At 70.9% G+C, this 57671-nt stretch carries 51 protein-coding genes and 2 pseudogenes (1 of these 53 running past the window's edge); 22 read left to right on the top strand and 31 right to left on the bottom strand.

Annotated features, from left to right (window positions below; all coding sequences use genetic code 11):
• Positions 1–136, bottom strand: partial view of an SDR family oxidoreductase gene (locus JGS22_RS01955; protein ID WP_211041649.1) — the 5' end (the start) only. The gene continues 752 nt to the left of window position 1, outside the view; the window shows 136 of its 888 coding nt (coding positions 1–136); it begins with the start codon at positions 134–136; the stop codon falls past the left edge of the window.
• 290 nt (positions 137–426) lie between these two features.
• Complete coding sequence (locus JGS22_RS26915) at positions 427–2115, bottom strand: SigB/SigF/SigG family RNA polymerase sigma factor (RefSeq protein WP_216814807.1); 1689 nt, start codon at positions 2113–2115, stop codon at positions 427–429.
• 404 nt (positions 2116–2519) lie between these two features.
• Between JGS22_RS26915 and JGS22_RS01945 the strand changes: the two genes are divergently transcribed.
• From JGS22_RS01945 to ligD, 4 genes are all read left to right on the top strand, one after another.
• Positions 2520–3872, top strand: coding sequence for an FUSC family protein (locus JGS22_RS01945; protein WP_211040166.1), 1353 nt, complete (start codon positions 2520–2522; stop codon positions 3870–3872).
• Between the two features lie 148 nt (positions 3873–4020).
• Positions 4021–5034: a non-homologous end joining protein Ku gene (gene ku / locus JGS22_RS01940; RefSeq protein ID WP_211040165.1), complete on the top strand. Its 1014-nt coding sequence runs from the start codon at positions 4021–4023 to the stop codon at positions 5032–5034.
• 85 nt (positions 5035–5119) lie between these two features.
• Positions 5120–5761 (top strand): DNA polymerase ligase N-terminal domain-containing protein, encoded by a 642-nt coding sequence (locus JGS22_RS01935; protein WP_211040164.1) that lies wholly within the window; start codon positions 5120–5122, stop codon positions 5759–5761.
• Positions 5754–6881, top strand: coding sequence for a non-homologous end-joining DNA ligase (gene ligD, locus JGS22_RS01930; RefSeq protein WP_216814806.1), 1128 nt, complete (start codon positions 5754–5756; stop codon positions 6879–6881). Before JGS22_RS01935 ends, ligD begins: the two co-directional genes overlap by 8 nt.
• Positions 6882–6981: 100 nt before the next feature.
• Here ligD and JGS22_RS01925 read toward each other — a convergent pair whose 3' ends face one another.
• Positions 6982–7668 (bottom strand): endonuclease, encoded by a 687-nt coding sequence (locus tag JGS22_RS01925; protein WP_211040163.1) that lies wholly within the window; start codon positions 7666–7668, stop codon positions 6982–6984.
• A 316-nt stretch (positions 7669–7984) separates the two neighbouring features.
• On the opposite strand from JGS22_RS01925, the gene JGS22_RS01920 reads away from it, so the two are divergent.
• The 4 genes from JGS22_RS01920 (at position 7985) to JGS22_RS01905 (ending at position 10381) form a co-directional block, all read left to right on the top strand.
• A complete protein-coding gene (locus JGS22_RS01920) occupies positions 7985–8332 on the top strand; it encodes a hypothetical protein (RefSeq protein ID WP_211040162.1) in 348 nt (115 codons plus the stop codon).
• Between the two features lie 152 nt (positions 8333–8484).
• Positions 8485–8811, top strand: a complete 327-nt coding sequence (locus tag JGS22_RS01915; protein ID WP_211040161.1) for a plasmid stabilization protein — start codon at positions 8485–8487, stop codon at positions 8809–8811.
• Between the two features lie 21 nt (positions 8812–8832).
• On the top strand, positions 8833–9063 hold the full coding sequence (locus JGS22_RS01910) for a DUF6480 family protein (protein ID WP_211040160.1): 231 nt from the start codon (positions 8833–8835) through the stop codon (positions 9061–9063).
• Between the two features lie 430 nt (positions 9064–9493).
• Entirely contained in the window at positions 9494–10381 is an 888-nt protein-coding gene (locus JGS22_RS01905) for a glutamate ABC transporter substrate-binding protein (protein ID WP_211040159.1), read from the top strand.
• Positions 10382–10581: 200 nt separating this feature from the next.
• Here the strand turns inward: JGS22_RS01905 and JGS22_RS01900 are convergent, their stop codons facing one another.
• The 5 genes from JGS22_RS01900 to JGS22_RS01880 form a co-directional block, all read right to left on the bottom strand.
• The gene (locus JGS22_RS01900; RefSeq protein WP_211040171.1) at positions 10582–11583 is read right to left on the bottom strand and encodes an ABC transporter permease; all 1002 of its coding nucleotides are present in this window, start codon (positions 11581–11583) and stop codon (positions 10582–10584) included.
• Positions 11584–11663: 80 nt separating this feature from the next.
• On the bottom strand, positions 11664–12626 hold the full coding sequence (locus JGS22_RS01895) for an ABC transporter permease (RefSeq protein ID WP_211040170.1): 963 nt from the start codon (positions 12624–12626) through the stop codon (positions 11664–11666).
• 32 nt (positions 12627–12658) lie between these two features.
• A complete protein-coding gene (locus tag JGS22_RS01890) occupies positions 12659–14329 on the bottom strand; it encodes a sugar ABC transporter ATP-binding protein (protein WP_211040158.1) in 1671 nt (556 codons plus the stop codon).
• 335 nt (positions 14330–14664) lie between these two features.
• The gene (locus tag JGS22_RS01885) at positions 14665–15816 is read right to left on the bottom strand and encodes an ABC transporter substrate-binding protein (protein ID WP_211040157.1); all 1152 of its coding nucleotides are present in this window, start codon (positions 15814–15816) and stop codon (positions 14665–14667) included.
• Positions 15817–16096: 280 nt separating this feature from the next.
• The gene (locus JGS22_RS01880) at positions 16097–17218 is read right to left on the bottom strand and encodes a LacI family DNA-binding transcriptional regulator (RefSeq protein ID WP_211040156.1); all 1122 of its coding nucleotides are present in this window, start codon (positions 17216–17218) and stop codon (positions 16097–16099) included.
• 174 nt (positions 17219–17392) lie between these two features.
• Here JGS22_RS01880 and JGS22_RS01875 point away from each other — a divergent pair, with 174 nt between their 5' ends.
• Positions 17393–20044 (top strand): PA14 domain-containing protein, encoded by a 2652-nt coding sequence (locus tag JGS22_RS01875; protein ID WP_211040155.1) that lies wholly within the window; start codon positions 17393–17395, stop codon positions 20042–20044.
• Between the two features lie 241 nt (positions 20045–20285).
• On the opposite strand, the gene ulaA is transcribed toward JGS22_RS01875, so the two are convergent.
• Together ulaA and JGS22_RS01865 are read right to left on the bottom strand one after the other, a co-directional pair.
• On the bottom strand, positions 20286–21899 hold the full coding sequence (ulaA, locus tag JGS22_RS01870) for a PTS ascorbate transporter subunit IIC (protein WP_211040154.1): 1614 nt from the start codon (positions 21897–21899) through the stop codon (positions 20286–20288).
• 289 nt (positions 21900–22188) lie between these two features.
• The gene (locus tag JGS22_RS01865) at positions 22189–23097 is read right to left on the bottom strand and encodes a PTS sugar transporter subunit IIAB (protein WP_211040153.1); all 909 of its coding nucleotides are present in this window, start codon (positions 23095–23097) and stop codon (positions 22189–22191) included.
• A 350-nt stretch (positions 23098–23447) separates the two neighbouring features.
• Between JGS22_RS01865 and JGS22_RS01860 the strand changes: the two genes are divergently transcribed.
• Both JGS22_RS01860 and JGS22_RS01855 read left to right on the top strand, forming a co-directional pair.
• A complete protein-coding gene (locus JGS22_RS01860) occupies positions 23448–24257 on the top strand; it encodes a S1 family peptidase (RefSeq protein WP_211040152.1) in 810 nt (269 codons plus the stop codon).
• Between the two features lie 358 nt (positions 24258–24615).
• Complete coding sequence (locus JGS22_RS01855) at positions 24616–25239, top strand: DUF4274 domain-containing protein (RefSeq protein ID WP_211040151.1); 624 nt, start codon at positions 24616–24618, stop codon at positions 25237–25239.
• An 84-nt stretch (positions 25240–25323) separates the two neighbouring features.
• On the opposite strand, the gene JGS22_RS01850 is transcribed toward JGS22_RS01855, so the two are convergent.
• The 8 genes from JGS22_RS01850 to JGS22_RS01815 form a co-directional block, all read right to left on the bottom strand.
• On the bottom strand, positions 25324–25710 hold the full coding sequence (locus JGS22_RS01850) for a hypothetical protein (RefSeq protein ID WP_211040150.1): 387 nt from the start codon (positions 25708–25710) through the stop codon (positions 25324–25326).
• Positions 25711–25759: 49 nt separating this feature from the next.
• Positions 25760–26188 carry a YfbO family protein gene (locus JGS22_RS01845; protein WP_211040149.1) on the bottom strand — a complete coding sequence of 143 codons (429 nt, stop codon included), beginning with the start codon at positions 26186–26188 and terminating at the stop codon, positions 25760–25762.
• A 139-nt stretch (positions 26189–26327) separates the two neighbouring features.
• Complete coding sequence (locus tag JGS22_RS01840; protein ID WP_211040148.1) at positions 26328–26771, bottom strand: hypothetical protein; 444 nt, start codon at positions 26769–26771, stop codon at positions 26328–26330.
• 11 nt (positions 26772–26782) lie between these two features.
• Positions 26783–27070, bottom strand: a complete 288-nt coding sequence (locus JGS22_RS01835) for a hypothetical protein (protein ID WP_211040147.1) — start codon at positions 27068–27070, stop codon at positions 26783–26785.
• A 4-nt stretch (positions 27071–27074) separates the two neighbouring features.
• The gene (locus tag JGS22_RS01830; RefSeq protein WP_308405468.1) at positions 27075–28727 is read right to left on the bottom strand and encodes a caspase, EACC1-associated type; all 1653 of its coding nucleotides are present in this window, start codon (positions 28725–28727) and stop codon (positions 27075–27077) included.
• Positions 28720–29097, bottom strand: a complete 378-nt coding sequence (locus tag JGS22_RS01825; protein ID WP_308405467.1) for an effector-associated constant component EACC1 — start codon at positions 29095–29097, stop codon at positions 28720–28722. The genes JGS22_RS01830 and JGS22_RS01825 overlap by 8 nt, the downstream gene beginning before the upstream one ends.
• 127 nt (positions 29098–29224) lie before the next feature.
• Positions 29225–29437, bottom strand: a complete 213-nt coding sequence (locus JGS22_RS01820) for a hypothetical protein (RefSeq protein WP_211040146.1) — start codon at positions 29435–29437, stop codon at positions 29225–29227.
• 484 nt (positions 29438–29921) lie between these two features.
• Entirely contained in the window at positions 29922–30908 is a 987-nt protein-coding gene (locus JGS22_RS01815; protein ID WP_211040145.1) for a D-alanyl-D-alanine carboxypeptidase family protein, read from the bottom strand.
• A 534-nt stretch (positions 30909–31442) separates the two neighbouring features.
• On the opposite strand from JGS22_RS01815, the gene JGS22_RS01810 reads away from it, so the two are divergent.
• Entirely contained in the window at positions 31443–31598 is a 156-nt protein-coding gene (locus JGS22_RS01810; RefSeq protein ID WP_236072989.1) for a hypothetical protein, read from the top strand.
• A gap of 53 nt (positions 31599–31651) precedes the next feature.
• On the opposite strand, the gene JGS22_RS27255 is transcribed toward JGS22_RS01810, so the two are convergent.
• A complete protein-coding gene (locus JGS22_RS27255) occupies positions 31652–32008 on the bottom strand; it encodes a hypothetical protein (RefSeq protein WP_372454176.1) in 357 nt (118 codons plus the stop codon).
• A complete protein-coding gene (locus JGS22_RS01800; protein WP_236072988.1) occupies positions 32005–32295 on the bottom strand; it encodes a hypothetical protein in 291 nt (96 codons plus the stop codon). Before JGS22_RS01800 ends, JGS22_RS27255 begins: the two co-directional genes overlap by 4 nt.
• 214 nt (positions 32296–32509) lie before the next feature.
• Between JGS22_RS01800 and JGS22_RS01795 the strand changes: the two genes are divergently transcribed.
• Together JGS22_RS01795 and JGS22_RS01790 are read left to right on the top strand one after the other, a co-directional pair.
• Positions 32510–33352: a helix-turn-helix domain-containing protein gene (locus tag JGS22_RS01795; protein ID WP_211039827.1), complete on the top strand. Its 843-nt coding sequence runs from the start codon at positions 32510–32512 to the stop codon at positions 33350–33352.
• Positions 33334–33531 carry a DUF397 domain-containing protein gene (locus JGS22_RS01790; RefSeq protein ID WP_211039828.1) on the top strand — a complete coding sequence of 66 codons (198 nt, stop codon included), beginning with the start codon at positions 33334–33336 and terminating at the stop codon, positions 33529–33531. Before JGS22_RS01795 ends, JGS22_RS01790 begins: the two co-directional genes overlap by 19 nt.
• 176 nt (positions 33532–33707) lie before the next feature.
• Here JGS22_RS01790 and JGS22_RS01785 read toward each other — a convergent pair whose 3' ends face one another.
• The 6 genes from JGS22_RS01785 to JGS22_RS01760 form a co-directional block, all read right to left on the bottom strand.
• The gene (locus JGS22_RS01785) at positions 33708–34448 is read right to left on the bottom strand and encodes an ATP-binding cassette domain-containing protein (RefSeq protein WP_211039829.1); all 741 of its coding nucleotides are present in this window, start codon (positions 34446–34448) and stop codon (positions 33708–33710) included.
• Positions 34445–35044 carry a hypothetical protein gene (locus tag JGS22_RS01780; protein ID WP_211039830.1) on the bottom strand — a complete coding sequence of 200 codons (600 nt, stop codon included), beginning with the start codon at positions 35042–35044 and terminating at the stop codon, positions 34445–34447. Before JGS22_RS01780 ends, JGS22_RS01785 begins: the two co-directional genes overlap by 4 nt.
• Positions 35044–35955 carry a DUF7224 domain-containing protein gene (locus JGS22_RS01775; protein WP_211039831.1) on the bottom strand — a complete coding sequence of 304 codons (912 nt, stop codon included), beginning with the start codon at positions 35953–35955 and terminating at the stop codon, positions 35044–35046. Before JGS22_RS01775 ends, JGS22_RS01780 begins: the two co-directional genes overlap by 1 nt.
• A 448-nt stretch (positions 35956–36403) precedes the next feature.
• Complete coding sequence (locus tag JGS22_RS01770; protein WP_211039832.1) at positions 36404–36874, bottom strand: hypothetical protein; 471 nt, start codon at positions 36872–36874, stop codon at positions 36404–36406.
• 422 nt (positions 36875–37296) lie between these two features.
• Positions 37297–37764 (bottom strand): hypothetical protein, encoded by a 468-nt coding sequence (locus JGS22_RS01765; RefSeq protein ID WP_211039833.1) that lies wholly within the window; start codon positions 37762–37764, stop codon positions 37297–37299.
• A gap of 402 nt (positions 37765–38166) precedes the next feature.
• Positions 38167–38556, bottom strand: a complete 390-nt coding sequence (locus JGS22_RS01760; RefSeq protein ID WP_211039834.1) for a hypothetical protein — start codon at positions 38554–38556, stop codon at positions 38167–38169.
• 187 nt (positions 38557–38743) lie between these two features.
• Here JGS22_RS01760 and JGS22_RS27250 point away from each other — a divergent pair.
• Positions 38744–38914: pseudogene (locus JGS22_RS27250) on the top strand (DUF397 domain-containing protein); the annotation flags it as partial.
• 109 nt (positions 38915–39023) lie between these two features.
• Here JGS22_RS27250 and JGS22_RS01750 read toward each other — a convergent pair.
• The 5 genes and pseudogenes from JGS22_RS01750 to JGS22_RS01735 all read right to left on the bottom strand — a co-directional run bounded on the left by JGS22_RS01750 (position 39024) and on the right by JGS22_RS01735 (position 48375).
• On the bottom strand, positions 39024–40046 hold the full coding sequence (locus JGS22_RS01750; protein WP_211039836.1) for a CBS domain-containing protein: 1023 nt from the start codon (positions 40044–40046) through the stop codon (positions 39024–39026).
• An 8-nt stretch (positions 40047–40054) separates the two neighbouring features.
• Complete coding sequence (locus JGS22_RS01745) at positions 40055–41863, bottom strand: DUF262 domain-containing protein (RefSeq protein WP_211039837.1); 1809 nt, start codon at positions 41861–41863, stop codon at positions 40055–40057.
• Positions 41864–42013: 150 nt separating this feature from the next.
• Positions 42014–42247: pseudogene (locus JGS22_RS25820) on the bottom strand (ABC transporter ATP-binding protein); the annotation flags it as partial.
• Between the two features lie 288 nt (positions 42248–42535).
• Positions 42536–46051, bottom strand: a complete 3516-nt coding sequence (locus tag JGS22_RS26910; RefSeq protein ID WP_211039838.1) for a DEAD/DEAH box helicase — start codon at positions 46049–46051, stop codon at positions 42536–42538.
• A 260-nt stretch (positions 46052–46311) separates the two neighbouring features.
• Positions 46312–48375: a neutral/alkaline ceramidase gene (locus JGS22_RS01735; protein WP_308405465.1), complete on the bottom strand. Its 2064-nt coding sequence runs from the start codon at positions 48373–48375 to the stop codon at positions 46312–46314.
• A gap of 308 nt (positions 48376–48683) precedes the next feature.
• On the opposite strand from JGS22_RS01735, the gene JGS22_RS01730 reads away from it, so the two are divergent.
• The 7 genes from JGS22_RS01730 (at position 48684) to thrC (ending at position 57294) form a co-directional block, all read left to right on the top strand.
• Positions 48684–49496 carry a M23 family metallopeptidase gene (locus JGS22_RS01730; protein ID WP_211039839.1) on the top strand — a complete coding sequence of 271 codons (813 nt, stop codon included), beginning with the start codon at positions 48684–48686 and terminating at the stop codon, positions 49494–49496.
• 744 nt (positions 49497–50240) lie between these two features.
• Positions 50241–51485, top strand: coding sequence for a cation:proton antiporter (locus tag JGS22_RS01725; RefSeq protein WP_211039840.1), 1245 nt, complete (start codon positions 50241–50243; stop codon positions 51483–51485).
• Positions 51486–51811: 326 nt separating this feature from the next.
• Positions 51812–52237 carry a response regulator gene (locus tag JGS22_RS01720; protein ID WP_211039841.1) on the top strand — a complete coding sequence of 142 codons (426 nt, stop codon included), beginning with the start codon at positions 51812–51814 and terminating at the stop codon, positions 52235–52237.
• Between the two features lie 49 nt (positions 52238–52286).
• Positions 52287–53285 (top strand): DALR anticodon-binding domain-containing protein, encoded by a 999-nt coding sequence (locus JGS22_RS01715; RefSeq protein ID WP_211039842.1) that lies wholly within the window; start codon positions 52287–52289, stop codon positions 53283–53285.
• 22 nt (positions 53286–53307) lie between these two features.
• Positions 53308–54699 carry a diaminopimelate decarboxylase gene (gene lysA, locus JGS22_RS01710; RefSeq protein WP_211039843.1) on the top strand — a complete coding sequence of 464 codons (1392 nt, stop codon included), beginning with the start codon at positions 53308–53310 and terminating at the stop codon, positions 54697–54699.
• 175 nt (positions 54700–54874) lie between these two features.
• A complete protein-coding gene (locus JGS22_RS01705) occupies positions 54875–56197 on the top strand; it encodes a homoserine dehydrogenase (RefSeq protein WP_211039911.1) in 1323 nt (440 codons plus the stop codon).
• A gap of 5 nt (positions 56198–56202) precedes the next feature.
• The gene (gene thrC / locus JGS22_RS01700; protein ID WP_372454173.1) at positions 56203–57294 is read left to right on the top strand and encodes a threonine synthase; all 1092 of its coding nucleotides are present in this window, start codon (positions 56203–56205) and stop codon (positions 57292–57294) included.
• The last annotated feature ends 377 nt before the right edge of the window (positions 57295–57671 follow it).

Below are 57671 nucleotides of genomic sequence, written 5' to 3'. Positions count from 1 at the left end.
CGCGGTAGCTGTGCTCGCCGTGGTCGGGGCGCGGCGAGAGGTTCCCGGTGTGCCCGGGGTACTGCTCGGACTGGTCCGGGAACGGCGGGCGGGGGTGCAGGGTGGTCGGGTCGTTCGGTGCGTTGTCGTCGGACATCGCTCTCCTCCCGTTGAACGGGCGTCGTGGTCGGGTGAATCGGCGGCGGTGCGGCCGGCGCGGCACGCGCTCCCGCGCAGGCAGCGCCGCGGGCTCTCCCCCCGGGGGCGTCCCGCCGCCGGTCCGTTCGGACGGCCGATGCGTCCACCTGCGTGCGGCCGTACTGCCACCGACCGGCCTTACCGGCCCGTCGAGCGCCCCTTGTCCGGCGCGTCTGTCGGCCGCCTGTCCGGGTCCGTCGGGGCGTACGTCTCCCGCCGGCGGGGCGGACGAGCGGACCGTACGCCGGGTCAGGGCGCCGCGGTGCGCCGCGGAACCGTACGGGTCTGCCGGACGCGTCGCGTCGCGCGCCGTCCCGGTGGCCGGGCCTCGGGCGGTCCGGCGCCGCGCGGCAGGCTGTCGGGCGTGGAAACGGGCGGCCGGGTGCGCCCGTGCGCACGGAGACACGCACCGATGCGTCGGCTGAGGACCAGCGCCGCGGCCTCGCGCACCGCGACCGGTCTGCTGTCGGCGCCGGGCCCGACGTTCGTACGGCGGCGGAGTCGGTACGGCTGGAGCGCGACCGGTGGCGGTCGCAACCGTTGCGCCGAGTCCGCTGGGAAGCCGCCGGGCTCCGGTCCTGTGGCAGCCGTGCCGCCTCCCGCTGGTCCGGGCGTTCGGCCTGCGCCGCCCTTCCCCGCTGTGCCGTGTCCGGTCGGGCGCGGTCCGCCGACCGCCTGCGCGGCCCGTGGCGCACGGCACCGGAACTCGTCGGCCGCGTAACCGGGTTGGCCACGTGGCCTCGGCTTCAGGCCTACGGGCGGCGGGAGTTGGCTGCCGCGCTGCGTACGGACTCCGGTTCGGGCGCCGGCCCCGGCGGTGCTTGCCTGAGGGAGTGGCGGGCAACGGGCGGGGAGTGAACTCGCCTTCCCCCGGGGCGAGTCGACGGCCCCGCGAGCGTCGGCGCTGCCCGCGTACGGGCGACGAGCGGGCTCCCGCCCGCCGACCCGCGCACCGGTCCGCCCGCCGACCCGCGCGCCGGTCCGTCGACCGCCACCGGCGGCAGTGGCGACCGACGCCGGACCCGCCGCGAGCGGCTCCGCCACCGCCCCGGCCGCCGCGGGCTGCGCCGCGCGCGGCACCGGGGTGGGCCGGGGTCGGGCAGTCGCGGGCGCGGTGACGGATTCGGGGGCCCGGCCGGGTTCGGGGAGTCCGGCGTCGCGGCGCACCCGGGTGCAGATGCTGCGCAGGATGCGGGAGATGTGCATCTGGGAGACGCCGAGTTCGCGCGCGATGTGGCTCTGTGCCATCTCGCGGTAGAAGCGCAGATAGAGGATGTGCCGCTCGCGCTCGGAGAGTCGGCGCAGCGCGGGGGTCACCGCCTCGCGTTCGACGACCAGTTCGTAGCCGGGCTCGGTGGTGCTGAGGGTGTCGGCGAGTGGACGGCGGTCGGTGTGTTCCGCATCGGAGCCGGCGTCCAGGGAGAGCGAGCGGAAGCTCTCCATCGCCTCCAGTCCGCGTTCCACCTCGGACTGCTCGATGCCGAGGTGGTGGGCGATCCGCTCGGGCGTCGGTGCGCCGGACTGCGGATCGGCCTCCAGCTGCCGGACGGCCGTGCGCACGGCGTTGCGCAACTCCTGGACGCGGCGCGGTACATGGAGATCCCAGGCGTGGTCGCGGAAGTGGCGTTTGATCTCGCCGGTGATGACGGGCACGGCGTAGCTCTCGAAGGCGTGGCCGAGGCCGGGGTCGAAGCGCTGGACGGCCTTGATGAGGCCGAGCGAGGCGACCTGTTCGAGGTCTTCGAGGTCCTCACCGCGTTCGCGGTAGCGGCGGGCGAGCCGTTTGGCCATCGGCAGCCATGCGCGGATGACGCGGTCCTCGGCGCGGGCGCGTTCCGCTCCCTGGGGGAGGACGGCCAGCAGGTCGAGGTCGGCCTCGGTGTCGGGCCGGTCGGGGTGTGGCCTGCGCGTGGTCTGCCGGGTGCGCTGTGCGTTCACAGTTGATCACTCACCAAGGGTGGCCGAGGTCGGTCGGGCGGCGCCGTGTCGGTTGTCCCGCGGAACGTGCGACTTCGCGGGCTGTGGCGACTGGCGCTCCTCTCGCTCGGGTGCTCCGAGGGTTGCGGTCCCGGTGCGGGCCGGTGGCCGCCCGGTTCGGGAAGGCCGGCCCACATGGTTCGCGTTGCCGGGTGCGCCCGGCGGGAACCCGCTGCGGGCCCCTGTCTCGGGCGCCCGTCCCCCGTGCCTACCGCTGCGTCGAACCGGAATCGGATACGTATCGCCTGCGGCGGGTTCCCGCACCGGGCACGGCCCGGAACCGGAATTCGTTCTCCGAACAGCGTCCCCGTTATCGTCGCGATCCGCGAGGCGTACGGGAAACCAGGCGGGAAACAGGAGGTCAGATGCCGTCGGTCGGCACTTCGGACGGCCCGGGCGACCACGAGCCGCGCCGGCACGAGCAAAGCAACGACGAGCCGCGCAACGACGAGCCGCGCAACGACAAGCCGCGCAAGGACAAGCAGCGCAAGGACAAGCCGCGCAACGACGAGCAGCACCACCCCGGTCCGCGCAGGCGTCAGGCGCGCGGTCACGAGCGCAGCGCATCCGCGCCCGGCGCGGTGCGCACGGCGTGGTACGCCGTGCGCCAGGACCTGGGCCTTGCCAGGGCCGCGGCGGTACGAGCGGTACGCCGGCCCGGCCGCGAACGCGATCTGGCGGCGCAGTCGCTCAAGAGCGCCTTGGCCGCACTGATCGCCTGGGTGCTCGCCGGGTGGCTGTTCACCGACAGTCTGAGCCTGATGGGCCCCTGGGTCGCCGTGGTCCTCGTTCAGTCGACCGTCTACCAGTCGCTGTCGCAGGGGTTGCGGCAGACGGTGGCGATCGTGATCGGTACGGTGCTGGCGACCGGCACCGCGCTCGTGTTGGGAAGTCAGGTCGCCGCGCTGCTGCTGGTGCTGCCGGCGGCGCTGCTGCTGGGGAATCTGCGGCAGTTCGGAGCGCAGGGCATCACCGTGGCGACGTCGACCCTTTTCGCGCTGGTCGGCAGCCCGGTCACGCTCCAGATCAGCGCCGAGCGGGTGGGTGCTGCCGTGATCGGTGCGCTGGTCGGCATCGCGGTCAACGCGCTGGTCCGGCCCCCGCGTTACCTGCGTGACGCGCGCGCCGCGGTCAGGGACGCCACCGACACCGTCGCCCGTACGCTCGACGAGCTGGCGGACGCGCTCGTCGAGGGGGTCGACGAGGAGCTGGCGCGTTCGCGCCGCAGAGAGGCCGACCAACTGCCCGCCCGGGTGGAGGCGGTCAGGGCCGCGCTGGCGTGGGACCGGGAGAGCCTGCGGCTCAACGTCCGCAGGCGCAGCACCTCCTCGCTGCTGCCGTCGGACTACACCACCCACGACGTCGTGCACACGGTGGACCAACTCGCCGACACCACACGCGGGTTGACGCGGATCGTGGAGGCGAGCGCCGAGCGCTCCGGCAGCGAACCCGCGATCCCCGACTGGCTGGCCCACGACTGCGCCCGCTGCCTGCGCGAGGCGGCCAGGGCCATCGAGGCGTACGGCCACTATGTGACCGGGGCCGAGAGCGAGGTGCAGCACGAGCTGTCGGACGGGGTGTACCGCGCGCGCACCGGGCTGGACCGGCTCGCCACCCGTGTCGACCTCACCGCGGTACCGGACGTCGGGGCGATGGAGATCCTCGGCCCGCTCCTCGCCGACACCCGCCGGCTGGTGCGCGCCCTGGACACCGAGTGAGCACACCTTCCGGGGCCGTCTCCCGAGGCGGCACCCGGAGGCAGCGGTCGCAGCGCTCCTCGCACGCGCGTACGGTTCCCGGAGAGGGGCGGTGTGCGTCCCCGTGCGACGCCGCCGCCCGCCACCCTTCCGAGGAACGGGGTGTGCCATGGCCCGCCCGATCTGGACGGGAGCGCTGTCCTTCGGCCTGGTCAGCCTCCCCGTCAAGCTCTACGCAGCGACCCGGAGCCACACGATCCGCTTCCACCAGCTGGAGCGCGGCACCGGCGACCGGGTCCGCAACCGCCGGGTGAACGAGCGCACCGGCGAGGACGTCCGGCCCGACGACATCGTCAAGGGGCTGGACGTCGGCGACGACCAGTACGTCGTCGTGGAACCCGAGGAGCTGGACGACATCGCCCCTGGCCGCTCCAAGGCGCTGGAGATCAGCGGTTTCGTGGACCTCGACGAGGTCGAGCCGATCTACTTCGACCGCACCTACTACCTCGGACCGCAGGGCGAGGAGCACCAGAAGGTGTACGCCCTGCTCCGCGACGCGCTCGCCGAGTCCCACCGGGCCGGTATCGCCACCTTCGTCATGCGCGGCAAGGAGTACCTCGTCGCGGTGAAGGCGGAGGAGGGCATCCTCGCCCTGCACACCCTCCACTGGGCCGACGAGGTCCGCGACCCCGGCCGCGAGGTGCCGGAGCTGCCCGGCCGCACCGAGCCCGGCAAGGGCGAACTGCGCACCGCGCTCCAGCTGGTGGAGACGCTCACCGTCGACTGGGACCCGGAGGAGTACGAGGACACGTTCCAGGAGTCCGTACAGCGGTTGGTCGACGCCAAGAAGCGCGGCGAGACGGTGGCGAAGGCCGAGAAGGCGCCGGAGTCGACCAATGTGGTCGACCTGATGGACGCGCTGCGGGCCAGCGTGGACGACGCCGAGGGGCGCGGTGGGAAGAAGGGCTCGCGTCGCGGACGACGTTCCGCGAAACGGTCGGGGTCCGCCGCGAAGCAGGAGCGCGGCGGCGGCACGGACGCCGCGCTCGAAGAACTCACCAAGGACCAGCTCTACGAACGTGCCACCGAAGCGGGCGTACGGGGCCGCTCGCGGATGACCCGTGACCAGCTGCTCGCCGCGCTCGCCGAGGACGACGGCCGCTCCCGGGCGAAAGCCTCCTGACCACCGGGCCCGGGCGCCCGGCCCCCGCTCGCCCGCGCCCCGCTCGTACCCCCGCACCTCCGGCCACGACAGAAAGGCGCCAGAGGTGGACGACGACCGGCTCTCGACCTACCGGGCCAAGCGCCGCTTCGGCCGCACCCGCGAACCGCGCGGCCGGGCGCCGGCCGGCGGCGACCGGCCCGTGTTCGTGGTGCAGATCCACGACGCCCGCCGGATGCACTTCGACTTCCGACTGGAGGTCGAGGGCGTGCTGCGGTCGTGGGCGGTGCCGCGGGGCCCGTCCGCCGACGTGCGGGAGAAGAGGCTGGCCATGCCGACCGAGGACCACCCCATGGAGTACCGCCACTTCGAGGGCGTGATCGCCGCGGGCGAGTACGGCGCCGGGCCCGTCATCGTCTGGGACGAGGGCACCTATGAACCGCTGCCGGGCAGCACCGACGACCGGGGCCGTACGTTCCCCGAGGCGCTCGACCACGGGCACGCCACCTTCGTCCTGCACGGAGCCAAGCTCCACGGCGCCTACGCGCTCACCCGCTTCCGCGGCGGCCACGACTCCGGTGAACGCGATGCGTGGCTGCTGGTCAAGAAGAAGGACGCCCGCGCCGACGGCGGCGACGCCCCTGACCCACAGCGCGCCCGCTCGGTACGCACCGGACGCACCCTGCGCCAAGTGACGCGGGACGGCGACGTGGCGCGGGACGGCGACGGGGAGCACGGCGATGGCTGAGACACCGTCCCCCCGCCGGGCCGTCGCGCGCCGTGCAGCCGGCGGTGGCGTCGCGGGCCGCCGAGCGGCCCAACTCCCGCCCTCCGTAAGGGAAAAGGCGCCTCGCGACAGTCTGCTGGCCACGCTCGGGCCCGAGGAGGCGGCGCTGCTCGCGCCCGCGTCCGGCCCGTCGGCCTCCGCCTCCCGGCCGATGCTCGCCACCCCCAGCGAGCGGCGTACCTTCGGTCCCGAGTGGCTCTTCGAACGAAAGCTGGACGGCGTACGCACCCTGGCCACCCGTGACGACGGCGAGGTGCGGCTGTTCTCCCGCACCGCCCGTCCGGTGGACCGGAGCTACCCGGAGGTCGCCGAGGCACTCGCCGGGCAGCACGCCGACGGGTTCACCCTGGACGGGGAGATCGTCGCCCACGACGACACCGGACGCACGGACTTCGCGCTGCTCCAGCGCCGGATGCAGCTCACCGACGCCCGAAGGGCCCGGGCCACCGGCGTGGAGATCACCTACCACGTCTTCGACCTGCTGCGCCTGGACGGCGTGGACCTCACCCGCCTCCCGCTGCGAACCCGCAAGTCCCTGCTGCGCCGGGCGCTCGACTTCGACGATCCGATTCGCTTCACCCCGCACCGCAACGAGGGCGGGCAGGAACTGCTCGACGAGGCGTGCGCCCGGGGCTGGGAGGGCCTGGTCGCCAAACGCGCCGACTCCCGCTACCAGCACCGCCGTTCACCGGCGTGGTTGAAGCTCAAGTGCGCGGTCGGCCAGGAGCTGGTGGTGGGCGGCTTCACCGAGCCCTCCGGCTCCCGCGCGGGCTTCGGCGCACTGCTGCTCGGCTACTACGAACAGGGCGAACTGCGTTACGCGGGCCGGGTCGGCACCGGCTTCGACCACACCACCCTGCGGCTGCTCCGCGACGGACTCGACCGCATCGCACGGCCCACCTCCCCGTTCGCGACACCGCTGCGCGAACGCGGCGCCCACTGGGTCGAGCCCGTGCTCGTCGCCGAGATCGGCTTCACCGAGTGGACGCGCGACGGCCTGCTCCGCCACCCCAGGTTCCTGGGCCTGCGGCAGGACAAGAAGGCGCGGGACGTCGTACGTGAGCGGCCCGGCCGGGCCTGACGCCGCCGTCGCCCGCGGGCCCGGCCCTGCCCGCCCGCGGCCGACCCCGGGGTCCGGCGCCTGCGGGCCCGCCGTGCGCCCGCAGGTTCGCGGCCCGTGCTCAGGAACCGCCGTGCCCGCTGCCGGAGGCGGTGCGGGCGTCCTCGACGGAGCCCGCCACGGACCTGTCCAGGGCGGCCCGTACCAACGCCGCGGCGAACCGCGCCAGCTCCTCGCCGCCGACCAGCTTCGCCAGCCGGGCGGGCTCGGTCGGCAGGCCCAGCCGTTCGGCGCCCTGCGTCGCCTTGGTGTCCAGATGCGGTCTGAACTCGGGCCAGACTCCCTGCACCTCGCGCAGGAAGATGTCGGCGCCGGTCGGTCCGAGACCGGGTGCCTCCCGGAGCAGGCGCCGCATTCGGCCGGGGTCGCCGTCGGCCTCCTCGCGCAGACGGCGCAGATCACCGCCGCAGCGTTCCCCGACGAACTCGGCGCCGTTGCCGAGGGTGGTGGCGGTGCTTTCGTCGTAGCGGCGGTAGTGGCCCCGGCCCAACGCGTCGACCCGCTGCTGCCAGGTCGCCTCCCGCATCCGGTGCGGTGTGCTCATACCGGCGTCGTACAGCGCGCGGGCCGCGTCGACCGCGACTCCGGCCCTGATCGGGGCGCTGAGCAGACACGTGAGGACGAGCAGCTGGTAGAGGGGTTTGGGGGTGTCGCGCAGCCGGATCCCGGCCTCGGCCGCGTACGTCTGCCCGTGGGTTCGCAACAGTGCGCGTGCGGTCTCCTCGCGGGTGGTGGTGGCGCTGCTCATCTCTCTCGCTCCTTCGCGGACGGTTTCCGGTTCCCGCGGGCGGGCCGACGGCCTCACGGGTGGTCCGCGGCGCCGTGGGGCCGCTCGCCCGAGCGGCACGGGCCCGGCCCCCGAGCGGCACGGGCCCGGTACGGGAGCGCGCGGGTACCCGGGAGCCCGGGCGCCGCACCGGCGGCGCGGACGGGAGCCCGGTTCCGTCGGTTGTCCACGGAGGCCCGCTGCCGAGCGCAGACTCCTCCACCTCCTCCGTTAGACCTCACCGGACCGGGGCACTCGGCTTCCCTCGGGCCCAAACCGGACCAAACCGGAGAGGAAAGTGGCTTCGATGATGAATCTGCACACCGACCCGACAGTTCTCGCCGTCCTCGCGGACGACGACGGCGGCTGGTCGGCGGGGAACTGGGCATGGCTGATCGCCGGTCTGGTCGTGCTGGCACTCGTGATCGGCCTGCTGTCGTGGCTGATGCGCCGCGGCCGGCAGTCCCGTCACGACGACCACACGACGCGCCGTTCGGGAGCGACCCCGCAGACCGACGCCCGCCACACCCAGGACCCCCGCAGGGGCGACGACCTCGGTGGCGAGATCCGGGGCCAAGGCAAGGGCGGCGGAAAGCGAGGCATGGGCGGGCCCCGTCACGGCAGGGGACGCCCCCACACTCCGTGACACGGGGGACGTGACACGCGGAAGGCGGACGCACGACCGTGGCCCCCGGGGTTACGGTCGCCGCCCCGCGTACACGGGCCGCACCGCACCACCGCGGCCCGCCCGGCCGCACCGCACCACCGCCATGGAACGAGCCGCGACAGGAGGACACCATGCCCGCAGGCTCCAACAGGAAGCGTGAACGGCAGTACGAGCACATCAAGGAGGGCGCCGAGAAGCGCGGCACCTCCGAGGGGCGCGCCGAGGAGATCGCCGCTCGTACCGTCAACAAGCAGCGCGCCCGCTCCGGCGAGTCACGACGGGCCTCCCGCACTTCGACGCGGGACCCCAAGTCCGCCTACGAGCGCGGTGGCGAGCACTCGCACAGCGGCCCGCAGGGCCCGACCAAGGACCAGCTGTACGCGGACGCCCAACGGCAGAACGTCCAGGGCCGGTCCTCCATGAGCAAGGACGAGCTCCGCAAGGCGACGGGGCATTGAGCCCGGGAGCAGGTGGTGGGGATGCCGGCGCAGAACCCGGACCCGGACCCTCGTAGCTCGACGGGTCTGGAGCCCGGCGGCGGCGTACCGCCGGGTGAGACCCCGCCGGGGGAGGCCAGTACCTCCTCGGGGGCGGGCCCGTGGGAGCGGCGCCGGCGCGGCTGGACGAAGGGGCCGCTGTTCGCGATCGTACTGATCACGCTGATGTTCGCGGGTTTCTTCCTCGGCTACGCCTTCTTCCTCGCCCGCTGAACGGGCGGGTGCCGCCGAGCGCCCGGCAATCGTCCGCCGTCATCACCGTCACGCGGTGATGGCGGCGGACGCGTGTGCGCGCCGGCCCGCGCCCGACCCGCCTGTCCGACCCGCGCCGACCAGCGTTCCGTCGTGGTCCGCGTACGGATCCTCGCGATTCCCGCGGGGTGCGGCTGCGTTTCGCGCGCGTTCCGACCCCCGTGGGCGAGGCATGATCCAACTCCTGATGGGGGAGGGACCTGTGGGCAGATCCGGATGACTGGCCGGACACTCCTCGGGGACGGGGAGATCACGGCGCGCTCACGAATGAGTGCCGAGACGTGTGTACCGCACCACGAGGGGTGGACGAGCGGCGGAGGTATCCGGATAAAGTTCGGCGACCCGGGTGATGGCTGGGCCGCACCCCTGAGTGGATCACCTGGAGCTGGCAATGGCAGTGCGTACCCGGATAGCCGTGGTCGGGGCCCTTCTCGCCCTGCTGGCGGCGGGCTGCGGTGACGACTCGGATTCCAAGGACAAGTCGATCCAGGTCGACACCGACGCCAGCTTCCCGGCCGGTTCGACGATGGCCGAGCTGAAGGACAAGGGCACGGTCCGCATCGGGGTCAAGTACGACCAGCCGAACGTGGGCTTCCGCGAGTCCGAGGACAAGGCGCCCGAGGGGTTCGACGTGGAGATCGCCAAGATCCTCGCGGGCCGGCTGGGGATCGCGCCGAGCGAGATCACCTGGGTCGAGGCGCAGTCCAAGGACCGCGAGTCGATGTTGAGGGAGGGCCGGGTCGACCTGATCGTCGCCTCGTACTCGATCACCGAGGACCGGCTGAAGCAGGTCGGCATGGCGGGCCCCTACTACGCGACCGGGCAGCAGCTGCTGGTGCGCAAGGGCGAGGGCGACATCAACGGGCCCAAGGACATCGCCGACAAGAGCATCTGCGCCGCCAGCGGCAGCACCTCTCTCGCGGCGCTGGAGAAGAAGTACGGGGCGGAGTCGAGCCCGGCGAACACGTACGGGCAGTGTGTGAACCAGCTGCTGGAGAAGAAGGTCGACGCGGTCACCACCGACGGCGCGATCCTGCTCGGCTACGCCGCCGACCGGCCGGACGAGCTGGAGGTCGTGGGCGAGCCGTTCTCCGAGGAGAACTACGGCGTGGGCTATCGGCGCGGCGACTCCGCGATGTGCGAGTTCCTCACGCACGCCATCAAGCGCACGCACCGGGACGGCAGTTGGGCCCAGGCGCTCTCGCGGACCCTGTGGAAGTCCACCGGCGGCACCCCCGAGCCCGGGGTCGAGCCCTGCCCCGAGGCAGCCGCCCAGTAGCCTCCCCGGCCGCGTACGGGCGCCCGCCGCCCTCGGCGGTGGTACGGCACGGGACCGGCGGAGCGGGCCGCAACGTACGCCTCCCCGTGCCGCCCTCGCCCGCGCCGCCCCGGGTCGGACGGTCGTACGCCGGCGCCCCGGGCCGTCCGCCGCCCCGCGCCCGCCCCGCCCGCCCGGGTCCGGTTCCGGGGCGGGCGGGGCTACATGACGCGTCTGCGCCGGGCGAGCCAGGTCTGTACGACGACCACCACGATCAGGAAGACACCGCTGACGACCTGTTGGTAGGCGGCTTCCAGCGAACCGATCTGGTTGATGATGTTCTGGATGACCTTCAGCAGCAGCACGCCCACCAACGAGCCGCTGACGAAGCCGAGTCCGCCGGTCAGCAGGGTGCCCCCGATGACGACGGCGGAGATCGCCTCCAACTCCATGCCCTGGCCCAGGATGGTGATGCCGGAGGTCAGCCAGCCGGCGTTGAGTGCACCGGCCAGCCCGGCGAGGAGCCCGGAGAGCACATAGACGGTGATCTTGGTGCGGACGACGGGTGCGCCCATCAGGGACGCCGCGTCCTCGTTGCCGCCGACCGCGTAGACGTGCTGGCCGAAGCGGCTGCGGCGCAGCGCCAGTCCGCCGACGGCGAAGAGCCCGACGGTGATCCAGATCGGGAGCGCGATGCCCAGCAGCGAGCCGCGGCCCAGTTCGCCGATGAAGGAGCCCTCGGCGACGAGGTAGGTCTCGTTGCCCTCGTCGGTGATGTTCAGCATCAGCCCGCGGGCGCCGAGCATCGAGGCGAGGGTGACGATGAACGGCGCGAGCCTGGTGCGGGCGATCAGCAGCCCGTTGATCAGACCGAAGCCGCCGCACACCAGCAGCGGCAGCAACAGCGCGACGAGAAAGCCGTGTTGGGAGCCCCAGGCCGCGAGCACCCCGCCCAGTGCGAAGACCGAGCCGACCGACAGATCGATTCCGCCGCTGATGATCACGAACGTCATGCCCAGCGCCACGATCGCCAGGAAGGCCGAGGAGAGCGCCACGTTCTCCAGGTTGGCGCCGGTCGCGAAGGTCTCGAAGGTCAGCGAGGCGACCGCCACCGTCAGCACGAGCGCGACCAGCGCACCGTGCCGCTGGGCGAAGGCGCTCAGCTGCTCGTTGCGCCGCGCCTTCGGCCGGTCGACGCCCCGGGGCCGGTCGGGGCCCGGCAGCCCTTCTCCGCTCCGACCGGATGTCGGATCGGCCACCGTGGTGCCCGAACTTCCGCGCGAGAAGACCGAGTTGAGCGCGTTCACCGCTTTCCCCTCTCCCGCGCCGCGTAGACCGCGAGCACGATGACGGCGGCCTGAGCCATCTGCGTCCAGGACGGCGGCAGATCGTGTTTGATCAGCGTCGCGGTCAGCAGCTGGATCAGTACGGCGCCGGCGACCGTCCCGGCGATCCGCACCCGGCCACCGGCCAGCGACGTACCGCCGACGACCACGGCGGTGATGGCGGACAGCTCCATCAGGTTGCCGAGCGCGGTCGGATCGGACGCCCCCAGCCGCGCGGTGGCGAGAAAGCCGGCGGTGGCGGCCAGCACACCGGAGCAGACGTAGACGCAGATCAGCACCCGCCGTACCGGAAGTCCCGCCAGCTCGGCGGCCGGTCGGCTGTCGCCGATCGCCAGCAGCTGCCGCCCGAAGGTGGTGCGGCGCACCGTGAACCCGACCACCAGCACCAGGGCCAGCGCGATCAGCGCCGGATACGGGACGCCGAGCAGGTCGCCGGAGCCCAGCGAACGCATGCCCTCGTCCCGCACGTCCCGCAGCTGGGGAAGCAGTACGAGCGCGAGCCCCTTCGCGCCGACCATCAACGCCAGGGTGGCGACGATGGGTTGCACCCCGATGAAGGCCACCAGCGAACCGTTCAGTACGCCGACCGCGATACCGCCGACGATCGCCACCAGCAGCGCCAGCCACGGTCCGTAGCCGAGATAGAGCGCGATCAGCGAGGTGGAGAGCGCCATGACCGAGCCGACCGACAGGTCGATGCCCTCGGTGCCGATCGCCAGCGCCATGCCCAGCGCCACGATGAGGATGGGCGCGACCTGGACGGCCTGGGTGCGGAAGTTCTCCGCCGACAGGAAGTGGTCGGTGAAGGCGGTGTTGAAGATCAGCAGCACCGCGACGCCCGCGTAGACGCCGTACGTCTGGAGCCAGGCGGTGGCCGCTGCGCGCCGCGCGGCGCCGGGCGGGGGGCCGGCCGCCCCCAGCCCGGCGGTTGCCTGCTCTGCCGTTCTGGTCGTCAAGACCGACCACCCTCTCGTGACCTCTTCTCGTGCGCGGAGCCGGTCCGCGCCGGGCCCGTGTCCCGTTCCCCGGCGGGGGGCCGACCGGGCACACCGGATTCGGCGGGGACGGCCGTTCCGCCGCCGGGTTCGTCCGGCCCGGCCCGCGGCCCGGTGTGCGCCGCCTCCTCGGCGGCGGAGGCGATGGCGCGCATCAGCCGGTCCTCGGTGACGTCGTCGCCCGCCAACTCCTCCACCACCGCGCCGTCGCGCAGCACCACGACCCGGTCCGAGCCCTCGATCAGCTCCTCCAGATCGGAGGAGATCAGTACGACACCGAGGCCGCCCTCGGCGAGTTCGTCGATCAGCTTCTGCACCTCGGCCTTGGCGCCGACGTCGATTCCCCGAGTGGGCTCGTCGAGCAGCAGCACCTTCGGCTCGGCGGCGAGCCAGCGGGCGAGCAGCACCTTCTGCTGGTTGCCGCCGGAGAGTTCGCCGACCGGCTGGCGCGGCGAGGAAGCCTTGATGCGCAGCCGCCGGACGAAGGTGTCGACGATGGCGTCGATACGCGATTCGGAGACCAGGCCCGCGCGGGAGAGCCGGGGGAGGATCGCCAGCGCGATGTTCTCGCGCACCGACAGTCCGGGCCAGATCCCCTCGGACTTGCGGTCCTCGGGCAGCAGCGAGATGCCCGCTCCGATGGCCGCGGCGGTCGAACCGGTGCGCAGCGGCCTGCCGGCGACGGTGACGCGCCCGGCGGCGAGCGGCAGCGCGCCCGCGATGGCCTTGACCGTCTCGGTGCGGCCGGAGCCCAGCAGCCCCCCGAGTCCGACGACCTCGCCGGGCCGTACCGCGAGGGAGACCTCGTGCAGCTTGTGCGGGACGGTCAACCCCGCGGCGTCCAGCACCGGTTCGCGACCGGCGCTGTGGTCGGCCCCGAACCTGGTGGCGCCCTCGGCGCGCACCTCGCCGATATCGCGGCCGAGCATCAGCGAGACGAGTTCCAGGCGTTCCAGCTCGGCGATCGGCCCGGTGTGCACCCGGCGGCCGTCGCGCAACACCGTGACCCGGTCGCAGACGGCGTACAGCTCGTCCAGCCGGTGGCTCACGTACAGCACGGCGACGCCCGCGGCCCGCAGCCGGCGGATGACACCGAACAGCGTCTCCACCTCGCGCGGTTCCAGCGAGGAGGTCGGCTCGTCCATCACCACGACGCGGGCGTTGACCGAGACGGCCCGCGCCAGCGCCACCATCTGCTGGGCACCGACGCCCAGTTCGCGCAGCGGGCGCCGTACGTCGGTGTGGACGCCGTACTCGCGGAGGGTGTCGGCGGCCTCGCGGTGCATCCGTGCGAAGTCGATCAGCCGGAAGCGGTTGAGCGGTTCCCGGCCGAGGTGGAGGTTGCGGGCCACGCTCATCAGGGGGACGAGGTTGACCTCCTGGTAGATCGTGGAGATGCCCGCACCCTGCGCCGCCAGCGGGGTGGCGAAGGCGGCCGGCTCACCGTGGTGCAGCAACTCGCCCTCGTCGGGCCGGTACACACCGGTGAGCACCTTGATCAGGGTGGACTTGCCGGCGCCGTTCTCGCCGATGAGCGCGTGCACCTCGCCCGGCCGCAGGGTGAAGTCCACGTCGTCCAGGGCGAGTACGCCGGGGAAGCGTTTGGTGAGCCCGCGCACGGCGAGCACACCGGTGCCCGCCTCGGAGGGCTGCGGTCCCGGCTCTGGGGTTCGCGGACGTGTCCCGGGGGATTGCGGGCCCGGCCTCGGGGCCTCGGACGGCTGCGCGGACTTCCGCGGTTCTGCGTCGGGGGCGGGATCGGTCACGGCACGCCTTCCGTACGGTCTCGTCTGCGGCCGGTCGTGCTCAACCGGCTGTCTCCCACTGCGCCGCCTCCGGTTCCTGGGCGCACGCCGGTGCGGTGGCGCACGCCCGGGAAGTTCGCGGTGCACTGCCGGGCCGGCCGACTCCCCGGGTCCGGGGGAGGTCGCCGGGCCTGCGGCAGCGGCGGCGGAGGTGCGGGTCAGTACGCCCGGGACAGACCGTCCTCGGCGTTGTCCCGGGTGTAGATGGTGTCCTCGATGAGGATGCTCCGGCCGACCTCGTCGCCCTCGGTGAAGGTCTCCAGCGTCTGGAAGGCGAGCGGACCGAAGCGCGGATTGGACTCCACGACGCCGTAGATCCACTTGTCGACGATGCCCTGGACCGCGTTCTTGGTCCCGTCGACCGTGACGATCTTGACGTCGCCGGCCTTCTTGCCCGCGCCCTTGAGCGCGTTGACCGCGCCGAGCCCCATCTCGTCGTTCTCCGCGTAGACGCCGTCGACGCCCGGCCGGGACTGGATCAGCTGCTCGGTGACCTGCTGGCCCTTCTCTCGGGCGAACTCGCCGGTCTGCTCGAAGACCACCTTCAGCTCGGGCGCTTTCTCCTTGATCCGGTCCTTGAATCCCTTGGTGCGCTCGGTGGTGACGTTGTTTCCGGGGCTGCCGAGCAGGATCGCCACCTCGCCCTTGCCGCCGGTCGCCTTGATCATCTGGTCGGCGGCGTGGCCGCCCTGGGCGACGAAGTCGGAGCCGATGAAGGAGACGTAGTCCTTGCACGCCTCGGCGTTGATCTGGCGGTCCACGGTGACGATGGGGATCTTGCGCGCCGCCGCGGACTTGAGCACCGGGCCCCAGCCGTCGCTGTTGAGGGGGGCGATGACCAGCAGGTCCACGCCTTTGGCGATCAGATCCTGCACATCGCTGATCTGCTTGGAGAACTGCGACTGCGCGTTGGCGGTCAGCAGTTTGACGCCGCGCTTCTTCGCCTCGGCCTTGATCGAGGCGGTCTCGGCGATCCGGAAGGGGTTGGCCTCCTTCTCGGACTGGGAGAAGCCGACGGTGGCGTTCGCGAGGTCGATCTCCTCGCCGCCGTAGCTGTCGATGGTGCAGCCCTTGGCGCCGGGGGAGGGCTCCACCGCCACCTGGCCGCCCTGGTCCGCGGAGTCGGAGGCCGAGTCGGAACCCGAGCCGTCGCTTTCGGACTTGGCGCAGCCGGCCGCCAGCACCAGACTCGCGCTGAGGCCCAGCGCGAGAAGCACCCGGGAGCGCCGGGGCACGCCGGGGCGGCCCCCGGGCGCGGCGGAGGCGTCCGCTGCGGTGCGGACGGTGTGGCGACGAGCGTGCGGCTTCATGGCTACCCCACTGTGGAAGGTCTGCTGAGGACGACTTCTGAGAGGGTTTTTACATCGTTGGAAGACGCGTGTAAACACTTCGCGCACGATCTCCCGTACCCCGGGCGGGGGTTGGGCACACTGCCGCACGTCGCCCCGTACGCCCCGGTGGCCCCGATCGCCCCGCTGTGCCCGGGTCGCCGCCTTCGCCGGCGGCGCACGCACGGTGCGGCCAGGGCGCTCGGCCACCGGCGTTCCGCCCCCGGAACGCGGCCACCGGCCCCTGCGCCCGTCGACGGCGTCAGCCGGACGTGGCCGCCCGTACCCGGCCCAGCGTGCTCTCCCGCTCCACCAGCCGGAATCCGGGATCGATCTCCCGGCCGGCCCGGCCGTTGCCCACCCTGCCCGGGGCGCCCGCCCTGCCCGGCTGCCCGGTGGTTGCGTCCTGGGTCTCCGCCGTCCCGGAGGTCGCCGACTCCGCTTTCCCGTCGGCCAGTTGGTGCACCACCGACTCGACCGCGAGACGCGCGATGGCCTGTTTGTCGGGCGAGACCGTCGTCAGCGAGACCGTTCCGAAACGGCCCTCGCTGAGGTCGTCGAAGCCGACCACCGCGATGTCCTCCGGCACCCGCAGTCCGCGCTCGGCCATCACCCGCATCGCGCCTATCGCCACCAGGTCGTTGTACGCGAACACCGCGTCCGGGCGCTGCCCCGCGTCCAGCAGCGCCGCCATGGCCGCCGCCCCGTCCGCCCGGCTCCAGCCCTCGACCGAGCCGATCAGCGCCTGGTCGGCGGTCACCCCCGCCGCGGCCAACTCCGCCTGCCAGCCGAGAAGTCGCAGATGGGAGGGTTGGCTCGGCCGGTCGCCGCGCGAGCCGAGGAAGGCGATCCGCCGCCTGCCCAGGTCCAGCAGATGCCGTACGACGGCGCGGGCGGCGGAGATGTTGTCGATCGCGATGTGGTCGTAGGGCAGGTCGTAGCTGCGTTCGCCGATCAGTACCAGCGGGGTGTCGTCGGCGCGGGCGGCCAGATCCTCGGCCTCCAGCTCCAGCGGGTTGAGGATCAGCCCGTCGATCACCCGCGCGCGGAAGCCCTGGGTGACGAGGAGCTCCCGCTCCCTGCTGCCCTGGGTGTGGTCGAGCAGCACCGTGTAGTCGTGGCGGGCGGCGGCGTCGATCACCGCTCCGGCGAGCTCGGCGAAGTAGGGGTTCTCCAGCTCGGGAACAGCGAGCGCGATGATGCCGGTACGTCCTTTTCGCAGGTGGCGGGCGGTCAGGTTGGGCTGATAGCCGAGTTCGTCGATCGCCTGCTGAACCTTCTGGCGCGTCGCCGGGGTGACGTGCTTGAAGTTGTTCACCACGTTCGAGACGGTCTTGATCGAGACCTCGGCACGCACCGCTACGTCCTTGAGACTGACCCTCACCTGGACTCCTCCGTTGTGGCCCGCCGTCGTCCGGCTTGTGGCTGTCGTGCACCTGGACAGGGCGCAGGAGGCGTGCTGTCATGCCAACTGCCCTTGTTTCTAACGTTATACAAGAGGGATCGAAGCAAGGGCAGAGCTCGTCACCGCCTCTCCCACACTCCTCCCGGAGGTACCGTGAGACGTGCACGTACCTGGTTGACGGCCCTGACGGCCGTCCTCGCCCTCCTCGCTCTCGCCCTCGGCGCCGGCCCCAGCGCGACCGCCGCCGACGAGGACCAGAGCACCAAGAAGAACCAGCGCAAACCCGACCGGAGCTCCGTGACCAACGGGCTGAAGGGCGAGTACTGGACCCAGTCGGCCCCCGGCGCCTACGACTTCGACAAGCTCCAGGCCACCGCGTACGACCCGGCCCTGGCCTTCAACGACCTCGCGCCCCGCCTCCAGGAGCGCGCCACCCGCACCGACCACACCACCGCCCGCTGGACCGGCAGCCTCACCCCCGAGTCCGACGGTGAGCACGTCTTCCACCTGGTCGGTGACAACGGCTTCCGCCTCTGGCTCGACGACGAGCTCCTCATCGACCACTGGGTCGGCGACTGGGACAACGAACAGTCCTCCGAGCCCGTCGAGTTGACCGGCGGCGCCGCCCACGACCTCAAGGTCGAGTACTTCAACGAGACCGGCGGCTCCAGCCTCACCCTCTCCTGGTCGCCGCCCGGCGCGGAGAAGGCCAAGGTCCCGGCCTCCGCGCTCAGCCTGCCTGACGACTTCGAGTACGACGGCCCCACCACCGCCGACGTCGGGGCCACCGGCCGCACCCTGGAGCTGGACTTCGGCCGTCCGATGGCCGCCCCGCCCGCCGACCTGACCGAGCACCTGAACGCGGTCATCGGTGGCGCGAAGTGGCCGCTCGCGGGCGTGACGCAGGACCCGAAGGACTCCGGACGACTGCTGGTCGCCCTGGAGCAACCCGTCGTCGGCCAGGGCGGATTCGCCGATCTGCGCTACGACGGCAAGGGCGGCCTCGCCGACGCCGAGGGCGAGGAGATCGGCGACTTCTGGACGTCCGGCGAGAACAACTCCACGTACCAGCTGCGCACCGAATGGGCCGACGAGGTCGGTCCCGACAACGCGCTGCCCGAGTACCCCCGCCCGCAGCTCAAGCGCGAGCAGTGGCAGAACCTCAACGGCACCTGGCAGTTCTCCGGCGCCGAGGAGGGCGAGGCCCCGCCGATCGGCAAGAAGCGGAAGCTCGACGAGGAGATCCTGGTCCCGTACCCGGTCGAGTCCGAGCTGTCCGGCATCGAGCGGCACGAGGAGCGCATGTGGTACAAGCGCTCGTTCGAGGTGCCCGAGGGCTGGGAGGTCGGCTCCGGCAAGCGGCTGAAGCTGCACTTCGACGCCGTCGACTGGCAGACCACGGTGCATGTCAACGGCAAGGAGGTCGCCACCCACAAGGGCGGGTACGACCGCTTCAGCGTCGATGTCACCGACGCGCTCAAGGGTGACGGACCGCAGGAGCTGGTCGTGGGCGTCTACGACCCGACCGACTCCGCCGACGGTGAGAACCCGCCGGTCGGCAAGCAGCGCCTGAAGCCCGAGGGCATCTGGTACACCCCGTCCTCCGGCATCTGGGGAACGGTCTGGATGGAGCCGGTCGTCGAGAACCACACCACCCATGTGAAGACGACGCCCGACATCGACGCCGAGCGGGTCGCCGTACAGGCCAGGGGAGTTGCCGAGGGCACGACCGTGACCGCTGTCGCGCTCGACGGCGAGAAGGAGGTCGGCCGCGCCACCGGTACCGGCGACGGGTCCTTCGACGTGCCGGTGCCCGAGCCCCGGCTCTGGTCGCCGGACGACCCGCACCTCTACACCCTGAAGGTGACCGTCGGCGAGGGCGATTCGGCGGACACCGCGGAGAGCTACTTCGGGATGCGCAAGATCACCGTCGAGACGGTCGACGGCGAGAAGCGCACCGTGCTCAACGGCAAGCCCGTCTTCTCCATGGCCACCCTCGACCAGGGCTTCTGGCCCGAGGGCCTGCACACCCCGCCCACCGACGAGGCGCTCGCCTACGACCTGGAGGTGCACAAGCAGCTCGGCTTCAACTCGGTGCGCAAGCACATCAAGGTCGAGTCCGACCGCTGGTTCCACCACGCCGACCGGCTCGGCCTGCTCGTCTGGCAGGACATGCCGTCGATGCGTTCGGACCGGGAGCCCGACGAGGCCGCCCGCGCCCAGTACGAGACCGAGCTGAAGCGCATGATCCAGCAGCACGACAGCTCGCCGTCGGTGATCATGTGGGTCACCTTCAACGAGGGCTGGGGCCAGTACGACCAGGCCCGGATCGCCGACTACGCCAAGGAGTTGGACCCCAGTCGCCTCGTCAACAACATGAGCGGCCACAACTGCTGCGGCGCGGTCGACGGCGGCAACGGCGACATCTCGGACGCCCACGGCTACCCGAGCCCGCTCCTGCCGGACTCCGACGGCACCCGGGCGCTGGTCACCGGTGAGTACGGCGGTCTCGGTCTGGCCGTCCCCGGCCACGCCTGGCCGGTCCGCCACACCTACGTGGGTGTGGAGAAGGACATCTTCACCGAGGAGTACCTGACCAAGCTCGGCGAGGTGGAGCAACTGGCCGCCTGCCGGGCCAGCAGCGGCGCCGTCTACACCCAGATCTCCGATCTGGAGGGCGAGTTGAACGGGCTCCTGACCTACGACCGGAAGGTGCTGAAGGGCGACACGGAGAAGTTGAAGGCGGCGCACGAGGCCCTGATCAAGGGCGCATCCGAGGGCACCCTCGACTGCACCGACTCCTGACCGACTCCTGAGGAAACGCTCCGCGGCGCGGGGCCGGACCGAGTGTCCGGGCCCGCGCCCACCGGGGCTGACCGTTTGTCCGCGACGCGCCGAGCGGTCGACGCACAGGGACGGCTCGTACCCCGCCCGGGTACGAGCCGTCCGTCGTGCGCGGTGAGGTCGTGCGCGGTGAGTGGCGTCTCGAGAGGCGCCCCGCGGACGGGGCGTGTGGGGAGAGTGCGCCCCGTCCGGTGGCGCGCGGCTACTCCGCGGGCGGCGGGGGCGGGGCGGGAGCGCCGGCCGGCGGCGCGATCCGTACGGCCGTACCCGTCACGCCGCCCCGCCCGGCCGCCGACCCGTCGGCGCGGCCCCCGCCGTCGTACGCCCCGACGTCCCCGCCCGCGCCGGTGTTCGCGCTCCGCGCGGGGGCGAGCGCGTCGCGGTGCGCGCCGGGGTCCCAGCCGGTGTCGACCACCCTGCGCTGCATCCAGATCGCCGCGCCCAGGATCACCGCTCCCAGCAGCAGCATCAGCACGACGCCGCCGACGGTGCCGGCCTTGGCGGCGTACCCGGTGAGCGCGCCGAACCAGCCGAAGTCGGCGTCGCCGAAGGTGGTGTTCTCCTTGCCGAAGGCGCCCAGCACCTTCAGCAGCAGCGCGGGCAGCATGGTGATCAGCACACCGTTGAGGAAGGCGCCGAGCACCGCGCCCCGCCGGCCGCCGGTGGCGTTCCCGTAGACGCCGGCGGCGCCACCGGTGAAGAAGTGCGGCACGAGGCCCGGCAGCACCAGCGCCAGCCCGAACGCCGGCTCGAAAACCCAGGTCAGCAGTGCCAGTGTGAAGAGGCCGCCGGTGAAGCTGGAGAGGAAGCCGACCAGTACCGCGTTCTGTGCGTACGGGAAGACGATCGGCGCGTCCAGCGAGGGCACCGCGCCCGGCACCAGCTTGGCCGCGATGCCCTGGAAGGCGGGCACCAGCTCTCCCAGGATCGTCCGGACGCCGAAGAGGATCACCGCGACCGCGATGCCGAACTGGAGCCCCTGCATCACCGACATCATCAGGTAGTTGCCGATGTCGGTCGCCTGCGCGCCGCCCGCCTCGGCGAAGACCGCCAGCGCCTCGGACTCGCCGACCCTGACCAGGTAGACGATCGCCACGGTGAGATAGATGACCAGCATCGAGAGCGCCGTCGCCACCATGGAGTCGCGCAGGAAGCGCAGCCCCTCGGGGAGGTTCATCTCCTCGGTGCTGCGGCTGCGTCTGCCGACCAACTGCCCGGTGGCGCCCGCCAGCACGTACCCCGCCGTGCCGAAGTGGCCGATCGCCACGGTGTTGTTGCCGGTCACGCGCTTGGTCCACGGATGCGCGAAGGCCGGCATCGCGACCAGCATGATGCCCATCAGCACACCGCCGACCGCGACCACGATCCACGACTGGTGGCCGGCCGCGGCCAGCACCACCGTGAGCAGCGTCGCCATGAACAGCATGTGGTGCCCGGTCAGGAAGACGTACCGCAGCGGGGTGAAGCGGGCGAGCAGCAGACTGATGCCGAAGCCGAGAATCATCAGCCAGGCCACCCGGGCGCCGAACTCGGCCTGGGCGATGCCGACGATCGCCTCGTTGGTCGGGATCACGCCCTGGGCGCCGGTCGCGCCGAGGATCATCTCGCCGAGCGGGGCGAGCGCGTCCACCACGAGCGTGGCGCCCGCGCCGATCAGCAGGAAGCCGAGCGTCGCCTTGATCGCGCCGCCGAGCACCTGCCCGGTGGACTTGCGCAGCGCGATCAGACCGGCTGCGGTGATGAGGCCGATGAGGTAGGCGGGTTCGCTCAGTACCTCGTTGACGATGAATTGTGCGGGTGTGACCAGCCAGTTCAAGAGTGGGGTTCCGTTCTGCTCCGTGGTGTGTGCCCGCCCGTCGCGGGGCGTGGTGCCGACGGGCCGGGGAGAGGCGGTGCGGAGTGCTTCGTTCGCCCGGGAGCTTCCGGCTCTCCCGAGCAGCTGGTTGCCCCGCGCGGTGCGCCGTCGTGCGCACGAGACGCCGCAGGGCCGGGACTTGACGCCGGACGCCGGACGCCGGACGCCGGGCGCCGGGCGCCGGATGCCGAATGCCGGACGCCGGGGTCGGGACGTGGTGCGAGGCCGGGGGTGCTGCCGGGCCGCCGCGCTACACGTCGTAGGTGTCGCGGAGTACGGCGTCGACCTCGCGGGTGCTGGTGAAGTCCTCCACGACCTTCACCGGCACGCCGAGGTCACCGAGCGCGCGGGCGATCTCGCGCGAGGTGTAGAGGGCGACCGCCTCCGAGGCCTTGCCGCGCGCCGAAATGGTGTCCGTGGCCTCGACGTTGACGTACGGGCTCCAGCCCCAGCGGTCGAGCACCTGCTCCAGGGTGTTCTTGAGGAAGAGGCTGGTGCCGACGCCGTTTCCGCAGACGGTGAGGATCTTGTGCACCCCTGCGGGTGACTGTGCGGAGGGCCGTGGCCCGCTCCCTCCCGCCGGGCGGGCGTCGCTGTCCGCCGAGTCCCCGTGCGCGGCGGGGCTTTCGGCAGCCGGGCCGGTCCGCACCGCGCCGTGGTTCGCGCCGGACGCCGGCCGGCTCGCGTCCGCCCCCGGGCGGTCCGTGCCCTCCTGTCCGCTCAGCAGCGCGTGCAGTTCCCGCGGCGTACGGGCCGCGCGCAGCTGTGCGGCGCGTCCCTCGTCGGCGAGCAGACGGGCCAGACTGCCCATGGCGGCGGTGTGTTCGGACGCGTCCCGGGCCGCCAGCGCGACGACCAGTTCCACCGGATCATTCGATTCGTGGCCGAACTCCACCGGCTCGTCCAGCCGTACCCAGGACATCCCCGTACGGAGCACCGCGGGGGAGGGGCGGGCGTGTGCGAAGGCGAAGCCGGGAGCGATGACGATGTACGGGCCGTTCTCCTCGACGTTGCGGATCATCTCCGCGGTGTACTCGTCGGTGCTCGTACCCGTCAGCGTCAGCAGCTCGCCCGCCGACTGGACGGCATCGCGCCAGTCCCGGGACGAAACCCCGAGCCGTACGGCCTCGACCGGAAGGATCTCACTGAGTGTCACCATTCCCCGATGGTGGCACGCGCCTGTTGCCCGGGCCCAGAGGTGCCACCGGGCGGGACGGGACGCGGGGAACCTCTCCCGAGACGTTCCCGACCGCTAAGACGCGGCATCCTCGTGGTGGTGCCGCGGGCAGCCGAGCCCCGTCCACAACGGGCGACACAAGCGCCAACTCGGCCATTTCGCACCTGCGTTGAAACTCTGTCCTGCCCTTGTCAGCTGCTTGTCGCAGTCCACATAATCCAAGGGCGCGTCGGAAGTCCGCCCCATCGGGCTTCCGGTCACGACGTGTCCGTTTCTTTCCGGATTGGCATGAGCGTGACATTTGCGTGCAACCCCCCACGAGAGGAATGCAAGTGGCCAAGACCCGGAAGTACCTCAAGAGAACTGTCGCCGTCAGCGCTGCCGCCCTGGCGGCCTTCGCGCTTCAGCCCGCCTCCGCGGGTGCGGCCGAGGGCCCGGCAGGCAACGGCGGAGTCGACACCAAGATCGTCGGTGGCACCCCCGCCGAAGAGGGCGAATTCCCCTTCATGGTGCGCCTGTCCATGGGCTGCGGCGGCTCCATCTACGCCCCGGACCTCATCCTGACCGCCGCGCACTGCGTCGACGGCAGCGGCCCGGACGACTCCATCACCGTCACCGCCGGTGTGAACGACCTGGAGGACTCCAACGCCGTCACGGCGCAGTCGACCGAGGTCACCGTCGCCCCCGGCTACAACGGCCAGGGCAAGGACTGGGCCCTCATCAAGATCGACAAGGAGCTCGACCTTCCGGCGCTGAACATCGCGAAGGACGCCAGCTTCAACGAGGGTGACTTCGAGATCGCCGGTTGGGGCGCCGACAGTGAGGGCGGCAGCCAGCAGCAGAACCTGCTGAAGGCCACCGTTCCGTTCGTCGACGACGCCACCTGCGGCTCGGCCTACGGCAGCAGCTTCATCGCCGAGGAAGAGATCTGCGCCGGTCTCGTCGGCGAGGGCGGCGTGGACGCCTGCCAGGGCGACTCCGGTGGCCCGATGTTCCGCAAGGACGACAACGACGCCTGGGTCCAGGTCGGCATTGTCAGCTGGGGCCAGGGCTGCGCCCGCCCGGACTACCCCGGTGTCTACACCGAGGTGAGCACCTTCGCCGGTGACATCGAGGAAGCCGCCGCCGGTCTCGGCTCCTGAACCGTGGTGACCCGCTGACCCCGTCAGCACTGCACCGAGAGGGTCCCGTGTCCGCCTCGCGGCCGACACGGGACCCTTGCGCGTTCCCCACCGCCGAGAACCGCTTGCACGGACGGCCTGCGAGAACCGCTTGCGCGGACGGCCTGCGAGAACCGCTTGCGCGAACAGAGTGCGGGGCCGTCTCCGTGAGCCGTCTGCGCGAAGGGCCTGTGCGCACGGTCTCCGAGGACCGCTTCTGCGGACGGTCACGCCCGCAACCCCGCCCCGCCCGGTCGGCGTTCGGGCGCCGGACGGGCCGCGTTTGCCCGTGCACGGGTGGCCGGTAGCCTCGGCGGGATCACGACCCGAGGACGGGCACATGCATCCCGATGTCGAGCGCATCCTGCACCACGAGTGCGACACGCCGAACGAGACGCCGAACGAGGACGAACGTCGTCGCATCCACGCCGAACTCCCCGAACGCGTACGGTCGCTGGCCGACGAGACCCTGCTGTGGGAGCTGATGAGCGCCCACAACTGGGACGACGGTTTCGCCGTGCCGCTGGCCGTGGTGCGACACCCCCGCTGCGACCGGGCACTGGCGCTGCGGATGTTCTGGGAGCTGGACGACGCCGCCCGCATCCACCACGCTGACGAACAGCACGCCCTCCGTGAGCAGTACGCCACCGAAGTCACCCACCGGCCGGAGGAGTTCGAGCACCTCCTCGGCTACTGCACCACCCTGGTGGAGCGCCTGCGAGACGGCTCCTTCCCGCTCGGCGCCAACTCCTGTGACACCGGCTTCTTCGGCCTCGACGATCCGGCACTCGGCCCGCGCGCCGGCGAGAGCTCCGGTGCGAGCCCCGGACCCGACCTCGGTCTCGAACTCACCCCGGGCGCCCGCCGGTTGAGAGTCGCCCGCACCAGGGCCGCCCGCCGCGAGTACGAGAACGCGTTCCTCCTCCCGGTCGTCGGCACGACAGGCACTCCGGCGGCGGATTGAACCGGGCGAGTAGGCGCCGCAGGCGCGGGAGTTGACTCCCCGAGGACGTTCAGCCGCGCGACCCCCGCCGTGACGATGAGGCGTCTACGACGGGTCCGACTCGGTCCGCGGCGTGACGGGGCAGTCGGGCGGCACGTCCGCCGTGATGCTCGCCAGGGCGTTCCGCAGTACCTGCCCGTCGATCCGGTTGGCCGGTCCGGGTCTCTCGCCGGCCGCGCACTCGTGGACCGAGTGGTCCAGCCCCTCGACCAGGTCGAGCGTCGTCCGCAGGCTTTCGGCGACCGCGGCGCCGTCGTTGCCGAACAGCTCCAGCTCGACCAGCGGCTCCTCGGCACCGACGCGCTCGCGAACCTCCGCGATCCCCAGCCCGAGCAGCCGGTGCAGGGCGAACAGCCCTCGCAGGTCGGGTACTTGGCGCAGCACGATGCACGCCCGTACCGCACCCGCGTCCACACCAGGCCGGTGCTCCATCCGTGCTCTCCTCGTCCTCAGTGCGCCGCGGACCCTCTTGTGCCTCGGCTCAGTCCCAGACCAGCGACAGTACGCGGTGCCCCGCAGGCACCTCCGGCATCCCGCAGAAGTCCTCGAGCGGGTAGGCCAGGCCCTCGAACACACCCTCCGACATGAGGAGTTCGACATCGAGGCGTGCGTCGACCTGCTCCTCGGCGAGGGCGGTGCACATCGTCACCCCCTCCGCCGAGAGCTCGCCGCTCTCGCTCCAGAACATCTCCTCGTGCGGCTGCACCCGTGTCCAGGCCACCGCCGGGTCCTCGGCGAACGACCACAGCCGGCTCCCGATCTCCGCCAACTCCGGCCTCCCGAAACCGTACTGGTTCGGAGCGATCGACTCCTCGGCGTCGTTGCCCCGGAAGAACTCCTCGACGGTCAGCAGCGGGTAGCGCTCGCCGCCCGCCGTGAAACGCGCCCGCACCTCGTCAGCTCCGATCACACCCGAACGCTAGCGCGACCCACTGACAACCGCGGCCCGCCGTGCTCCGCTCCCACCGGACCGACCCCGCGGGCCGGCCCGCCCCACCCGGAACACGTGCGCGAGGTGCGCTTATGGCGAGCTTCGGCGGCCGGTGAGTTCAGCGTCCGGTGCGACGGCGGTGGAGCTCCTCGGCGGCGTCGAGGAGGCGGTCGATATCGGTGGCGACGGCGGGGTCCGTGTTGTTGACGTACCGCACGACCGCCCCGCCGGCGGCCGACACGGCGTACTCGGGGACCGGCCGCGAGCAGAAGAGGGTCGGCACCCCGTGGACCCGGCGGAGGACCTCCTCCACCACGAAGTCGTTGACGGGCCGCCCCTCGGCGCGGTGCCGGTGGGCGACCTCGCTGCTGAACGCCGCGAGTTCACCGACCCCGCACCGTTCCCCCAGCCGCGGCGAGAGCAGCACGGCGACCACCGAGACGAGGAAGTCGTTGAAGGCGACCCGGTCCTCGGGGGAGAGCGCCTGGTCGAGCGCCTTCGCCCTGCGAACCTTGCGGACGAGGCAGCTGATCTGTTCGCGGAACCGCGGTTCGACACGCACTTCGGCGCCTCCTACTCGACGTGGGTGAAGCTCATGAGGACATCGAGAACGGCGTCCTCGAACGACTCGTACCGACCGAACTCCTCCGTGCGGAAGAGCCCGCCCGGCCGTACGACGGCGTACGCGGTCCACAGCCCGCGACGGTGCCCCACCCAGCCCGCGTGGAAGGTCTCCGTGCCGTCGTCCAGCACGAGGTGGACCTTCTCCTCGCCGGGCCGCGTGTCGGGCTCCGGCCGGAGTGAGAACCGGTGGCTTCGGAGGGAACTCCGCAGTGCCGAGTTGATCTCCGGGATCGTCATGTCACTACTCCCGTGTCCGGTGGTTCGGTTGGGGTTGACCTGCGCGGTCCGGCAGCCGAGCGGCGTGGGCGCGCAGGTTGCCCGGGCCGACGGCCTCGTAGTACCGGCGGGCGGTGCGCGCGAGCTCGGACCGGCGCGGCAGCTGCGCGAGGAAGTCGGCGAGCACGCGGGCCCCCTCCGCCTCGCCGAGCGTCGACCACTCGCCGAACGCCCCTCCGCAGGCGTCCGCGAGGACGTCGAGGCAGTCGGCGGTCGCCAGCGGTGCGCTGCCGTCCCAATCGGCCAACCACCGCTGGTGCAGCACCTCTTGGGCGATTCCGGCAACGGTGCCGCGCCCCCCGGCCGCCGGCTTCTGTGCCGTCCCCGGCGCCCGTGGGGCTTCCGTTTCGCCCGCCCGCTCCCGTACTCTCTCCGATCCCCGCGCGGTCGCAGCCCCGGCCGTCCGGTCCGCGTCGTCTCGGCCGCCGGGCCGCCGGGAGACGTCGATCCCGAGGCGAAGGCGCTGCTCCAGCCCGGTCATCTGCTCACGTGCCGCGCTGTTGCCCCGGCGGGCGGCGAGCCCGTTCCAGTACAGCGCCTGCTCGCCGTCCCCGTACTGCTCCTCGTAGAGCTGCCCGAGATGCAGCGGGCCGACCGGGTCGCCGGCCTCGGACGCCCGGGTGTACCACTGGGTGGCGCTCAACAGCGCCGCCCCGTCGATCGGGCCCGGTTCCGATCCCTGCATCCTCGCCTGCACCCGGCCCTCGTCGATCTGCCCCAGCCGGTTCATCGAGGGAGCATGCCCGGCCTCGGCGGCTGCGCGGTACGTGGCAGCGATCACCGGTAGTTGCTCGACGCCCTCCTCGGTCTCCCGGCGGTACGCCTCCCGGTAGACGTCCGCCGGGTCCGCGCCCGGATCCGGCTGGCCGACGGGGGCGTTGTTGCGGGCGAACACCCAGCCCGCCGCGTGGTCCGCGATGCGGCGTCCCGGTTCGGGTCTGCCGTCCTCGACGAGCCGGTCGGCGACCACCCGGAAGAGGTGGTCGAGTGTCAGGCCCGCCGGTGCGCCGGGGATGCCTTCCCGCACGGTGTCCACCAGGGCCCGGGTGAAGTACGTCTGTGCGTCCGCGACCTCCTCCAGCTGGTGCCAGGACGCCTCGTACGCGCTGCTGCTCATCAGCAGATACGCGCCGGCCACCGGAGGCACCCGGGTCGCGGAGAGGCGGCCGTACTCCTCGGTGGCGAGCCCGGCCGAGCAGCAGTCGAGCACCGCGATCTTGACGGTCGCGTCGCTGGAGCGGAACGCGTCCCGCACCGCCTCGAACGGCAGCGAGGTGGCGGCGGTGAAGGGGGCGTCGATCCTGCTGTCGCCGACGGTGAGACAGAGCCGCTCGCGGTGGTCGTAGATCCCGTGGCCGACGTAGTAGAAGAACGCGACGTCCTTGGCGTCGAGGAAGGCCTCGATGAGCTTCACATGGGCGGTGCCGAGCGTGGCGAGGTTCTCGAACGTCACGAGGGACTCCTCGGGCCACGGCCCGCAGACCGGGTCCAGGAGGAGGCTGCGCATCCGGTCGAAGCTGCGCTGCACCGCGAGCACCCGGTCGAAGTCCCGGTAGTCCCAGGTGCCCATGAGGACGGCGCGCGACCGGGAGAGGTCCCCGGCTTCCGAATCAGTCACGGGGCAGCAGCCGGTTGGCGAACTCCAGGGCCTGGGCGGGGTCGTGGAGGTTCGTGCCGGTCACGGTCACCGTCTCGTCCCCCCTGGTCATCGTCACGGTCACGGACGACCGCCGCGAGCGAATGAACGCCGGCAGCGTGCGGATCGCGACCGCGAGCACCGCGGAGGAGGGCACCAGAAGCTGAAGCACCTCGGCGACGCCCAGCTCACCCGCAGCGGGACGGGCGCGCTGCCGGACCACGGTCAGATCCGGAAGGCCGCGCAGCCGGCGGTACAGCGGACCGACCTCGCCCGGCGCCGATACCGTCAGGGCGACCTCGTGGGGTGCTGTCGCTCCTCCGGGGCCCGGCGGAGAAATCCGTTCAGTCACAGAGCCTCCCCGCTCGACCTACGTCTCTGCTGGCCCGTTGGCCCGTTCCGCCTTGGGGCCCGTAGGTTCGGTGCGCCGTAGCGCTGCTGCTCGTTCGTGCGTGGCCCCCGTTGCGCGGAACGCGCGCTCAGACCTCAACCTGCCGGTCCCGGTTGTAGTAGATGCCGACGTCGCCGGGAGCGCACAGGCGCTGGTCCGCGCCGTCGTTGCTCACCATGCAGACCCATCCGGGTGGTGCGGAGGTGGGCTTGACGAGAGTGAAGGGGCCTTGCCCGTTGATCGCCCACACCCTGCTGCCGAAGCTCACGGTGTGGCCGTCCTTGGTGCGGTAGCTCTTCATGCGGCAGTGGTACCACGGCCCCGAGTCGCCGTACATCCCTGTTCGCCTACCCCCAACGGTGCTTCTCACAAGCGGAGTTGACGAGTCAGCCGGCTACCGACAGACGCAACTGCCGCCTGTCGAGCGGCAGGTGCCGCGCAGTGCGCAGGAGTAGACAAGGGGCGGGCTGCCGGGCGTGAGCAGCCAGTACGCCGTGGGCGTCGCTCGCACCAGCGTTCCTCGGCGACCAACAGGCTGGTCCCGCAACGCGGTTCAGCGTGAAGGCCGACCGCTGCGCCGAGGCGGCGACGGGTCGTACCGCGGGTGGTGCGGCCGGGGGATCCGCCGGTGGTACGCGTGCGGAGGTGCCCGTACGCGTACCACCGGAGCCGCGGCCCCGACGGCTGTATCGGCGGTTCGGCCGCGGACTGCCGGACTGCCGGACTGCCGGACTGCGGATCTCGGGTGACGGACTACGGACCGCAGGACGGGTGGCGGCGGCGGATCAGTCGCGCTGCACGCCGCGCGGCAGCAGCCGCAGCTCCAGCGGCGAGGCGGTCTTCTGCTTGAACGCCCAGTCCAGCATCCGCGTCGCGTCCCGGTAGCGGTCCTTGCCGTTGAGCACCACGCCCACCATTGTCCGCTGCCCGCGGGTCGCCGCGAACACCAGGCACGGGCCCGCCTTGCTGCCGGTACCGGTCTTCACGCCGACGACCCCGTCGTACGCGCCGAGCAGCTGGTTGGTGTTGTACCAGGTGTACGTACGCCCGTTGGTCGCCTTCTGGCTCGTACGGGTCGCGCCGGTGACCTTCCGCAGGTTCTTGCTGCCGAGCGCGTAACGCGTCAGCTTCGCCAGGTCCTGCGGTGTGGAGTAGTTGTTGCCGGACTTCGAGATGCCGTCGAAGGAGTCGAACTTCGTGTCGCGCATGCCCAGTTCGGCGGCCTTGCGGTTCATCTGCGCGATGAAGGACTTGGTGCGTGCGCCCCGGCTGCTGCCCTTGCCGAACGTGTCCGCCAACGCGTACGCGGCGTCGCAGCCCGAGGGGAGCATCAGCCCGTACAGCAGCTGGCGCGCGGTGAGCTTGTCGCCCGTCCGCAGATCCGCCGTGCTGGCACCCCATTTGGCGACGTAGTCCCGGTGCTCCTTGCGGATGGTGATCCGGCGGCCCAGGTCCACGCCCTTGGCGGTCACCACGACCACCGCCGTCATGATCTTGGTGGTGCTCGCCATCTCCCGCTTCGCGCCCGCACCCTTGCCCCACAGCGCACGGTTCGCCGTCCCGTCCAGCAGGAACGCCCCGCTCGCCGTCACCCCCGAGGGGCCGCTCTGCTGCGCCGCGCGCTCAAGTCCGGTCGTACGCAGGGGAGTTGGCGCCGGTGCCTGCTCCTCCGGCCCCTGCGCGTACGCCGGCAGCGCTCCGGACGCGACGACGGAGCCGGCTGTCAGCGCCACCGCCCCCGCACGGCGCGAACCGGTACCAAGAAGTCTCACGAATCCTCCGTCGTCCCACGTCAACGCCCTTGCGGCGCCGACCCGTCTGAAGCAACGCGGCCGGCCCCGGCCCGACGGCACGACATCCCGTCACGACCCGGCTCGACCACCCGCACGGACCAACGGTCCGCCCGCTGCGCCCAGTACGACGTCCCCGGGCCTGCGATGGATGTACCGGTTCACCCGCACGAGCGACCCCGCTCGCACACCTCTCGGACGACCGGCCCGCCGAGCGCCGCCGCCGGACCGCTGCCGCCGAGGACGAAGGGCCGACCGAGACGGCCTCCAGATCGCGGCCCTCGACACCGGTGAGACCGTCGCCGCGATCACCCTCACCGGTGTCGAGGGCCGCGATCTGGAGGCCGTCTCGGTCGGCCCTTCGTCCTCGGCGGCAGCGGTCCGGCGGCGGCGCTCGGCGGGCCGGTCGTCCGAGAGGTGTGCGAGCGGGGTCGCTCGTGCGGGTGAACCGGTACATCCATCGCAGGCCCGGGGACGTCGTACTGGGCGCAGCGGGCGGACCGTTGGTCCGGGCGGGTGGTGGGGCGTGAGGGCTCGTACGTCCAGTTGCGTCCGCTCGGCGGTGGTCGCGAGTGGGACGCGGAGCCTCGCGAACTGCGGGCGATGAGCCAGACCGAAGTGCTGAGCGCGCTGGTCGCCGAGCTCAACGCGCGGAGCAGACGCGGCATTTGAGGCAACAGTCCGGCGCCCCGACCGCCCGCCGCGTCGGCTGCCGGACTGTTGCCTCAAATGCCGCGTCTGCTCCGCGCGTTGAGCTCGGCGACCAGCGCGCTCAGCACTTCGGTCTGGCTCATCGCCCGCAGTTCGCGAGGCTCCGCGTCCCACTCGCGACCACCGCCGAGCGGACGCAACTGGACGTACGAGCCCTCACGCCCCACCACCCGCCCCACCCGCTCACGGGCGATGTCGCGCACGACCTCGCCGACGACCGCCACCTCACTGCACAGTGGGCAGATCACGACGCCCTGGTGGTCGCCGCGGGCGATGCTCTCGCGGTCCGGCGAGGGCCGGTCGGTACGGGATACGCGATCGGTGCGAGACCCGCTGGACGGCCTGCCGACGGGTGCGTCGTTGCCGGTCACCGGACGGCGCCCCGGGCGATCACCTCAGCGAGTGCGTGGGCCACGGGCGCGGCGCAGACGCCGAGTTGTACGAGCGCGTACGGGGGCTCCCCCGCGCGCACGTCCAGCCACGGTGTGCGGATGTCCATCGCGGGCAGTTGGATGCCCGCCTCGGTGAGGGCGGCAGCAAGGGCGTCTCGCGCGCTCAGGGCTTCGTGGACCTTGGTGGACGGTGGCGCCGGGTGGGGTGCAGGGTTCGGGTCGCTGCCTGCCCGTGGCCGGTGGGGGAGGCCGGGTGTGGTCGTCATGAGAATCCTTTGCCGATGAGTTCCGCTGTTCTTCTGCGCCGCACTGCGCACGTCGAACTACGCTGCGTAGTGCGGGCGTTACGAGAATGCGCCCCGGGTGACCGGCCTGCGGTGTGGGGCGGGGCGTGCTGCCGCACCGCACCGGGTTGGTTCCACGAGTTCCACATCGACAGCTGTGCCATTGACCGGGCGACCAGCTCAGAGGGGAAGCGGTATGTCGCAACGACGCGTCATCACCGGCCGCAGTCAGGAGCCGCGCCAGCGGTTCGCGGAGGAACTGCGCAGACTGCGGACCGCCCACGGAACCAGCCTGCGCAAACTCGGCGAACGCCTGGGCTGGGACTGGTCTCTCTTCGGAAAGATGGAGAAGGGCGAGACGCTGGGCAGCCCTGAGGTCGTCCAGGCGCTCGACACCTTCTACGAGACCCCCGGACTCCTGCTCGCGCTCTGGGAGTTGGCGGCAGGCGACCACACCCAGTTCCGCGAGCGCTACCGCCGCTACATGGCGCTCGAAGCCGAGGCGAGGAGTCTGTGGCACTTCGCGGTCAGCGTGCTGCCGGGCCTGTTGCAGACGCCCGGGTACGCGCGCGAGGTGCTGGCGGTGGGCGGTCTGAAGGGCAAGGAACTGGACCAGCAGGTCGAAGCCCGCATAGGGCGCCGCGAACTGCTGGAGGCTGAGAACGCACCACCGTTCCGCACGATCCTCTCGGAGGCGGTGCTCCGCACGCCACTGCGGGACGCGGGGGAGTGGCGCGAGCAGTTGGAGTACCTGTCGAAGATCGCCCAGCGGCCGGGTGTCGTCGTGCACGTACTGCGGCAGAGCGCTGGCATGCACGGTCTTATGGGCGCCGACATGTGGTACCTGCTTCTCCCTGAGGGCAGGACCGTTGTGTACGCCGAGAACGGCTACAGAGGTGAACTGATCGAGGAATCCAGCTCAGTTGTGGGCTTGCAGAAGGCGTACGATGCGGTACGCGACTTGGCGCTGACACCGGCCGAGTCGCGGACGTTCATTCTGCGGATGTTGGAGGAAGTGACGTGCGATCCATCGATCTGAGTGCCGCCTCCTGGTGTAAGAGCAGCCACAGCAACCAGGACGGCGGTGCATGCGTGGAGATGTCTTACGACTTCGCCGCTGTCGTCCCCGTCCGCGACAGCAAGGTGCCGCACGGTCCGGTGCTGGTGTTCCCGGCGAGCGGCTGGTCCTGCTTCGTCGCCTCTCTCAAGAGCGAGTAGCCGCCGGCCTGCACCGGACGTTGGCCCCCGTCGTTGCATTCATCGACGGGGGCCAGTATCTCCTCCGGCCGCCGCACAGCACCTCCTGAGCCGATCTTCGGCCCCGCCCCGAACCGCACCGTGGCTCAACCCGGTCCGGACGCAGAGCAGTTCACGCCACCGGGCGGCGCGCCTGGTTACAGGACGGAGCCGTGGTGGCTCAGCGCCGCGTACGCTGCCTCGGCAGCCCTACCAGGAGCTGTGCCGTCCGGCGCGTAGGCCAGGAAGCCAGCCGTTGTGCCCGTGTAGGTCACGGCTCCGCTGTCGAGAACAGTTACGTTGTCGGCTTCCTCGGCGAGATCAGCCACGTCGTGCGTCGACATCAGAACACGGACCTCCTTCGACAGCTCGCCCAACAGGTCCCGGAACACCCGCCGTTGGCGCGGGTCCATGCCGGCGGTCGGTTCGTCGAGGAGTAGGACGCGGGCATCGTGGACGAGCGCCGCAGCCACTCCCACTCGACGCAGCTGACCGCCCGAGAGCCGGGTGGTCCTGACGTCGGCCCGGTCGGAGAGTTCGACGCGGGCCAGCGCCCGCGTGGAGGAGTCCCAGGCGTCGCGGCGCGACATGCCCTTGAGCCACCCCACGTAGGCGACCTGTTCGCGTGCCGTGTGCGCGCGCATGGCGGTGATCTGTTGGGGCATCCACGCGACGTCCCGGCGGTAGGCGCGGTCGCCGGCAGGGATGCCGTCGAGAGTCACCGACCCCTTGGCGGGGCGCCGCACCGAGGCGGCAAGCCCGAGGAGTGTGGACTTCCCGGCGCCGTTGGGGCCGAGCAGGACGGTGAGACCGTCGGGCATCCGGTAGTCCAGACCACGCAGGACAGGGGGTGACCAGCGCCGGTACGAGTAGGTGCAGGCAGTGAGTTCGAGGGTCATGGGGCGATCCTTCCCGATTCGTGCCGTGCCGCGTACGTCTGGAGCGCCAGACCCGCGACCAGTGTGAACGTGGTGATGGCCAGGGCGTACACGTCGGTGAGTGGGCGCGGGAGCACGGTCCACGGGTGGGCGTGGCCGAACCGGTCGTACCCCATGAGGGCGACCACGACGATCCAGCAGACCGGGACCATCACGGCGCGGCTACCGGCCAGCGGGCGTACGCACAGCATCAGGCCGACGAGGAACACGGAGTTGCGGCCAGCTTCCAGGACCGGCGAGGAATCCAGCAGCATCCCCACTGTCAGGCTAAGGAACAGGGCAGACGCCAGTGCCGCCAGCACGACACCGGTGTCCAGGAGCCGGATCGGACGGACCCCGGTGTCCTCGGCGGACGGGAGGCGGGATTCCAGGCACAGCATCAGCGCCGCGCACAACGGGACCGGTGCCGCCAGTATCAGCACGACGGACGCAGAGGAGGCGAAGAATGAGGGCAACTGGGCGGTACTTTCCTGGAACAGCAGGAGCAGTAGAAGAAATGCGGCCACTCCGCCCGCCAGAACGGTGTGGAGTTGTCGTGCGGTGCTCCACCAGAGCATCAGTGACTCCCCACTTCCGACGTTCCCGAACACGCCTTTTCGGAAGTTTCTTGGTACCAGGTGGTCTGATCTTTGTGCGAGCGGGCGTGGATTTGCCGCACGGCGGCACGAGATTTTCTGAGCGTCTGCTTCTCAACTTCTGTGACCAGCTCCTCCTGCTGTCGCTGTAGAGCGAAACCCTCCGTGTCAGTGGCAGCTGACGCCCAGAGAGTTAGGCGCTGTACTGCTTCTCCATCGGGCCGATCGCAGGGTAGTGCAATAGCCTTGCGCATCACTGAGTAACGAAGTGTCTCGCCGTTGGTGGCGTCGGTTAGACGGAGCCACCAGGTGCTCTCTGTGGAGCGGTAGGAGAAGCGGCCACCGACGATGCTGTCCTGGAGTTCTGCAGGCTTGGCGAAGTCAACACCAGTTTTCGAGAGAGCAGCGAAAACTGAAGCTGCCTCAGCCTGCACCCGGGGCAGTTCGGAACTCAGAGGCTGTGGGACGCATACGGTTGGATTCTTTCCCTGGCAGGACATCGAGACATTCCCGGTGGACAATTTCGGATTCGGTCCCCAGTCATGCACCATGGAGGAGGGAATGAAAGTCCCCGTCAGCGCCAACGTCAAGGGTAGTGCGATTCGCGTCGTAAAGTTCCGCAGTAGGGTACACAGTGCTGCGGCTAGCGCAATGCTGCCGGTGAACATCACGTGGGGCGCCAGCGAATGAAGCGTCGGCAGTTCCCCGTACATCAATTCGACCGGAAACTGCCCGGAAATGTGACGCGGCCAGATCGTATATCCGGAGGACCACGAGGATGCTACCAGGAAGAAAACACTGACTGCCAGTATTGGAGCCGCCAAAATCCGCGGCAGTACCAGTCCTGCGCAGAAGCCAATGACGAGGTGTGCAACGCACACGGTCATCGCCATTGCGGGGAGCCGTAGTGAGTTCACCGTAGGTACCGCACCCGCTTGGTACAGCGCCGCGATGAGCGGAAGGAGAAGCATGGACCACGTCAGCAACAGCACGGGAACGAGTGCGTCAGCCGCGACACGTATTCGTGAGCGGACCGGGGCCGATTGCCAAACACCGTAATGGCGCAACCGTGCGCTCTCCCAGACTCCGAGGCCGGCCGCGACTGCGTACGTCAAGGCATAGAATGAAGACATAGTCCACGAAACCACCGTAGGTGCGTACCCGTGGTGTTCGCTTTCCTTGAGTGGCGGATTGCCGAAATAATAGACTGCTACGAGGCCCAGAGCTATGGGAGCTGCCCACAGGACGCTGCTGGTCCTCAGTCGTACAGGCACGCTCAACGTTTTCTCCCGGATGGTATCGTCGGCCGGGGCACCTTGAGGTGCCCCGGCCGTGCACGTGTTAGTTCTGGTCGGCCTTAGAGGTGTCCACCGTCACCTTTCGAACATCAAGTGCAACGCCGCCTCCACGGCCATCGATCTTGGTTATCTGGAAGAAATGTTGACCATTGGCGAGATTGTGCCACTCGCCGTTGCTTTTTCCGCTGCCGAAGCATGCAGTGTACTTCTTTACGCCCCATGATCTATCGGGCTGGAATGATCTGTCCTGCCTCAGGTCCACGTGCGTGCTGCTGCTCGTATAAGTGCTGGAACATCCAGTGAACCAGATCTGTGAGTACTGACTGTCGCTCCAGCGACGTGACTGGAATCCAGTAGCTACGCCGCTCATTGAGCTGCTCCAGTTCATCAGTTGAGGACCCTGCCCCGCTGATGTGGTGGTCTGCGCCGAGGCGATAGGGGCGCCGCCGATTAGGGACGCGGCGAGGATACCGCTGACTGCAGCGATACGTGCCTTGAAAACCTGGATTCCCATGCGTGTGCTTCTCTTCTCGTTTGATCCTGCTTGGGCAGGAGGTCGGCCGGGTGCTGTAACTGCGCGAGGCGCACCTTGTGAAGATTTCGCGTACTTGCGGGCGTCTTGTGAATTTTCCGAGGGTGAGCTTACATGTTTGTAACTCAAAAAGACAACGCTAGGCGTTATGCTCATCACTGAGGGTTGGGGAGTGTGTTAATCGACCTAGCTATGCCATGAAAGTCACGTGTGTCGCACATACTCCTTATGTGTAACCACGGGGCGCGCGAGGTGCCTTTGCGAGGAAGTGCAGTGGTCGACAGCCGAGGCTCCGACATGTCTTAGCCAATCCCGGTGCTGTCACCAGGGTCGGAGTGGGTAGTGCTGGCCAGGACTGTCGGGGGCGGGTGCAGGTGCGGGCCTGAGCGAAAAGGCTGGCTACGCTAGCAGCTCGCCAGCAGCGACAGCATCGCGCCGATGACCTGGGTCGAGGTTGCCACCATGCGACGGGCCGAACCCGCCCCGTACTGGGCGGAGGCCAGCAGTCGGTGGAAGTCGTCGCTCTCGATGGCCGTCAGCTCCACGCGCGCCGCGTGGCCGAGAAACCGTTCCGACGCCACCCGTTCGACCTTCGGCTGCAACCGCCCTGTCGCGGGCGTGGAGACCGCCCGCAGTACGGCCCCGACCAGCCCGGCCCCCGCCAACAGCAGCAGTACGGGCAGAGTTTGGCGCAACCGTTCGGTGATCTCACCCGAGGCGAGCAGCGTCGCCAGCGCGCTGTTGGTCGCCACCAGCGCGACTGCCTGCGCGGCACCGCGTCCCAACTCGGCCCCCAGCACCTGCCGCGCCGCGGCCCAGGCCTGCCGGGCCTGCTCGCGAGCAGGCCCGGCAGGCGCAGCACGATCTGCCACAGGCTCAGCCGGTAGGCCCCGCTCGCGTGTCGCGCGAATCCGCCGGCGTAGACCGACTCGCCGCCCCGCAGGAAGAGTTGGGACTCCGAGAGCGGTGCGCCCTCCTCGGCGCCGCCACCGCCCCACTTCCGCCATCGGCCCATCGCCAACCGCCCCCTGTCCGGGGCGCCGTTCCTGACGTCGTTCTGGACAGTCAACTGTCGAGCCGCATCCCCGGTGACGCCCGAAACAGGCCACGCCGGAGCGCGCCGCCCGCCTGGGGCGGCTTGATCCGGCGGTGGCACGACGTGGGCGGCGGCCCGCCCCCGTGGGGTGGACCGCCGCCCGGTGCCGGGTGTGCGGGAGCGGGGCCGGATGCCCAACTCGCCGCGTTCACACGGCTGTTGCTCAGTCGCGCTGGGCTCAGGCGTCGGGGTCGACTTCGGGGTGAGTGAAGCGCAGGAGCCTGCCCAGCGACCGGGCGTAGGCGATCTCGGCTCGGGTGCTGTCTCCGATGTAGTCGCCGACGACGAGCAGCTCATCAGCGAGCCGAATCTTCGCCCGGTGCAGATCGTCGAGCCGAATCTTCAGCGCCGCGGCCTCGACAGGGTCGGACCAGAGCTCGTGCGGCGACTCCAGGTCACAACCCGGCTTGACGACGATCTTTCCGTCTTTGGTCTCCCGCAGATCGGCCTCGGCCATCTCGGTCATGAAACGGGTGGAGCCGCAGATGACGACGATACGCGGCAGGCTCAGCTGCTTCTTCGCGTCGGCAAGTTTTCCCTCGGGGGCGAGCGGTTGCGGGTAGGACACTGGTTCCTCCTGGCGGTGTGCCTCAGCAGCGATGGCGCTTTGTCCCCGCTCGCACGCCGGGGGCGTGAGCTTCCCGAACGATGAGACACCCACGTCCGGGACACCTTGACAGAAGGCATTGCGGTGCACCGCCAGCGTTCGAAGTTCTGCGCCACGAGACCGCTGCGGCTGAAGAGTCCCCGTCCGCGACAGCAAGGTGCCGCACGGTCCGGTGCTGTTGTTCCCGGCGAGTGGTTGGGCCTCCTTCGTCAGTCACTCAAGGGCGAGTAGGAGCCGGCCTGCGCAGACGTCGGCCCCCGTCGACAAATGCATCGACGGGGGCCGACGGCGTCCTCCGGCCGTCCACACCGCCGCCTGAGCCGACCCTCGGCTTCCCGCCCCGAAGCGCCGCTTGGCTCAACCGGGCTGGGACGCAATGCAGGGCTGCCTTTCGTCGGCTGAAGTTCGTGCCGCAACCGGCGCGAGCCTCAGGTGAGCTGGCGCAGCAGTCGGACGAACTGCCGTAGCTCTTCGGCGTACTGCGGGGGCAGCGGCTCGGGATCGAAATGGGCGATTCGATTGCGGATGTCGCGCACCCGGTCCAGCTGGTAGACGAACTGGTTGCGGCTCACCGCCCAGCCCAGTTCGGTCCAGTTCTCTGCTGCCTTTGCGCAGAGTGCCGGGTCCTGCTGTCCCGTGTGCAGCAGCTTCACGTAGCCGTTGAACATCAGGTCGGTGATCAGACCGGTCTGCTTGTTCTTCCACTGAACCGCACGGATGTTGTCGGGGTCGAGTCTGGCGCCCAGACACTTGCGCAGCCTGTACTCGATCTCGCCGACCATGAAGAACGGCCAGGCGGTCGCCTCGAAGCGCTCGGTGATGTCGGAGGCGGTGACGATTCCGCTGAAGTGGCCGTTCCCACCGCGTACCAGCAGGTAGCCGTGCTCGCTGACCATCGGGAGCAGCGAGAAGAAGTCCTGGTGCGCCTCGGCCACCGGAGGGTCGTCGATCATGGCGTTCGCCAGAGTTGAGCTCTTCCCGAGCTCGTACATCAGGGAGATGGACTCCCAGCTGACCACCCCGCGCAGCGTGGAACCGTTCTCCAGCACCGCGAGCTGGGAGTAGTTCTTGGCCCGCATGTGGTAAGTCGCCTCAGTGAGCGGGGTGTTGGGCAGTATGGAGTCGACACCGTTGTTCGCCGCAGGCACATCCGCGATGCGGAACGACTGGGTCGGCAGGGCGCCCCGGGTCAGGTCGTCGTCGGTCTCCTCCGACTCCTCTTCCGGCACCACCGGTTCGTCCGCTTCGATCGCCAGCAGGTGGATATCCGCGCGGGAACCGCAGTGGGTGAAGTCCGGCAGAGTCGTCAGTCCGACCCCCCTGAGCGCCTGGTTGATGCCCAGCGCGATCTGGTCGTTGCGCACGCGAGTGCCGAAGAGCGCCAGAAAGTCGGGGAGCGGCAGCTTCTTTCCGGCCAGTGTTCGCAGCTCGTCGTTGGTCGGTGTCTGCATGGCCGCGCTCACCAGTTCTCCGAGTCACGAAAGACGGTGCGCTTGCCCATTGCCGCCCGCACCAGCTCCAGCAGCTGTTTCGAGCGGTTCTCGTAGAACCGCTCGAAGTCCGCCTCGTGCAGTGTGGCCGGGTCGATCAGATGCGTCGCGATGACATCGTCGAACCATTCGGGACGCATGCCCGACTCCAGCATCAGCGACTTCAGATAGGAGGCGGGCGAACCGGTCATGCCCTTGCTGACCCGGAGCGAGAGGGGAGTCTTGTTGACGATCGAGTGAGCTCTCGGCTCGTTGGCGGGGTCCTGCCTGAGGACCCAGGCCCTGGGGAAAACCTGCCGCACATCGACGTTGTGCTCGACCAACCGGCCCGAGTCCAGCGGTCGTTCGGTGTGGTGCCAGTCCACCGCACCCTGCTTGACGAGCAGGGCGTAGATGCCCTTGTACGCCGCGCTGTTGCGCGTGGTCAGCGAGTTGAGCCGGTCGTCCAGGAACGCGGCCTCCGCGACGGTGTCCGGCACCGTTCGCTGGGTTCCCCGGATCCAGCCGATCAGCTGCTCGACGTCCCGGGGGATCCGGCTCTCCGTCGATCCCCCGTACATCTCCCCGAGTACGCCGCACCAGTACCACTGGGAGATCCGTGCCTTCGCGTCATTCCGGTCCGCCTCCTCGCCGAGAATCGCCAGTACGGCCGCGAGCGGTACGAGCTGCGTGTTGTAGGGGAGGTCCCTGGTCCGTACGATGCACTGCTGCTCCAGGAAACTGCCCACCCACGCGTACGCTTTGGCAACCCGGGGCGACAGTCTGCCGAAATCGGCCAGTGGCAGGTCGAGAAGATCCCTGCGCTTGCAGGACACCGAGAGCCCGTGTCCTTCCTGCTTGCGCTCCCAGGTCCGTACGAGCGTGACGGCCTGCAGGAACTCGCTGCTGCTCAGGCCGTGTTCGACGCCTTTCTCCGGGTCCCCGAACACCGGGTAGGCCGAGGTGAGTTCCTTCTTGATCTGCGTCCACTCGACCGGAAGCCGGTAGTAGTCGCCGTGGGCGGCGACATGGTTCTGGTCTCCCGCGTACGTGGCTGTCAGCAGCTCGAAGACGTTGAGCGGAATGCCTCCGGTGTTCACGCGCTCGAAGACCGCGCACACGGCGTCCATGGTGGTGGAGGACGAAAGCCTGATCATCGGCACCTGAAACGAGCGCACCTTGTGGAGCACCTGCTCCGTGAACCTCGACCACAGGTCCCAGTGCGAGTCGTCGATCTTGACGAACTCCCGCTGCCACGCACTGACCTGGCTCTCGTCGAATACCGAGTGCAGCGGAAAGTGGCCGGCCGCGCACTCGGCCTCCCGGGTGCTGAGGTCCAGCACCACCGTCCGGGCGAAATCCCTCTTCAGGAGGCGGTCGGTCGGGACGGAGATGATCGCCTCGTCGCGCTCGGAGGGCTGGCCCACCGCCTTTGCGATGTCGACGTAGTACCACCGCTCCAGCCGCTTGCCGCGCGAATCGATGGTCTCCACAGGGGCGTTCTTGTGCAGGGCCTGGAAGAGCGAGGTGAGTCGCTGCTGGCCGTCGAGCAGCAGCAGATCGGGCATGCGGTCGCCGGCGTCCTCGGCGCCGTGCAGTGCCCGTGCCTTGAACTGGGAGGTTCCTCCGGTCTCCAGTGCCATGGCCACCCCGAGTGGATAGTCCAGAGTCACCGTGGCGATCAGTTCCCGGATGCGTTCGTCGTCCCAGACCCAGTTCCGCTGGAAATCCGGTAGCTGGAGGACGCCGGAAGCCACGTCCTGTAGCAGGTCTTTGAGTCTTGGACTGTCAAGCGCCACGCTGGGTCATCTCCGCTGAACGGTCGAATGGTCAACAGGCCATTAGAGCAGTGAATATGACGTCGCGTCAGCTCGTTCGTCGAGATTGCTGTCGGAGCCGCCGCGTCGTAGAGCTGACCGGGGCGGGGCCGGTAGCTGAGCAGCTGAGGGTCAGCCTGTCTGCTTCGGGCCGGGGCGGTGCGCGGGGTCGGGCTGTGGCTGCTGCTGGGTGGGTACGCCGGTCGGCGGTCGGGTCGGGTGCCCGGTGAAGGTGCGGGCCTGGAGGGTGTAGAGCTCGGCGAAGTGGCTGCCCGGTGTGGCGAGCAGTTCGTCGGGGGTGCCGGTCTCGACAAGGCGGCCCTTGTCGAGGACGTGGACGAGGTCGGCGCTGCGGACGGAGGCGAGCCCAGCCCTGCTCGTAGACCAACTCGGTGCCCCAAAGGAAGCGCTGGGACGGCGACAACGGCGCGGTCTCCGTGTTTCCGCCGACCCAACTTCGCCACTTGCCCATCCGCAGCCGCCCCTCGGTCCCTTGTGTGCCCGTTTCCCACCCTGGCAGCTCAACCCGTGTGCACCGCGGCCGGTGACGCCCGGAACGAGCCAACTTCCCGGGCGTCGCCGCGCGCCGCCGGGCGTCGCCGGGCGTCGGCGTACGGCCACCGGCCCCGGTCCGCCGCCGTCGGTCATCACCGGTCACCCCCGTTCGCAACGGCAGGCCGTGCCGGCCACCCCCGGCGGCGACAGTTCGCGCATCTCGGCCTGCTCAGCCGGCGTGAGCAGGTGCAACCCGTCGGCCAGGACGTCGAAGTAACGTTGCCGACTCCAGGCGCCGTGGTCGCCCACCACGAACAGCCGCCGCCGTGCCCGGCTGGCCGCGACGTTGAGGAGGTTGGGCGTGCCGGCCGCCCAGCCGCGTGCGCCCCGCCCTGCTGCGCCACCCGAGCCCAGTACGAGAAGTACGACGTCGGCCTCCTTGCCCTGGGTCGTGTGCACCGTTCCGATCCGGGCGCGGTCCACGGCCGCGCACAGCCGGCGGCTCAGCCCCCTCGCGACATCGCGGAACGGTGCGATCACGAACAGCTCGGCGGGGTCCAGCCCCCGGTCGAGCAGGCGGTGCACGATCACGTTCGCGGCCTCGCCCTCGGCGGCCGACCACTTGCCCTCGCCGTGGTGTGCGACGTCCCACCACACACTGCGCCCGGCGACCGGGTACGAGCCTCGGTCGGGGGTGCCCTGCACCATCAGGTCCTCGTACGCGATCCGGTTGCTGATGTCGAACATCGGGGACTCGCACCGCCGGTGGACCCGCAGAGGTGAACCGACCCAGACACGCTCGGCGCTGTCGTCGGGGGAGGGCAGCCACGTGCCCCAGGTGTTCGAGCGGTCCGCCACGCGCTGCGCGGAGTTGCGGCCGGGCGTCCACTCCTCGTCGACCCCGAAGCTCCGACGCAGCGCCTGCTGCCCGCTGCGGGGCAGGGTGACGACGGGTTCCAACTGGAGCGGGTCGCCGACCAGCACGGCCCGCCTGGCCCGCCAGAGCGCTCCCACCGGCATCTGCGGTGTGGCCTGGCCGGCCTCGTCGACGAGCATCCAGCCGATATCGCCCGCGCCGAGGCCGCCGAACATCCGGTCCAGGGAGGCGAACGTCGTGGAGACGACGGGCACGGCGAGGAAGAGGTTCTGCCACGCGGCGAGAACAGCCGCGGCGGGCAGGGTCGGCGGGGCGTTGCCGGAGAGCACCTCCATCGCGGCATCGAGGTTCTTTCGCATCCGGTCCGCGGCGCCTTCGAGGAACGCGCGGTGCAGGGCCGTCGCGGCGAGGAAGAGCCGGGTGCGTGCGGCGGTGAACTCGGGGTCCGACCACGGGGAGGACAGCTCGCGGCGCTCGGAGACCTCCCGGGTGTCCTGCGCGGCCGCGGCCTCGGGCAGGGGAAGCGACTCCGGGTGGCGACTCCGGGCCTCGTCGAGGACTCGCTGGTGGGCCTCCGCGGTGTCCGCGGCAGCACGGAGCGCGTTCTGGGCCCTGGCGAGCCGGGCCCGGGCCGACTCGTGGGCGCGGCGTACGTCGGTGGCGGTACGGGTGTGCTCCTCGTGCTGCGCCTGTGCGGAGCGTTCCGCACGAACGAGGTTCCCCCGCTCCTCGTCCCAGCGGCGTGCCGAACCGAGCCGGAGGGTACGGGCCCACCAGCCGGGGCGGCGGCGGCCGTGCTCCGCCACGCGGTCACGCGCCCGGTCGAGTTCCGCCGCTCGGGTGGCCGACGCCGCCTCGGCCGCGTCGAGTTCGGCCCGAGCGCGCCGTACCTGCGCCTCGACCGGGGGTACGCCGGCCGCCGCCGCCTCTGCCGCACGCAGGGCCGGGGCGAGCTCGGCGAGCGCCCGCGCGACGCGTTGCCGTTCGTCGCGCAGCCGCCGCACGGTGTCGGAGGCCTCCTTGAAGCGCCCGACCGCGCGGCGCCAGTCCTGCGGGGAGTACGGCCGTTTCGCGGCGTCCACCAGCACCTCGCGCATACCGGGGGCCGGGGGCGCGTCGCCGTCCTGCCGACCGGCCGGGCGCCGGCCGCCTGCGGTGGGCCCGAACCAGTAGTCGCTCCGGAAGGCGGAGCGGTTGCCCTTGTTCCCCAGCTTGGCCGCCAACGTGCCCCACGCCGGTTCGCCCCGGAGCAGGAGGCTGCCCTGGGCGGCGAAGAAGTCCGCCTCGCTCCGCCATTCCTCGGCGACGGCGCCGAGCGCGGGCAGCTCGACCGAGATGTTCTCCACCGCGCCGTTGTTCGCCGAGGCGATGACTATCTCGTGGCCGGTGAGCTCCGGCCTGAGCGCGAGCACCGAGCGCTCGTAGCCCTCGTTCTTCCACCGTCTGGCGGTGCCGGTGAACGCGTCCACGGGCCGCGGCAGCGCTGCCAGCTGCTCGGCGCGCCGGACCAGTACCGCCGCGATGAGGTCCCTTAGCTGGGTGGTCTTGCCCGTGCCGGGCGGACCGTTGACCGCGTACAGGCCCTCGCCGTCGCCGAGCTGTTCGAGGATCGTGTTGACCGCGAACTGCTGGCTGAGCACCAGGGGATGCTCGGTCCTGGCCGGCCAGCGCCCGCCGGGGAACCGCGCGGGCTGGACGCCCTCGTACACGGCGGCGGTCCGCTCGCGTACGTCGACACGGCTGTGTACGGGGATGCCGTCGGCGGCGGCGAGGTAGGCGCGAAGCGCCGCGGGCGGATCCTCTCGCTCGATCCGGGCCGCCACCAGATCGAGGTCGGAGGCGATGAAGCTGTTGAGGAAGAGCGAGCCGACGGCCGTGCCGGAGTCGCGTTCCGGGACGAAGCGGCTGTGCACCCGGACGGCGTCGGGAAGCAGCGCCTCGGACACGTGGAACCGGTTCGCCACCCAGCGGGTGAGCGCGGAGAGTTCGCGCACGGTCAGAGGCTGGTCGCCGAGCTGCGGTGCGGCTGCCTCGTCCAGCTCACCGCCGTCGCCGTCCGTACCGGTGCCGGAACCGTCGCCGCCCGTACCGCCGGGCGTACTGTCCAGCCGCGCGCGTACCGCCTCGTTGGCGGCGTCCGCCGCCGCGTCGGCCGCTCCGGACACGGCTCCTCCGGCGACCTCGCCGAGCAGCGCCTGCGCCGCCGGCCCGATACCCCCGGTCGCCGCTCCCAGCACGATCTCGCAGGCGATGCCGGCGAAGGGGCGCAGCCGGTCCGCGGTCGTGTCGGCGATGCGCAGCCTGCCGTCGCCGACCTGGCGGATGACGTCCTCGCAGTCCTGCGCGTCCTGCTCGAAACCGTCCAGCCAGCCGGGTTCCGCGGGGCCCGGTGAGAGCGCGCGTCCGGTGGCCCAGGCACAAGAGGAGAAGACGAGCGAGTCCTCGATGAGTCGGCCCTCGTCGTTGACCTCGAAGGCGAGCAGCGCGCTGTCGCCGTCCAGGCGTGCGTCGTGCTCCTCCTCGTCGGCGTCGAAGACCTCCAGCAGGATGTCCCGCACGCGCTCGACGGCGTAGACCCCGCAGTAGACGGTGTGCTGCCGCCGCTTGCCCGCCGGCCGGCGAACGCGGTTGAACCGGTGGCCCTCCTCCCAGGGCAGGGGTTCGCCCGCGTCGACCCGGTACCGGTGCTGCTGCGGTTGCACCCTGTCGACCTTCTGCGGGCCGAACAGCTCGACCGCCCGCCAGTACCGCAGGATGTCCGCCCTGCGCTTGCGCTCCGCCCTGTCCGTACGCGACACGATCCCTCGCCCTCCCCGAACGCCCGTCCCTGTGAAGATCGTTGACCTCGGAACCGTAGTCGTGCGATCGCAGGTTGTGACAGTGTGCCTCCGCTCGGGTGCCCCGGTGCGCCGGAGTGCGCCCCGTGCGGCCGTACGGCGTACGGCGGGCGGCGGGCGGCGGGGTTGAACGTGCGCGGCGCGGCGGCGAACGGCGAACGGGGCGGGCCGGCGCATCGGTCCGCGCCGCCCCGCCCCGCCTGGATCGTTCGTCGGCGGCCCTAACTCCCTTCGACCGTGAAGGAGTCGCTGGTGCCCTCGATGGGGGTGACGGTGCCGGTCAGGCTCTTGGCGTGGCCGTTGTAGCGGATGCGGTACTCGCCGGGCTCGGTGTCCGCCGGGATGTCCCAGCTGAGCGTTGTGTGCGAGGCGCTGACGCCCCGGCGCTTCCACTCGAACCTGGTCGACCAGTCGCCGTCGTCGGCGACCCGGGCCCAGCGCTCGCCGTCCTTGCGCTCGACGGTGAGGTAGGTGCCGCCGTGCTGGAGGCCGTTGTTGGGGTGTGCGCCGGCGAAGACCGCGGAGGCCCGCTGTCCGGTGCCGTAGGAGGCTTCCGGCTGGGTCAGCACGTCACCGAACTTCCTGCCGAGCGGCGGACTGTCCAGGACGACGCCGGGGGGCCGGATGATCTGCTTGTCGGAGAGGTCCGGCGGCTTCGGGCCGTCGGGGGAGGGCCTGCCGTCGCGCATCCTGGTGGCGAGGTCGGCGGCGGTCTGCTCGATCGCCGGCAGCTGCCAGCGTCCGAACATGGTGCTGCCTCCCTCGTACTGCTGCTTGTCGTACTCCTCGGGCGTGGTGAGGTAGTGCCCGTAGGCGTTGGAGTGCCCGGCGACCAGTACGTCCTTGACGTCGCTGCCGGTGATCTCCGCGACGGTCCGGCGCAGCCGCAGTCCGGAGACGATGCTGACCTCGTTCGCGACGCCGATCAGATGGAGGTCGCCGATCCGCAGCAGCTGGACGGGGAGTTCCTCCTGCATCCACGGCATGATCTTGTTCATCTCGCCGAGCGGGAGCAGTACGCCCTTGGGGGACTGGCACTCCTTGAGCTCGGGGGAGGCGTTGTAGAGGATGCTGTGCGAGATCCAGTCGAAGAAGGGGTTCTCGCCCTCCTGGAAGACCGGCAGTGCGGGCCCGTCCTCCGTGCTGCCCGCGGCGGCGGCCGTACCGTACATGGCGCCGCAGGTGCGGTGGGTCTGCCCGTCGCCGGTGAACTCGGGGGAGACCTCGACGTCGGAGAAGTCGACGTGGGTCAGGCGGGAGTCGACGCCGCCGGTGAGGGCGCGGCCCGGGTCGTCCAGCTGCTTCGCGGCGGCCTCGTACTGGCGCTCGCCGACCTTGGCGGTGTTCTCGAACTCCTTGGCCGGCAGCTCCTCCGGCGGAGCGAGGTCGAGGTTGGGCGAGAGGTCGCCGGTGTTGGTCTGGGCGAAGGCGGCGACGAACTTCGGCGGGCCGTCGGCGTGGTAGTCGACCTTCTCCACCTCGCGCTCCCAGTGGAGCGCGGCGTACCCCTTGTTGTCGCCGCTGATCAGGGTGTTGGTGTTGGTCATCGAGGTGTTGTGGGTGGGGAACCAGTTGATGACGCCGACCGGTCGGCCCTCGCGTTCGATCCGCAGCAGAGAGGTCTGCGGGTCGATGCCCTCGGGGAAGAAGTCGCGGTCCTCGGAGGGGTTGCTGTCGAACGCCTCCTTGGAACGGTTGACGCTCGCGTTGTGCAGTTCGCCGTGGGTGAGCTTCAGGGAGGAGGGGGCGAGGTCCTCGTGCGCCTGGGCGACCGACTTCAGCATTCCCTCGGTGGTCGCCCGGAAGGTCTCCTCGCGGAAACCCATGGTGGTGACGTTGTAGAGCGCGTGGTGTGAACCGCCGCCGGGGCCTGCGTGGCTGTGGGTGGCGGTGATCATGACGTTCTCTTCGCCGTACAGATCGCCGTAGCGCTCCTTGAGGCCCTTCAGCACGGCCTGGCGCTCGCTGTCGAAGATCATCGCGGAGTCCATCACGATGAGCAGTACGCGGTCGTCGGTCTCCCGGTCCTGGATGACGAACGAGCGGGCGCGCTGCCGGGTGTGGATTCCGGAGGTGCGCTGATCGGGCTTGGCGTAGCCCATCATTCCGGCCTCGGCGACACCTCCGGTGGCGTCGGCGATGCCTCGGCCCACCAGATAGGGCGCATCGGAGTCCCGGGGCTGCGCGTCGGCGTGCGACCCGCTGCCGTGGGCGGTCATGGGGGTGAGGAGGAGCGCGCCGGCGAGGGCAGTCGCGAGCGCTGTCCGTCTGTATGTGAGGGGCACACCGAATGTCGTACCAGTGGTAGCGCCCGTTGGGTATGCATGTACGTGACAAGACCGTGGCGTACGGTGAAGTCCGGGACATTTGGCCGGACCAGTGCGGGGAGGACGTCAACTCGCGCTGGACCGCGCGGAGTTGGGTGTGCGGTGCAGCTTCCGGCGGGCGCTGGTGGTTCGACCAATGCCCGTTACTCGTTCGTATTGTCGTGGACTTGGCAAGCCTTTTACTCTGGCCCCACCGCCCGTCCGGTGCGCGTCCCGGAGCAGTGGGGGCCGCTCCGGCCTTCGCTTCCTCCACCTCAAGGAATCCGATGAGACGCAGACGCACCCTCACCGCTGTTGTCGCCGCCCTCGGCATCGCCCTCGCGGGCCTGACCTCCGGCACCGCACAGGCCCGAGAGACCGCGACCGACGACGCCACCGCCCTCGCCCCGAACTTCAAGGCACCCTTCGCCTGCGGCGAGAAGTGGACCTACAGCCACCACTCCGCCGAGGTCCGCCGCGCGCTGGACTTCGTACGCTCCGACGGCGGGACCACCGCAGGCAGCGCCGTCACCGCCTCCGCCGCCGGTACGGCGACCCGCCACTCCCAGCCCAGCGGCGCCGGGAACTACATCGTCATCGACCACGGCGGCGGCTGGCAGACCTACTACTTCCACCTCCAGGCGTTCTCCGTGCCCAGTGGCGCACAGGTCGCCCAGGGCCAGCAGATCGGCACCACCGGCAGCACCGGCAACTCCTCCGGCGCGCACCAGCACTACGAGCAGCTGCTGAACGGCGTCGGCCAGAACATCCACATCAACGGTGCCGCGCTCCCGTACCCGCCGGTCTACGGCCAGCAGCACCTGACCAGCGACAACTGCGGTGGCGGCGGCGAGACCAACTTCAGCACCTGGGGCAGCGGCGTCAACGTCCGCGCGGACGCCTTCCTCAACTCCCCGGTCGTCGGCACGATCGGCGGCCCGACGAGGGTCTTCGTCGAGTGCCAGAAGGAGGGCGACACGGTCAACGCCGAGGGCTACACCAACCACTGGTGGAGCAAGCTGCGCGACCAGGGCGGCTTCATCTCCAACATCTACATCGACGATCCGGCCGCCAAGCTGCCCGGCGTGCCGATCTGTTGAGCAAGCCGGTTCGTTGAGGAGGCCGGTCTGTTGAGCAAGCCGGACTGTTGAGCAAGCCGGTCTGACAACGACAGCCGGGGGCGGTCCCGTTGAGCGCGTGGTACGCGCGACGGGGCCGCCCCCGGACGTGTCTCACCGGACGTGTCCCACCGGCTGAGGGCGCGCGCCGGTCTCGGCCGCCCGTGCCGGCGCGGGCGCGGGCGGTGCCCGTGTGGTGCCCGTGTGGCGAAGACGCCGTCGGCGCCGTCCCCCTCGTACGCCGTCCCTCCCCGTACGCGGTCCCGTCACGGCCGCCGTCACCAGCGGCAGTGGACGGCGGCAGGCGAACGAGGCGGAGGTCTCGGCTGTCGAGGGTGTGGGGGCTTGGTGCGTCCGTCATATCGGCTGGCGCTGCCGAATCGGGTGTGGTGTTCCGCGTACCGCTCTGTGCGTTCTCGCGGTTCTCGCTGATTCGCGTTCCTACCGCGGCGAATGTGCGGCAGATCACCCCGTTCGCCCAACTGGCGGGCAGATAAAGGGATTTGGCGCAACCCCGGAGTGACGAGGGACGCACCCTCGGCACCCCCGGTGACGGAAAGTCCTTTGGTAGGCTAACTATTAACGTATCCTTGACGGGTCGCCCCCCACCCATGCTCCGGAGGAGATCTTCAACTCGTGTGTGTCCCATGACTAACCGCTCCCATTCGCATACGGAACGTCGTTCTCGAGAGGTAGTAGATGGGTCACGCTGAGACACTGATCGCCATGGGTGGTGCCTTTGTCGCCGCCGCCGTTCTTGCCCGACTGGGCGCCCGAATCGGCCTTCCCACCATTCCGCTCTTCATCCTCGCGGGCATTCTGCTGGGGCCGAACACTCCGGGCTTCGTGCTGATCGAGGACGCCCACGACCTGGAGATGCTCTCCGCGCTCGGGCTCGTGCTGCTGCTGTTCTACCTCGGCCTCGAGTTCCACGTGGACGACCTCAGGACCGGCGGCAAGAAGATGGCCATCGCCGGCGCCATGTACCTCCTGCTGAATGTCGGAGTCGGCTTCGCCTTCGGTCTCGTTCTGGGCTGGGGGCTGTCCGAGGCGTTGGTGCTCGCCGGCGTGCTGGGAATCTCGTCGTCGGCGATCGTCACCAAGGTCCTTGTCGATCTTGGTCGAATCGGAAACCCGGAGACGAAGCCGATTCTCGGCATCATCGTCGTCGAGGACATCTTCCTCGCCCTCTATCTGGCCGCGCTGCAGCCGGTGATCTCCGGGTCCGAAGGTCTGGCCGGGACCATGGCCCAGATCGGCAAGGCGTTCGCGTTCCTTCTGCTGCTGGCCGTCGCCGCGCGTTGGGGCACCACGTACATCGGCCGGCTGTTCCGCATCAAGGACGACGAACTGCTGGTCATCTCCTTCCTGGGAGCAGCGGTCCTGGTCGCCGGTATTGGTGAGCAGTTCGGTGTCGCCGACGCGATCGGCGCGTTCATGGTCGGCCTCATCCTGGGCAACACGACTTCCGGCGAACGCATCCGGGAGCTGGTGCACCCGCTGCGGGACGCCTTCGCGGCGATCTTCTTCTTCGCCTTCGGCCTCTCGATCGACCCCGGCGTACTGCCCGCCGTGCTGTGGCCGGTGCTCGCCGCCGTGGCCATCACCATCACCATGAACATCATCGCCGGCCTGGTCACCTCGCGGATCTACGGCTTCGGCCCCGGCCAGACGGCGAACGTGGCGACCACGCTGCTCGCCCGCGGCGAGTTCGCGCTGATCCTCGCCACGATGGCCGCGGCGGCCGGCCTGGACGACAGGCTCTCGCCGTTCATCGCCGGGTACGTGCTGATCCTCGCCGTGGTGGCCCCGCTCGTCGCGGGCCGCTCGTACTGGCTCGCCAAGATCCTGCCCGGCAGCCGCCCCACCAGGAAGGCTGACGCCGCCGCGGCAGCGGAGACCGACGCGGGGGAGACCGGCGCGGGGGAGACCGACGCCGACGAGGGGGAGCCGGTCAGCGCCAACCGCTGACCCGCGCCGTACTCGCCCGTGCCCGCGCCCGCGCCCAGCCCCGTGCCCGCGCCCGCGCCGTAAGGCGAGGGGCCGTACGTCAACACCGCCCGCGCCCGTTCGGGACGCGTCGAGGGCGGCAGGACCGAGTTCCGGCCTGCCGCCCTCGACGCGTTCGCCGTCCGCGCCTGTACGTCCCCGAGTGCGCCGCGCGCCCCTCCGTGCGCCCCCGGAGCGGGGAACCGGTTCGGGGAGTCTCCGCAGCTGGCGAGCGCGCGCCAGGCTGGAAATAGCCAAAACCCGGACGCGCCCCCTGAGCCCCGCCTAACCTTTGCCATGTGGCGGGAATGTCCAGCCGAGTCCTTGTCGTCGACGACAGCAAGGTCATTCGGCAGCTGATCAGGGTCAATCTGGAGCTCGACGGCTTCGAGGTCCAGGTTGCGGCCGACGGTGCCCAGTGTCTGGAAATCGTCCATCAGCTCTGCCCCGACGTCATCACTCTCGACGTCGCGATGCCGCGTCTGGACGGTCCGCGCACCGCTGAGCTGTTGCGCCAGGACCCCCGTACGTGCCATATCCCGCTGGTGCTCGTCAGTGGCAGCGTCGCCGGGTGCGACCGGTCGAGGTTCGACGCCGTGCTGTCGAAGCCGTTCGACCCGCTGGAGCTGGTGCGGACGGTGCGCCGGCTCGCCCACGGGGACGCGGGGCGGTCGGGTTGCCCGGCCTCACGCTCGGTGACCGGCGGTGCGGACAGCGTGCTGGGCCATTCCTGAGTGCGATACGGATTCGCCTCGTCCCGCCTCCGCTCCCTAGGCTTCCCCCGTGACCCCGAACCAGCTCCAACGCGTTCTGCTCCAGGCGCTGAGTCACGCGATTGCGGACGGGGAGCTGCCGGCCTCCGCCGCGACGGGGCCCGAACGGGTCACACTGCGTAAACCACCGCACGGCGACGCGGACTTCGCCTCCCCTCTCGCTCTGCGGCTGGCGCCGGTGACCGGCCACTCCGCCCGTGAGATCGCCGAGATCCTGCGCGACAGGCTGGCGCAGGAGGAGGAGATCGGCCGCGCGGAGGTGGCCGGGCCCGGCTTTCTGAACATCACCCTGCGCCGGTCCGCCCACACCGAGCTGGTGCGCACCCTGCTCACCCGGCGCCCCGACGGCCGTACGGCGCACGGCACTTCACCGACCGAGGCGCCCGATCAGCGGGACGTCCCCGATCAGCGGGACACCCCCGATCAGCGGGACGTCCCTGAGCAGTGGGATGTCCCCGAGCTGCCCGTGCCTCCTGAGGACCCGGCGGCGGACGCGGCCCGCTGGGCAGCTCTCACCGGCAGTGCGATCAGCTACGAACGCCGCGACAGCCAACCGCTGTTCCGAATCCAGTACGCACGCTCCCGCAGCTGGGCGCTGGTCGAGGGCGCCCGGGCGCTGGGCTTCACCGCCGAGCCCGGCGACTACCGCCGCAGGTCGGAACTCGCCCTGCTCACCCTGCTCGCCGACACCGCGCACCTCGCGGACCGCACCCGCACCCGCGCCGACGCCCGCGCCGACGCCCGCGCCGCCACCCACGCCCGCGACGGGCGCCCCTCCGGCGCCGACGAGCCGCCCGTCGGCGGGCCGGCGCTCGCCCACCACCTCCGGGCCGTCGCCGACGCCTTCCTCACCTTCACCTCCGCGCCCGGCGCCCCCTCGGTCCTGCCCCGCGGGGACGAGAAACCCGAGGCTGCCCACCGCTCCCGGCTGGCCCTCGCCGAGGCCACCGGGACGGTGCTGGCCGGCGGCCTGTCCCAGCTCGGCATCAGCGCACCCCACTACCTCTGACCTCTGAGGGGATTCTCGACCCATGAGCCGTTCCGCCCACCCCGCCGGGCCCCGTCACGCCGACGTACTGCCCGAGGGCCACTACAGCCCGCCGCCGGCCGACCTGAACGCGCTCGACCCGCGCGTCTGGGCCGGTTCCGTACGCCGCGACAAGCGCGGTGTGCTCACCGTCGGAGGCCGGGACGTACTCGCGCTCGCTGAGGAGTTCGGCACCCCCGCCTACTTCCTGGACGAGGACGACTTCCGCGCGCGCTGCCGCGCCTGGCGCGACGCCTTCGGCGAGGGCGCCGACGTCTACTACGCCGGCAAGGCGTTCCTCTCTCGCGCCGTCGTGCGCTGGCTGACCGAAGAGGGCCTCAACCTCGACGTCTGCACCGGCGGGGAGCTGGCCACCGCGCTCTCGGCCGGAATGCCCGCCGAACGCATCGCCCTGCACGGCAACAACAAGTCCACCCAGGAGCTGGAACGCGCCATTGAGGCCGGCGTCGGCCGTATCGTCCTGGACTCCTTCCAGGAGATCGCCCGCGCCGCGCACATCGCCCGCCGGCTCGGCCGCCGGCAGCCCGTCCAGCTGCGGGTGACGGTCGGCGTCGAGGCGCACACCCACGAGTTCATCGCGACCGCGCACGAGGACCAGAAGTTCGGCCTGCCGCTCGCCGAGGGCCAGGCCGCGGAGGGCGTACGGCGCGTGCTGGGCCTGGATTCGCTGGAGTTGACGGGGATCCACTCCCACATCGGTTCGCAGATTTTCGACACCTCCGGCTTCGAGGTCGCCGCACACCGGGTCGTCGGGCTGCTCGCGCAGACCCGCGACGAGCACGGCGTGGAACTTCCCGAGATCGACCTCGGCGGCGGCCTCGGCATCGCCTACACCTCCGCCGACGACCCCGCAGAGCCGAGCGCGATCGCCCGTTCACTGGCGCAGATCGTGGACCGCGAGTGCGCGTCGGCGGGGCTGGCGGTGCCGCGGCTGTCGGTGGAGCCCGGGCGCGCGGTCGTCGGACCCACCGCCTTCACGCTGTACGAGGTCGGCACGCTCAAGCCGCTGGAGGGGCTGCGCACCTACGTCAGCGTGGACGGCGGCATGTCCGACAACATCCGCACCGCGCTGTACGACGCCGAGTACTCCGTCGCGCTCGCCTCCCGCACCTCCGAGGCGCCGCCGATGCTCAGCCGCGTCGTCGGCAAGCACTGCGAGAGCGGCGACATCGTCGTGCGCGACGCCTTCCTCCCCGCGGACCTGGCGCCCGGCGACCTGCTGGCGGTGCCCGCGACCGGCGCGTACTGCCGGTCGATGGCGAGCAACTACAACCATGTGCCCCGCCCCCCGGTGGTAGCGGTGCGCGACGGCGAGGCGCGGACGATCGTGCGGCGGGAGACCGAGGAGGACCTGCTGCGCCTCGACGTCGGCTGAGGCGCAGCAACGTGCGTCCGGGGTGCGCGGTCGGTCGGCCCGCCCGGCCGTCGCGGTCGCCGAACCCTGGTCGTAGCCTTGGGATCTCCGTCTCACGCACCGGACCGGCGCCGGTTTTCGCTGCCCGGTGCGTGAGACTTGGTTGACACAGAATGACGAGAATCGAGGTCGGATGATGCGTACGCGTCCGCTGAAGGTGGCGCTGCTGGGCTGTGGAGTGGTCGGCTCAGAGGTGGCACGCATCATGACGACGCAGGCGGACGACCTCGCCGCACGCATCGGGGCCCCGGTGGAGCTCGCCGGTGTCGCCGTGCGCAGGCCGGGCCGGGTCCGTGACGGCATCGACCCCGAGCTGGTCACCACCGACGCCACCGCGCTCGTCAAACGCGGCGACATCGACGTGGTCGTCGAGGTCATCGGCGGCATCGAACCCGCCCGTACGCTGATCACGACCGCCTTCGAGCACGGCGCCAGCGTCGTCTCGGCCAACAAGGCGCTGCTCGCCGAGGACGGCCCGACGCTGCACCGGACCGCCGAGGAGCAGGGCGCCGACCTCTACTACGAGGCGGCCGTCGCGGGAGCGATCCCGCTGGTGCGCCCGCTGCGCGAGTCCCTGGCAGGCGACAAGGTCAACCGCGTCCTCGGAATCGTCAACGGCACCACCAACTTCATCCTCGATCGGATGGACTCCAGTGGCGCCGGCTATGTCGAGGCGCTCGACGAGGCCACCGCGCTCGGTTATGCGGAAGCCGACCCGACCGCCGACGTCGAGGGTTTCGACGCCGCCGCCAAGGCCGCGATCCTGGCCGGAATCGCCTTCCACACCCGGGTGGGCCTGGACCAGGTGCACCGCGAGGGGCTCACCGAGGTCACCGCGGCCGACATCGCCTCCGCGCGCCGCATGGGCTGCACCGTCAAACTGCTCGCCATCTGCGAGCGGGCCGTCGACGGCCGTTCGGTCACCGCGCGGGTGCACCCGGCGATGATCCCGCTGACGCACCCGCTGGCGTCGGTCCGAGAGGCGTACAACGCGGTCTTCGTCGAGGCGGAGGCCGCCGGGCAGCTGATGTTCTACGGGCCGGGCGCGGGTGGCTCGCCCACCGCCTCGGCCGTCCTCGGCGACCTGGTGGCCGCCTGCCGGAACAAGGTTCGCGGCGCCCGCGGCCCGGGGGAGTCCGCCTACGCGCAGCTGCCGGTCAGCCCCATGGGCGGGGCCGTCACCCGTTACCACATCAGCCTCGACGTCTCCGACAAGCCGGGTGTGCTCGCCCAGGTCGCGATGATCTTCGCGGAACACGGTGTCTCCATCGACACCGTGCGCCAGCAGGGCAAGAGCACGCCCGAGGGCGGAGCACCGCCCGCGGGCGGTGGCGAGGCGTCGCTCGTCGTCGTCACCCACCGGGCCACCGACGCCGCGCTCAGCGCCACCGTCGAGGCCCTGCGCAAACTGGACACCGTACGCGGTGTCGCCAGCACCATGCGGGTCGAAGGGGAATGAACGCCATGCCGGGAACCAGCCACACCAGCGCCCAGTGGCGCGGCATCATCGAGGAGTACCGGGACCGGCTCCCGGTGAGCCCGGGGACCGAGGCGGTGACGCTCCGGGAGGGTGGTACGCCGCTGGTGTCCGCGCAGCTCCTCTCCGAGATGACGCGCTGCGAGGTCCACCTCAAGGTCGAGGGCGCCAACCCCACGGGCTCCTTCAAGGACCGCGGGATGACGATGGCGATCACCCGCGCAAAGGAGGAGGGCGCCAAGGCCGTCATCTGTGCGTCCACCGGCAACACCTCGGCCTCCGCCGCGGCGTACGCGGTGCGCGCGGGCATGGTCTGCGCGGTGCTCGTGCCGCAGGGGAAGATCGCGCTCGGGAAGATGGGCCAGGCGCTCGTGCACGGCGCCAAGATCCTCCAGGTCGACGGCAACTTCGACGACTGCCTCGACCTCGCACGCGGGCTTTCCGACAACTATCCCGTGGCGCTGGTGAATTCGGTCAACCCGGTTCGCATCGAGGGCCAGAAGACCGCAGCCTTCGAGATCGTCGACATGCTCGGCGACGCCCCCGACATCCACGTCCTTCCCGTGGGCAACGCGGGCAACATCACCGCCTACTGGAAGGGGTACGGCGAGTACGCCGCCGACTCCGACGCCGGCCCCGCCCGGGCCCGCCGCACCCCCCGAATGTGGGGCTTCCAGGCGTCCGGATCCGCGCCCATCGTGCGCGGCGAGCCGGTCAAGGACCCGCACACGATCGCCACCGCGATTCGCATCGGCAACCCGGCCTCCTGGCAGCAGGCCGAGCGGGCGCGCGACGAGTCGGGCGGCTTCATCGACGAGGTGACGGACCGTCAGATCCTCGCCGCGTACCGGCTGTTGTCGGCCCAGGAAGGCGTCTTCGTCGAGCCCGCCTCGGCCGCCTCGGTGGCCGGGCTGCTCAAGGCGGCGCAGGAGGGCAAGGTCGATCCGGGCCAGCGGATCGTGTGCACCGTCACCGGCAACGGTCTGAAGGACCCGGACTGGGCGGTCGCCGGTGCTCCGCAGCCGGTGACAGTGCCGGTCGACTCCGCCGCGGCGGCCGAACGGCTCGGTCTGGCCTGACCCGAGCCCGTGCAGAATCTCCGCGCGTACGGCCCGCCCCACCTGTGGAGCGGGCCGCAGCGAAGCCGAAGGCCGGGCGGCAGCCGGACCCGCGGCGAGCGGAAGCACAGAGTGCGCACGACACGCCTCGTGCGCCCGTCGTGCGCCCTGTGTCGCCGTTCACGCATCCACCGATAGGCTGGTCCCAGCCCCCACCCAGTACGCACGACATGTGTCGTGGCCTGCCCGTCGGCATCTTCGCCGTAGCAGCCGCCCGGGGACGCTTCGTGCGACCCCGCCCGCCTCGGCCCGGCACCTTTTCCGCCCCCCCCGGGGACGGGCAGGTGCCGGTTCCGCGCAGCCGGCCGCCCGTCATGTCCGTGCAACTCCGAGCAAGG

Origin of the sequence: Streptomyces tardus (assembly GCF_018101125.2) — a bacterium.
Classification (GTDB): Bacteria; Actinomycetota; Actinomycetes; order Streptomycetales; family Streptomycetaceae; genus Streptomyces; species Streptomyces tardus.
Note: the sequence above shows the minus strand (reverse complement) of the source record. Positions and strands in the feature narration are given on the sequence as shown.

What these genes read in the sequence shown, in the direction of transcription:
- JGS22_RS01945 (WP_211040166.1), top strand. Translation starts at nt 2,520, where the DNA reads ATGCCGTCGGTCGGCACTTCGGACGGCCCGGGCGACCACGAGCCGCGC.
- ku (WP_211040165.1), top strand. Translation starts at nt 4,021, where the DNA reads ATGGCCCGCCCGATCTGGACGGGAGCGCTGTCCTTCGGCCTGGTCAGC.
- ligD (WP_216814806.1), top strand. Translation starts at nt 5,754, where the DNA reads ATGGCTGAGACACCGTCCCCCCGCCGGGCCGTCGCGCGCCGTGCAGCC.
- JGS22_RS01925 (WP_211040163.1), bottom strand. Translation starts at nt 7,668, where the DNA reads ATGAGCAGCGCCACCACCACCCGCGAGGAGACCGCACGCGCACTGTTG.
- JGS22_RS01915 (WP_211040161.1), top strand. Translation starts at nt 8,485, where the DNA reads ATGCCCGCAGGCTCCAACAGGAAGCGTGAACGGCAGTACGAGCACATC.
- JGS22_RS01910 (WP_211040160.1), top strand. Translation starts at nt 8,833, where the DNA reads ATGCCGGCGCAGAACCCGGACCCGGACCCTCGTAGCTCGACGGGTCTG.
- JGS22_RS01905 (WP_211040159.1), top strand. Translation starts at nt 9,494, where the DNA reads ATGGCAGTGCGTACCCGGATAGCCGTGGTCGGGGCCCTTCTCGCCCTG.
- JGS22_RS01885 (WP_211040157.1), bottom strand. Translation starts at nt 15,816, where the DNA reads ATGAAGCCGCACGCTCGTCGCCACACCGTCCGCACCGCAGCGGACGCC.
- JGS22_RS01865 (WP_211040153.1), bottom strand. Translation starts at nt 23,097, where the DNA reads ATGGTGACACTCAGTGAGATCCTTCCGGTCGAGGCCGTACGGCTCGGG.
- JGS22_RS01855 (WP_211040151.1), top strand. Translation starts at nt 24,616, where the DNA reads ATGCATCCCGATGTCGAGCGCATCCTGCACCACGAGTGCGACACGCCG.
- JGS22_RS01850 (WP_211040150.1), bottom strand. Translation starts at nt 25,710, where the DNA reads ATGGAGCACCGGCCTGGTGTGGACGCGGGTGCGGTACGGGCGTGCATC.
- JGS22_RS01835 (WP_211040147.1), bottom strand. Translation starts at nt 27,070, where the DNA reads ATGACGATCCCGGAGATCAACTCGGCACTGCGGAGTTCCCTCCGAAGC.
- JGS22_RS01820 (WP_211040146.1), bottom strand. Translation starts at nt 29,437, where the DNA reads ATGAAGAGCTACCGCACCAAGGACGGCCACACCGTGAGCTTCGGCAGC.
- JGS22_RS01800 (WP_236072988.1), bottom strand. Translation starts at nt 32,295, where the DNA reads ATGACGACCACACCCGGCCTCCCCCACCGGCCACGGGCAGGCAGCGAC.
- JGS22_RS01795 (WP_211039827.1), top strand. Translation starts at nt 32,510, where the DNA reads ATGTCGCAACGACGCGTCATCACCGGCCGCAGTCAGGAGCCGCGCCAG.
- JGS22_RS01785 (WP_211039829.1), bottom strand. Translation starts at nt 34,448, where the DNA reads ATGACCCTCGAACTCACTGCCTGCACCTACTCGTACCGGCGCTGGTCA.
- JGS22_RS01780 (WP_211039830.1), bottom strand. Translation starts at nt 35,044, where the DNA reads ATGCTCTGGTGGAGCACCGCACGACAACTCCACACCGTTCTGGCGGGC.
- JGS22_RS01775 (WP_211039831.1), bottom strand. Translation starts at nt 35,955, where the DNA reads ATGGCGATGACCGTGTGCGTTGCACACCTCGTCATTGGCTTCTGCGCA.
- JGS22_RS01770 (WP_211039832.1), bottom strand. Translation starts at nt 36,874, where the DNA reads ATGGGAATCCAGGTTTTCAAGGCACGTATCGCTGCAGTCAGCGGTATC.
- JGS22_RS01750 (WP_211039836.1), bottom strand. Translation starts at nt 40,046, where the DNA reads ATGCAGACACCGACCAACGACGAGCTGCGAACACTGGCCGGAAAGAAG.
- JGS22_RS01730 (WP_211039839.1), top strand. Translation starts at nt 48,684, where the DNA reads ATGAGACGCAGACGCACCCTCACCGCTGTTGTCGCCGCCCTCGGCATC.
- JGS22_RS01725 (WP_211039840.1), top strand. Translation starts at nt 50,241, where the DNA reads ATGGGTGGTGCCTTTGTCGCCGCCGCCGTTCTTGCCCGACTGGGCGCC.
- JGS22_RS01720 (WP_211039841.1), top strand. Translation starts at nt 51,812, where the DNA reads ATGTCCAGCCGAGTCCTTGTCGTCGACGACAGCAAGGTCATTCGGCAG.
- lysA (WP_211039843.1), top strand. Translation starts at nt 53,308, where the DNA reads ATGAGCCGTTCCGCCCACCCCGCCGGGCCCCGTCACGCCGACGTACTG.
- JGS22_RS01705 (WP_211039911.1), top strand. Translation starts at nt 54,875, where the DNA reads ATGCGTACGCGTCCGCTGAAGGTGGCGCTGCTGGGCTGTGGAGTGGTC.
- thrC (WP_372454173.1), top strand. Translation starts at nt 56,203, where the DNA reads ATGCCGGGAACCAGCCACACCAGCGCCCAGTGGCGCGGCATCATCGAG.